The following is a 52,376-nucleotide window of genomic DNA, read 5'->3' on the forward strand; positions in this document are numbered from 1 at the left end:
CGGGCACCCACATCGAAGGCCACCAGCGCAACCAGTAACACGGTCGACCAGGCACTCAGCCGGCCCAACCACTCTATAGCCTTATCGACCTTGTAACCCCAAGCATCCACAATCTCGACCGCCCGACGAGTACGACCGGCCGATTGGCCGGTCGTACTGTCTGTCAACGAGGCTCGCACGGATTCACCGATAGAAGCCATTGCACCTTTCCTCAAAGGTTCTGATTCAGAACAACGGCCTCACTCACGTTCAGCCAGTTGTCCGCCCGCTTTTTGAACGCGAAGTACTGGTCGTTGACCTTTTTCGCCATGGGGTCCTTGCTGGACAAGGTCGCCAGGGTGTCGAAGGTGACCTCGCGCAGGCGCTTGATGATCGCCGGCGAGAGGTGCTTCAGCTTGACGCCTTGGTTGTCGACCAGATCCTGCAGGGCTTCGGCGTTATTCGCGTTACACCAGGAGAAACTGAGTTCATTACAGGCTGCCGCCGCATTTTCGACCACGGCCTGCAGGTCCTTGGGCAGGGAATCCCAGGCCTTCTTGCCGATGAGCAGTTCGCTGACGGTGGTCGGCTCGTGCCAGCCCGGGGTGTAGTAGTACTTGGCGGCGTTCTGCAGTCCCAGCTGACGATCCAGGTAAGGACCGACGAATTCCGCCGCGTCGATGACGCCACGCTGCAGGGCCGGGAAGATTTCGCCACCGGGCAGCAGCTTCACGCTCACGCCCAGCTGTTCGTATACCTTGCCTGCCAGGCCGGGGATGCGCATGCGCAGGCCCTTGAAATCGGCCACGGATTCGATCGGCTTGCGGAACCAGCCGGTCATCTGCATGCCGGTATTGCCGACCGGCAGCGCCTTGAGCCCGAAAGGCGCATAGACCTCGTCCCACAGCGCCTGGCCGCCGCCGTGATACAGCCACGAATTCATCGCCATGACATCCATGCCGAAAGGCACGGCCGCAAAGTACTGCGCGGCAAACGACTTGCCCGCCCAGAAATAGGAGTTGCCCCAGTTCATGTCGACGGTGCCTTCGCGCACCGCATCGAAACCGGCCAGCGGCGGAATCAATTCCTTGGCGGCATAGAACTTGATCTTGATTCGCCCATCGGACATGGCCTCGACGCGCTTACAGAAGTCCGTGGCGCTGCCCGGTCCCGTCGTATAAAACGGCGCGCCCTGCGGATAGACGCTGGTCATTTTGAATTTGAAGGTCTTTTTGGAATCGGCCTTCACGATGGCCGGAGCCATCAGGGTGCCGGCCAGAGCCCCTGCCTTAAGAAAGTCGCGTCGCTTCATAGCCATGAATTAACTCCTGCAAGTATCGGTAATCAATCGGATGAAGGCCGCGTCTGAATTTACAAACGCATCCCCCTGCGCTTGCATTAGCAACGGGCATGCCAACCAACAAAAACACATATATCTATATGTTTTTAATGATTTTTATATATTTTCACCCGATCACATGAAGCCGCGCCCAGCGCACCAACACAAGGCACGGATCGGCGCACACGCAACCGCTTGTAAGGTAGGCATGCTGATTGCAGACACTTGTAAGCAGGAAGAGCGGATACCGCGTGCAAACGCCATCTGAAGCGGTATCCAGGACGGATTTTGTCAATCACCGCGCCCTAATGGGGCGCCAACGCACCGTGACGGTGCAATTTAGACGTCGTAGCACACTGAACAGCACCATGAACAAACTCGATACAGAAATCGTCAGCCTATTGATCAAGCATGGCCGCATGTCGTTCGCGGAGATCGCCCGGCGGCTGGGTGTCACCCGGGCGCACGTGCGCGACCGTGTACAGATTCTTCAGGATGAAGGCGTGATCGAACAGTTCACGGCCGTCATCAATCCGGAAAAGCTGGGCAAGACGGTATCCACCTATCTGGATATCAAGGTGGCCCCGCAGGGCATTGAGCAGTTTGCGGAGGAGCTGGCCGACCAGCCGGAGATTGCCAGCCTGTACATCATGAGCGATATGAAAAGCCTGCACGTGCATGCGCTGACCGACACCTACGAGCGACTGCACGAATTCGTGCGCAGGGAAATCTTCTCGCGCGAGCACGTGCTCAGCGTGGAAAGCCAGACATTGCTCAAACGCGTGAAAAACCGGCGTGGCGGGCCACGCCTTTAGGGACCCTACATCATGGACTCTACGGACGACTGCTCGGGGATATAGCCCTCATCCAGAACCTTCAGGGCCGAATCGACGACCCGGGCGTCGTATTTGGTGCCGCGGTTTTTGGTGATTTCATCCCGGGCCATCGCCAGACCCAGGCCGGGCCGGTAGGGGCGATGCGAGGTGATCGCCTCGATCACGTCGGCCACCGCCAGAATACGGGCTTCGAGCGTGATCTGATCGCCGGTCAGACCGTCCGGGTACCCGGAACCGTCCAGGCGCTCATGATGCTCCCGGATCATGGCGGCCACCGGCCAGGGAAATTTCACATCCTTGATGATGTCGTAACCGACATCGGGATGCGACTTGATCAGATCGAATTCCGCCTGTGTAAGACGCCCCGGCCGATTGAGGATTTCGGAGGGGATATAAATCTTGCCGATGTCATGAATCATCGCTCCCAGGCGCAAGCCATCGATCTTTGATTGATCAAGCCCCATGTCCGCCCCTATTCGGGCGACGAGTTCGGACACACGCTGCTGATGCCCGGCCGTATAGGGATCGCGCTTCTCGACCGTCATCGCGATAGCCTGAATGGTTTGCACCAGGGAGTCCTGCAGGGCGCGTTCGCTTTCGTGTCTGCGTGCATTGGCAATCTCACGCTCCGCACGGGTTCGCAGACTTCTTATGCCATAAGCCAGGTCGTCCGCCAATTCCTGCAGCAGTGTGATTTCCTCGGCATCGAACGCATCGGTCTGCGCCGAATAAATAGCCAATACCCCGAATGTTTTCTCATCACGTTTCAGTGGCAACACCAGCAGAGAATTGAATCCGTTCGCCAAGGCCATATCGCGCCAAGGTTGAAAGGTAGGCTCAATGGCAATATTCGATAAAGCGATCAGTTCCCCATCCCGGACAACCTTGCCGGCCGGGCCGTTCCCGTACGGCGATGCCGCATCCCAACTGACGGTGATATTGTCGATATAACCTGAGCCGGCACCTGCATATGAAACGATGCGGATCGGCTTTTTGGGGTCCTCTTCCGCATATCCGACCCAGGCCATTTTGTAGCTCGCTTCGTCCACAATGAGGCGGCAAATCTCGTCCAGGAGACCTTGTTCGTCGGCGGCATGTATCAGCGTCTGGTTGCACCGACTGATAGCCAGCAAGGACCTGTTCATGCGGCGAACCGATTCCTCAACCTTTTTTCGTTCCGTGATATCGGCAAAAATCACCAACAGGCCGATCACGATGCCGTAATCATCCCGCAGAGGAACCTTGCTGATTAAAGCGACGTGTTGACCTCCATCCGAATCGGTCAGCACCTCCTCCATATCGAGCCGGGGCTCCCCGGACTCCATGATCTCCATATCCTCCAACCGGTGGCGTTCGTTGACGGCGGGATCAAGCTCCAGATCAAAATCCGTCTTGCCCACGATATCCTGACTGGCTTCCAATCCCATTTGTTGCGCAAACTTTTTATTGCAGCCCCAGATCACCGAATCACGATCCTTCCAGAAAACGGCAAAAGGAATGTTCTCGATCAGGTTGGAGATCAGCTCTTCGCGCTCGCGCAATGCGGTTTCCGATCGAATACGATCCGTTATGTCCACGCCGATGCCACGAATCTCGACAAGCTTTCCATTCTCATCGTATCGGTTAAAGGAGCTCAGACTCAGCGTGTATGTAACGCCACTGCGCGCCTTCAGGTCCATGGCATAGTCGTGAATATCACCTTTCGATATCAAACGCTTTATCTTCAGCACCTGATCGATGCTTTGATCCCGGTAAAACAGCTCCCAAACGTTATGGCCGATCACTTCATGGGGATCATATCCCGTAAGCGTCTTAATATATTGGTTGATGAACAACAGCTCCCCGCTCGGGGTCATACGAACGATCAGCCCAGGCGTGGAATCGACCAGTTCTTTTAGATAGGTTCCGGATTCCCGTACGTCATACATCAAGCGTTGCCGATGCAACGCCATACCGATCTGCCGCGCAATCGCCTCGACGAGAGGCTGATGAGTACGGTCAAAAGGTTTTACCTCACCCAATGATGCGACAATCATGGCACCGCGCATCTCGTTTCCTACCGGGATGGGAACCGCCACCAGACTCCGAATGCCGTCTTTGACAAAGGAAGGAACGGCAAGCTCGAATGCAGCATAGTCATCGATAATTTGGGTATTCCCCATCCGCATGGCCATCCCGCCCGCACCGCTTTCGACTGATACCTTAAGCTCTTCCATGTGGGCCTTTTTTTCCTTGGACAATCCGTGCACCCAACGGTATCTAACATTACGCTGATCAGGCTCGACCAGTGCTAATGCGCCCACATCACACCCCGTCAGTTCGATCGCCGTTTGCATGGCCTTGTCGTACAGCGACTCGGAATCCAGTTTGGTGGACAAATCCTCAATGACCTGCAAAAAGGTCTTGGTACGTTTTCTCTCCTGGTCACTCGTCCGAAGGTCTATAAGGGAGGCAACGTACACGGCGGGGTCTTCATCGTGCCCGGTAAAACGCGCAGCGTTAATTTTGACCGGCACCAGGTCCCCGTTCTGGTGACGACGCAGTGTTTCGCCATACCAGGCGCCGTCACGCTGCAGGGAGGATCTGATTGTCTGGGCGACCTCCAGCTCGCTTTCGGGCCAAAGCATCGACACATGGTTGCCTAAAATGCCCCGAGCGGGATAACCAAACAACTTTTCGAAGGCGGGATTCACATAACTGATGCACAAGCCGTCATCCAAAGCAATGACTGCTTCGTCAATCAACTGCAGGGCGGCGCACAATGCGCCATCGAGTAACTTATGATCCGTCATTCATCCTCCAACCAGGCGTCGCGTATTGTTGTTATCGACACCGGTGCGGGCCGTCAGCTTTCCGACAAGCCGACCCCTTCCCATCGAGTCCTACGCCGCAAGTATAGCCTATTGAAATCCTATAGATATCATGGCGTAACAGGTATTTTTTACAACCATCATGAGCTAGGCCAGAAAAGCATGACGTGATATATGCACAAAAATACCCACACAAAAAAAGCGGGCCCCGAAGGGCCCGCCAGTGCTTGAGGTATTCATTACCTCTTAGCCGACCTCACTCCCCATGCTCTTCGAGGATCGCTTCGCGGACGCTGTCCGCCGCCTGGGCCAGCGATTCTTCCGTGACGCCGCTCGGCAGACTCACATCCAGGATGGTATCGATCGCCTCGACAGTCTGCGAGGTAATCTCAACCGTCTTGTCGGATGCGCCGCCCAGGAAGATCGCGAGCAGATCCTTGGTGCTCAGCGAGGTGGTGAAGACCGTGCCGTCCGGCAGGACGATCTGGCCGTCCGCCAACAGGTCCTTATACAGGGCCAGGTTTTCGAGCGGCGAGTCGATACGGACGTACGTATCGGCCAGGATCGCCTCATTCACCGCCTGCAGATTATCGAGCTGGTACAGCTCGGGGCTCGCAGCCAGGGCGGCAAGCGCCTCAGCCAAGGAACGATCCATCACCTTGGACGGAGCACGCGCCACATTCAGGCGTCCGAGTTCAACCTCGGGAATGCCTTCCTGAGCCCAGGCAGGTTTACCGCCGTGCTCGGCGTCACCCTGTCCGCCGGAATAGCGCGGACCTTTGGCGTCGCTGTCTTCACCGGGGCCGCCTGAACCGCCGCCCTGCATCTTGTTATTGTCATATTGGCCCTGGTCATGACGCGAACCGCCCATTGCGCCCTTGCCGCCTTCGCCTTCCTCGCCCTCATCTTCTTCGAGGACCGTACCGACGTCGCTGCTCGGACTCGTTGTGGCTTCATGTCCGCCTTTCTGACCCTGCTGGCCACCCTGATCAGCGTTCCGGCCACCCATGTAGCCATGACCGCTGCTCTCTGCCGCCTGAACCGTCGAGATCAGACTGAAGTCGATCCCTGATACGTGACCGACCACCAGCGGTGCCGCGAATAACGCCACCACTGCAGCCTTCGCAACCCACGGTAAGCGAGTCTTGAATGTCGCATTCCGCGTTTTCATTGCCGTGCTCCTTCCGGGTTTCCCCGATTTTGCATGACGGGTATCAGTTATCCCCATCCCGTCATGCGTAGCCTCTCTTGCCTAACTCGCTACGCGCAGAAGGCGCGTTTCACTTTTTCGTTTCGGCCCGCGCCTTCTGCGCGTGGCTCCGTCCGCTTGTTGGCGTGCGGCCCGCCTTTTCAATTTCTACATCGATCACGCTTCCTCCTCATTTTGTTGTTTCTTAACGGCTTCCACCTGCGCCGTTAATCCAATAAATTTCTTTCATAAGTAGTATGGGCTTCACCAAGCCAGCGGCCATCGTACTTCGGTACAGGTGTCCCTCCGAGGAGACCGCACACTTGATTTAAGTCATGATTTAATTTGGCTTAATCTCCGGTTAATCAGGTTGTTTCGTTCAGCCTCTGCATCCGGCACTACCGTGGTTACCCACAGGCTCAGAGTTTTGCGCTGATACGCGCCAGGACCCGGTTGATCTGGTAATTGTCCAACGGTTCATCGGAGGTGCGTTGAATGTGCTGCACGCCGCCCTCCAGGCTCATGTGCCGGTCAAAGGCATAGTTCACACCCAGACCAAAGCTGTTGACCTTATCGGTGCGCACGATGTCCTGGTACTCACCCAGCCCATTCGAACCATCCACCTTAAGCGTCCAGGCCGGTGCGACTCGGATATCCGCGGAACCGCTGATCCGTGTGTACAGATAGCTGGACGAACCCGGCAGAATGGTTTCTTCCAGCGAGCGCCTCACCGCCAGCGTGAATGCCGATCCACCCCGGGGTTTCCAGCTCATGCGCATGCCGTAGTCCAGATCGTTTACGTCCTTGAATCGGCTGTCGTCGAACTTCTGTGACAGGCCGCCCAGGTAGAGACTGCCATGCAAGGCACCCTGCCTTACGTTCATGCCCGCTACCGCCCGATAACCGGACGAATTGCGGTCGTAACCGTAGTCGTCCGGGCGGTTGACGTAATGGCGCTGGTCGTAGGTACCCTGCACGAAGGGTTGATAACGCCCGCCGGTATTCAGGGTCAGGCGCGCACCGTATCCCGCCACGTCGCGATCCCGATCGTCGTTGTTGATCACGCCGCCGGTCGTGGTGGCGACACTCTTGAAATCGAGCTCCGTGAGCGAACCCGCCACACGCAGGCTGGCGTTGCCGAACTTCCAATTCGCGCCCAGGTTACTGCGGGTCTGATCGTAAACAATGGGGCTGACCGGAATGTTGACAAGATAGGTGTAGTCCGGCGATGTCCGGTCCTCATGCAGGTGACTGCGGGTCACGCCACCGAAGACGTTAAAGCTGTTGGTGAAGTCGAATCGACCGTTCGCTTCGCCCCAGTAATCGCCGGTGTTTTCCGAATCGTAGGTGCCATAGCGCGTGGCTATGCCGCCGGCGCCGAAGTTAAGCATGTGCCTTGACCAGTCGGACTTCAGGTCCACGTTGGCCCGGATCAGCGTTGCCGTATCGGACGTCGTGTTATCCGGCGTAGCATAGATGTTGTCGTCGTACATCTCGGTCATGGCCAGTTCGGGATGCAGCACGAACGATCCAACCCGGTACTGCGAGGCGCGGAACTCACGCCCCCGCTCCTGCGCCAATACCAGTGCCTGGGCCTGATTTGCATAGGCCGGGCCGAAGCAACTGGCGCCATCCGCACAGGCGGCCGCGCCTGGCATGGGCTGACCGATGGAAGCAAGCAGCTGACCGTTGTCCGCCAGCAGGCGGTAACCGTTAACCAGCCGGCGGTACTGGCCGTTGATGTAATCCCGCGAGGCCTCGAACAGCTCGTTCTCGCCGTTCAGCATATCCAGCAGGCTGCGCCGCCCGAGGCGGAACTGGCTCACGTAGGCATCCCGTGTCCTGGCTGCGGCGTCGCGGTGCTGCCGCAGATCATCGAGCTGCGAACTCGCCGCCTGATAGCCCTGCCAGTCGACGCGCGTGATTCTGACGATTTCACGATAAACGTTATCGCTGTGGTCACGCGCCGCATTGGCGCGATAGGCCTGCGCGCGCGCCGCCGCGTCGTCCGCCCCACCGTTGAACAGGTTGTACCGCAGGTTGAGCATGGCGCGATAACCCTTGTCGACACCCTTGAGGCCGTAGAGGTTTTCGCCCCAATCCTGCGATGCGACGAAATCGATGTTGGGATAGAAATTCCCCCGCCTTGCACGCTGCTCCGCCAATGCGGCGGCTACCTCGGCCTGTGCCGACTTCAGATCGGGATTACCGGAGACGGTCAGTTGTACCGCTTCATCAAGCGAGTTCGGCAGTGCATCCGGACCCAGCGCTGGCAATTCCAGTGCCTCGTCCGGCGACCCGCCGACCACGCTGCGATAGCGGTTGACCGCATCGCGCAGGTTGGCCTCTGCCGCCACCACGTTGCTGTTGGCCAGCGCCAACCGTCCGCTGGCCTGCGCCAGGTCGCCCTGATTGCTCAGCCCGGAGGCGACACGACGACGGATGCGTTGGTAAATTTCTTCATGTGTCTTGAGGAATTGCTGTGACAGCGACAGCAGTTCACGCTGGCGACGGACATCCAGGTAGGCCTCGACCGACTGCAAGGCTACCGATTCCGCCTGCTGCTGCACCTGATAGGCGGCTGCGTTCACCCGTGCACGTTCGCGCGCGACCTCATTTGTCGTGGTGCGCCCGTTGAACAGGTTTTCGCGCAGGCTGATCGAGGCCTCCTTACGGGTCAGCCCCACATAGCCGTTGTTGCCTTCCGCCTGGGTAAACGGGTTGTCGCTGTTTTCCCACCCCCAATCACCATACACATTGACGTCCGGATAATATCCGGCGCGTGCCTGGCGAAGCTGCTGTGCCCTTGCGTAGCGCTCGCTGATCGAGGCCTGCATCTGTGGGTTGGTGGCCAGTGCCTGTCGCACGGCCTGTTGAACTGTTTCTGCGGGCGCGGGCATCGGCACTACGAGTGCCGCCCCGAGCATCACAGCCCCTAAGATTTCTTTTTGGATGCGCATTTCAAACCTTCCTTTATTATTCGTTCGTTTCGGTGGCCATCGGCCGCCGTTCAACGATTTCACCGGGCGACTGGATCAGCCCCGTGGCGACTATCCCTTGTCGTCTGGAGTGGTCTGTTGCGCCCGGCTGATTCCCATATCGCCGAGCAGGGCACCCATACCCGCGAGCACCCGATACTGCGCATAAACACGGTCGTACCTGGCATTCGTGTATGCCTTGGACGCCTCGTAGAACTCTTTTTCGGTGTCCAGCACATCCAGCAGCGTGCGTCTTCCAACACGCCACTGCTTGATGTAGGCATCACGCGCCTGACGGCTGGCGTCCTCATGTGCCTTGAGATACTGAAGCTGACTGGTGGTCGCCTCGTAGGCACTCCAGGACAAGCGGACGCCTTCCAGGACCTGACGGCGGGTATTATCCCGGACGTCCTCGGCCTGTTTCAGGCGGTATTGATACTCCTTGTAGCGGGCCGAGTCGGCGCCGCCGTTAAACAGGTTGTAATTACCTTCGAGCATCAGTGACTGACGCTGATCCAGGCCTTTCAGGCCATTCAGGTCACGCCCCCAGCTTTGACTCGCCACCGCATCGATATGCGGATAGAAAGTGTTGCCGGCTGCTTTCATCTGCGCCTTGGCCGCCGCGACATCCGCCTCGGCCGCCTGCAGGGTGGGATGATCCTTGAGCGCCATGGCCTCCGCGGTCGACAGACCGGCGGGCATGTTCGCGGCCACTGTGGCCGGAACAGCCATGGGATCCCGCGGCATCTCGCCCACCACGCGCATATAATTGGAACGCGCATCCGCGAGATCGCGCTGCGCGTTGATCAAAGTCGTGCGGGCGAGTGCCAACCGCCCCTGCACCTGCTCGAAATCCGCCGTTCGCGCCAGACCCGACTCGCTGCGTCTGCGCACCTGGTCATAGGTACGCTGGTGTGCCGCCAGATAGGCCTTGGCGAGCCGTACCTGCTCTTCGCTGCGCAACACGTCCAGGTAGGCGCGAATGGAACTGAGCGCCACCCGCTGCGAGGTATCCATGACGGTAAAGTCGGCGGCGTTCACACGCGCCTTTTGCCGCTTAGACTCGTTGACCGTTGCAAAACCCGCGAAGAGATTTTCGCGGGCGGTCAATTCGGCTTCGCGGCGTGTCAGGCTGCGATAACCTGTTTCACCCGCAGCGCGGGTGAAGGGGGAATCGGTGTTTTCCTGACCGATGCCCGCCGTCAGGTCAACGCTGGGGTAATACCCGGCCCTGGCCTGCCGCAGCTCCTGTCCACGGGCCAGCCGTTCATTTCTGCTCGCCTGTACCTCGGGGTTGGTGTTGAGCGCTTGTCTTACCGCCTCCTGGAGTGTGGTCGCTCCGGCAACCGGAGCGAAGGCCGTCAAACCCGCCAGGACCGCAGCCATCAGTTTTTGTTGTGTGCCCATTTCACCGCTTCCTATGTTTTTATGTGAGTGATTTACGGAACCATCGACGATCCATCACGCGATGTTCCCCGTAACGATGCTGTTCATGATCTGGTCGATTGCCTCGGTGCCGCCCTCGCCGGACATCTGCAGCGTGACCAGCGGCTGGAATCCGTCACCCGTGTTGAGAGAGACCTGGTAAACGTTATCGCCGCTTACATCGACCTGCAGATAGTCAGCCAACGCCACGGCACCGGGATCGATACCCGCGCCGTCGAGCACTTCGCTGATATCCAGCTTGTCGCCCTGGCCCGGCTTGAAGTCCATGATGGTGTCCTGCGCCTCGTCCATGGTCAGGTATTTGAAGACATCGTTGGCGCCGCCGCCGAAGAGGATGTCCTCGCCTTCGCCACCGACAAGGATGTCGGCACCGCCGCCGCCCTTGAGGACGTCGTCACCCGCACCACCTATCAAGGTGTCCGGACCGCCGCCGCCGAAGAGCTGGTCGTTACCGCTGCCGCCATCCATGTAATCCGGGCCACCGTCACCGTAAAGGATGTCGTTGCCCTCGCCGCCCAGCATGGTGTCCGGACCGCCGCCGCCAACCATATAGTCGTTGCCGGTACCGCCCTCCATGTGATCGGGTCCGCCGCCGCCATCCATCATGTCGTCGCCGGCATCGCCGTACATGCTGTCGGGCGAGCCGAAGCCGGCGAGAATGTCGTTACCCTCGCCGCCGTGCAGCTCGTCGGGGCCACCGTAGCCTTCGAGGATGTCGTTGCCCTCGTCGCCGTAGATGGTGTCGGGACCGCCGCGGCCGACCAGATGGTCGTCGCCGCCCTGGCCGTAGATCGTATCCGGCCCACCGCCGGCGTCGATGTAATCGTCACCGGGCGTGCCCACGAACTCCTGGTGCCCACCGTGCTGGCCTTCGCCATGCCCGCTGTCCAAGATCGTGCCGACGCCCGTGCCGTCACCCAGGTCGGCGTAGCTCGGGTCGGAGAGCTGGACGTAGAAGTTTTCGTCGCCCTCGACCACCCGGTCGCCGTAGACCACGACCTCAATGGTCGCGCTGGTCTCACCGGCCGGAATCACCAGAGTGCCGGAGGTCTGACCGTAGTCCGCTTCGTCCACGCCGCTGCCGCCCGCAATGGCGGTACCGTCAGCAGTCGTGAAGTGCACCGTGACCGGCAGCAGGGAAGGTGCGCTCAGCGTGACCGTGAATACGGCGACCGCTTCACCCGTGGGATGCTCGCCATGCTGGCTGTGGGCCTCCCAGGTCCAGTGGCTGCCGCCTTCCTCGCCGTGCGAATCGCTACCGCCTTCTTCGCCGTGCGAATCACTGCCGCCCTCCTCACCATGCGAGTCGCTGCCACCTTCCCCGCCATGCGAGTCGCTACCCGCCGCGCTGACGGCGACCACCTCGGATTCACCATGTTCCTCACCGTGGTCGCCACCTTCATGACCTTCGCTTCCGCTGCCGTGTTTCGGGGCGGGCCAGGGCTCCCTGATCGTCACATCGGCGATGGAGATGACCGGTACGTTTTCGGCCGCGCTGTTGAACATGCCCAGGCCAGCCTGCGCCGAATCGGCGATCTGCTCGGCACCGCCGGTCACATCGCCTTGCGCCGCCTGGTGGGTCTCGAAACCGCTGTCGGGTGTGGTCTCACCACCGACCCGGTCCACGCGCACGAAACTGCGTCCGCCGCCGCTTTCCTCGCCGGCGCCGGCCGCTTCAAAAGAGGTGGTCGGGTCCATACCTGCCAGAATCGCTGCCTGCAATGCGGCCAGGTCGGTCACTACGCCACCTTCGCCCGCAAGCATGCCGGGGTCGAAAACCTGGTTGTCGAGCACCGCTTCGGCGTTCGGACCGATGGTCAGGTGACTGCCGTCCGCGAAGCCGAGCGTGACGCTTCCGTCATCCCCGGTTTTGACGACGTCATCTGAATTGACCGATTCCCCCAGATGCAACAGCCGCTTGAGGCCGTCTGTCCCCTGCAGCAGCACATAACCTGTAATGGCAGCCACGATACCAATTGGTACCGCTTTGCCGATTTTGACGTATGCAGCCATGGCTGACTCCCCCATTCAATAACGGATGACTTGCTCATCCGTCGAGGCTCTATAACTTCTTTCGTATTAAGTATGAGCCGCGCCCGTAGAGTCGGTATCGTACGGAAGTACAGGTAAGCCTTAGGGGGGACGGTTTGTTGATTTAAGTCATGATTAATCTTGACTTAAGTCAAGATTAATCATGCTGTCACACACACTGGCCATTAAAACGCATGGCCAGCTGCAACCGGTCCGGTATCCCTGTCTTGCGGAAAATGGAGCTGAGGTGCGCCTTGACGGTTCGTTCGCTGATATTCAGGCTGATGGCGATCCGCTTGTTGCTTTTGCCTTCGCAGATCTTTTTGACGATTTCGTATTCCCGGTCCGTGAGCCTGGCGAGCATGCGCTGAATGCTTTCGTCCATGCGCTCCGGCGCGTACGTCTGCAATTGATCCAACAGCGCCTTCATCAACTCGCTGCTGACCAGCACCTGCCCCGACCCGGCCAACCCCATTGCACGCCTCAGCAAAGGCGGTGACAGGTAGGTATTGAAGTAACCGTTGACGCCGTGTTTGAGCAGGTACAGCCCTTCCTGATTGTTGGGATGATCGGCGAACACCAGCACGGGCAGGCCGGGGTGGGCCTCACGCAAGCGCACAATCCCCTCCGCGCCACCCAGGTCCGGGAGCTGCATATGCAGGAGCACGAGCAGGTTTTCGCGTTCGCCTAACCACGTCCGCAATGCCGCAAACGACCCGCATGCCAGCGACCTCAGACCATCGTCCAGCGCCTCCAGCCAGCGGGCGCGAACCTGTTCGTTGGCACTGCACAAAAGGACTTCGTCCAGATAATGATTACCTTTCTCTGAAGGCATACTCTTTGGCCCTTAACACCGGTTTTAACAAATACTCCAGCACACTCTTCTTGCCGGTAATGATGTCCACGGTACAGGTCATACCGGGAATAATCGGCAAGGGTTTTGCTTCCGAGCCCAGGTGGTTATGGGCAGTCTCCAGGCGTACCAGATAATAGGCATGTCCCTGTGCGTCGGCGATGGTGTCGGCACTGATATGCTCGACCTTGCCCTTGATGCCGCCATAGATTGCGAAATCGTAGGCACTGAATTTCACCGTGGCCTCCTGGCCGGGATGGATAAAGGCGATATCGGCGGGCTTGATGCGCGCCTCGACCAGCAGTTTGTCCTCCAGCGGCACGATCTCCATCAGGTCCATGCCCGGCTGAATGACCCCGCCGACCGTGTTGACCATGATGCGCTTGACCGTGCCGCGGATCGGCGCGCGCACCGTGGTGCGGCTGACCCGGTCGGCCAGAGCGACGTTCGACTCCGACAGCCGGGACAATTCGGTCATGGTTTCGTTGAGTTCGCTGCGCGCCTTGTTGCGGAAATTGAGCACTTCCTCGTCGACCTTCTTGCGGGCCTCCTCCAGCTTCGATCCCGCCCGTGGCAGCTGTAACTTGGTGGCGTCAAGCTCGCCCTTGAGTTCGTTGACCTCGCGCTCCAGGCGCAGTACCTCGACCTCGGATACCGCGCCGTCCTTGATCAGCGGCTTGGTCATGTCCAGTTCCCTGAGCAGCAGACCGTAGCTGCGGACCAGTTGGTCCCGTTTGGACTTCAGTTCGGCCAACTCCTGTTCGCGCTGATCCGCCTGGCGACGCAGGATTTCGAGATTGGCGTCCAGCTGTTTCATTTCCGATTGATACAGTTCGAGCGCCTGCTCGACCAGTTGGGGCGCTTCGCGCATGACATCCTCGGGTGGAACGAACGGCTTGCCGTCCGCCTCCGCCCGCAGGCGTGCCGCCGCGACCTTGTGCGACAAGTAGTGAATGCGGTTTTCGCGCAGGCTGGAGGACGACAGGGTATCGTCGATGCGCAGCAGCGGCTGCCCCGCGTTGACGACCTCGCCCTCCTTGACCAGGATCTTGTCCACGATCCCGCCCTCGAGATTCTGGACCACCTGCAGTTGACGCGAAGGGATGACCTTGCCCGGCCCACGCGTCACCTCGTCGAGCTGGGCAAGGCTGGCCCAGACCAGGCCCACGACCAGGAACAGCGCCACGGCCCAAAGAAGGTAATGACCACCGCGCGGACTTTGCTGCAGATAGGCACGACGCGTGTCGGTCACGAAGTCCAGGTCTTCTTCCATGAACAGCTCACGCCGGTGCTGTGACGCATTGTCCTGCGGCACGCCGCCCGACGGCGGGCGCTGCGCCTCGCGCTTCTTTCCGGCGGCCTGGTCCTGGTTGCCGGTCTGGCCGTCATCGCCCGGCAATGTGGGGTCAACTGGTTTCTGCACGGACCCGTCCTTCCTTCAGCAAATTCAGCACCTCGTCTTTGGGGCCGTCGGCGACGATCATGCCGTTGTCGACCACCAGCAGGCGGTCGACCAGGCCAAGCAGCGATGCCCGGTGAGTGACCAGCAAAAAGGTCTTGCCCTTGATCAGTTCAGCCAGCCGCTGCTTGAGCTGGAATTCCGTGCCGTTGTCCATGGAATTGCTGGGTTCGTCCATGAGCATCACCGGCGGATCATGCAGCAGCGCCCGGGCAATCATCATGCTTTGCCGCTGACCGCCCGACAGGCCTTCGCCGCGCTCCCCCAGTGGCATGTCGTAGCCCAGCGGATGCCGGTCGACGAATTCGGAAACCCCGGCATTTTCGGCGGCGCGGATCATGCTGCGGTCGTCGACGTACGGCGAACCGAACAGGATGTTTTCACGCACCGTGCCATAGAACAGCATGGGGTCCTGCGGCACATAGCCGATGTTACGGCGCAGTTCCGCGGGATCGAGCTGGCGCACGTCGACGCCGTCGATACGCACGGCACCGCCAGTGGGCGAGTAAAGACCGAGTACGAGTTTTTCGATGGTGGTCTTGCCGGAACCGGTACGTCCGATAATGCCGACGTGCTCCCCCGGTTTGACCTTGAACGAGATCTTTCTGAGCGCCTGGGTCGACTGGCCGGGATAGGAGAAGGCAACCTCGTCGAACTCGATGGCGCCGTCCAGGCGGGGACGGCTCACGAACGACTGCCCCGCCGCACGCTCCACCGGCATGTTCATGATGCTGTTCAGTGTCTTCAGCGCCGCCTTGGCCTGGTGATAATGCGCGGCCAGATTCACGACCTGCCCCATCGGCGCCATGGCCCGGCTGGTAAGGATCACCACGGCGATCAGGCCGCCCATGCTCATCTGCGCGTCGGCGATCAGATACACGCTGGCCGCCACCACGCCGACCGTGGCCAGTTGCTGCACGAAGATCGCCGCATTCGCCACCGAATTGGTCAACAGCCGCGCCCGCGCGCCCCAGCGCGAGATGAAGCCCACGGCCTGCTCCCAGCGGCGCTGCAGAATACCCTCGGCGCCCAGGGTCTTGACGACCTCCATACCGATCAGGCTCTCAACCAGCGTGGCATTCTTCAAGGCGGCCGCGCGGAAGGACTTGTCCACCGCATCGCGCAACGGCGCCTGCACCATCAGGCCGTAAACGACGATGATCGGAATGCCGGCCAACGGTATAAGCACCACCTTCAGGCTGATGGCGGCGATGACGGCCAGAAACAGCAGGGTGAACGGCAGGTCCACCAGAATCGCGACCGTGCCGGAAGTGATGAAGTTGCGCACACTCTCGAACTCGGAAAGGTTGTTGGCGAACGCCCCCACCGAAACGGGCCGCGCCTCCATGCGAATACCCATTACCTTTTCGAAGATCATGGCCGACAGGGCGACGTCCGCCTTCTTACCCGCCACATCGATGAAATAGCTGCGCAAGCCGCGCATGAGCAGGTCGAAGCCATAGACCAGACTGACCCCGATCACCAGCACCCACAGGGTTTCGACCGCGTTGTTGGGCACCACCCGGTCGTACACGTTCATCAGGAACAAGGGGCTGGCCAGGGCGAACAGGTTGATAAGAAAGGAGGCCACCAGCACGTCGCGGTAGATGCGCCAGGAACGGGCCAGGGTGCCCCAGAACCAGTGGCGGGTGGGCGGCGCCAGCACGTCGGGGGCGCGCTGGTCGAAGTGATGTTCGGGTTTGACGAAAACGGCGTAGCCCAGGTACTCGTGCTCCAGCCGCGCCAGGGAGACCTTCTGTTCCCCGATGCCGGTCTCCGGCTCGATGATCACCGCATGCCCGGACATCGGATTGATCTCGCTGAGCACACAGGCCTGTTCGTCCTTCAGCAACAGCACGGCGGGCAGCACCAGACTGGAGATCTTGCGCAGTGGCCGTTTGACGATTTGCGCGGACAACCCGACGCGTGCCGCGGAACGCACGAAGAGTTCGGGGGTGAGACGGTTTTCAACCAGCGGCAGACCCGCCCGCAACGCGTCCGCAGAGGTCGGGACGTCGTAGGTCTTGGTCAGCAGCACGAGGCAGAACAACAACGGATCGTCGTACTGCACGGCCGCCTCGTGCAGATGCCAAGCGTGCTCTGATGATGTGGCTGAAGAGGAGCTAGGCATCTGATCTATCACGTATCCATTTATACATATATTATTTGTCCAAGGACTAAGATTCTATGTGACCAAGGTCACGAAACCGAAGGATTCGCACATGCTGTACGCGGAACGCGACGAGCAGGGCAATATCACCTCCCTCTCCCACACCCCCCAATCCGAACAGGCAGAGGCCGTTTCATTGCAGGAACCGGCGGTTACCGAGTTCCTTACCGATAAGGATAACAGGCAGGCCCTTCACGACCTGCTCAAGGCCACCGACGCCGACCTTGCACGCGTCACCGAAGACCTGATCGATGTGCTCGTCGAGAAAGGCGTCATCATGATGACCGACCTGCCGGAGGCCGCCAGGCAAAAGCTGATCACCCGGCGCCAGGCGCGTCTCTCGCTGTCCGAACTCATCGTCGACCCGGACGACCTTATTCTTTAGGCGCGGGCTGGTTCAGCGGCTTCGGCCTGCCCATCAAATAGCCCTGCAGGGCATCGATGTGCAGTTGCTCCAGCACCTCGCGCTGCGTATCGGTTTCCACCGCCTCCGCGATCGCCAGGATATCCAGGCTGTGGGCAACCGAGATCAACGTACCCACGAAGAACTGGCGATCCGAGTCGCGCACCAGTTCCCTTACGAAAGCGGCATCGATCTTGACGTAATCCGGTCGTAGGGAACGCAGATAACCGAAATCGGCCAACCCCCTGCCGAAGTGGTCGAAGCCGTAGCCGAACCCCGCCCCGCGCAGACGCGACACCAGCGCGCGCAAAGGCGTCAGATGGGCGATCGCAAGCTGCTCGGAAAACTCGAACACGGGCCGCGTCGAGGCGGGCGGCAAGCGGGCGAGTTCAGAGAACAGCCATTCGACAAAGGCCGAATCCTGCACCGAGCCGGCGGACAGGTTGATGGCCAGCGCCGGGCCGCCTGCTGCCTGCGCCGCCTGCTGCAACGCCAGCTCGACGATCAGGCGATCGAATTCGCGGGCCAGCCCCAGCTCCTCGGCCAGCGGCATGAACACCCCCGCCGGCCAGAGGCTGTCGGTCTGGTCGCGATACCGGACCAGGACCTCCTGGTGCAGGATGCCGCCCTCTTTGGCAATGACCGGCTGGGCATGCAGGACCAGCTCCCGGTTCTGCAGCACGCGGCGCAGCCGTTCGCCCCACTCCCGGTGGCCGACCATGCCCTCCAGGGCTTCGCCGGCCCGCTGCCAGGTGTTCGGACCGATCGTCTCGGACTCCCGCAGGGCGGCATCGGCGGCGGCGAGCACGGCATCTGCCGTCTGTCCCGGGGCATAGGCGGCCACCCCGATGTTGATACCCTTTCCCGAGGGCACCAGCCCCATCGCCTCGGTACATATATCCGCGGCCAGTTGATCCAGTTCCTCCGGGCTCGCTCCGGTCATCAGCAGCCCGAAATCGCCGCCACCCAGCCGAGCCAGGGTCGCATAATCGGCCTCACCGGTGCGTTCGCTCAAAATGCCCGCCAACTCCCTGAGCAGGGCGTCGCCCGCAGGCAGCCCCTGGGTGTCGTTAATGCCCTTGAGGTCCTGCAGCTGGATCAGCAACAGACCGCCCCGGCCGTGTTCTGCATCCGGTGCCAGACGGATATGCAGTTCGTCCATGAACAACCGCCGGTTGGCCAGGCCGGTAAGCGGGTCCTCGTACGACAGGGTCTGGAGGCGGCGCGCCGTGCGCGCATCCTCTTCGAACAGACTGCGTATTTTGCCCGTCAGGCGATTCATCGCCTGCACCACCCGGCGCAATTCGCGGGTGCGCGGCAGCTTGTGCTGCGTCTCGTAATGCCGCTGAGCCAGCTGCTCTGCCTGGCGCTCGACAGCCCTCAACGGCCGCAGCAGGACGCGCAGGGCCACCCCGCCCATCACCAGCAGGACCAGGGCCACGCTGCCGAACCAGACCCCCGTTTCCACCGTGGTCCGCCACAACTCGCCGTAGGCATAACCGGGATGACTCCATACGTGCACCGTACCCACCTGATGCCAGCCGGACATCACCAACGCCGAGGCGTCGGGTACGTTGAGATGCACCAGATGCACGAACCAGCCCGGCACGCCATGAACCACCACCGGCGCACTGCGCGACACCAGCGGATGGCCCTCGTTGTCCTCGATCCGGATGGCCTGGTAGTAGCCCCGGTCGAACACCGCGTCCACCATGGACGTCATCAGGGCAAGGTCGCGATGCTGCATGTGGGTGGACAGAGACAGGCCGAGCGAGGTCGCGGTGTCCTGGGCATGCGACTCGAGCTGCGCCGTCAAAAACGTGCGGGTACTCTGAAAGTTCAGCCACAGCGTCCCCACGAACATCAGCAGGAACAGCGTCACGATCACAATCACCAGCTGCCGGTATAGCGTCATGCAGTTTGTTCCTCTTTAATTATCCCGTTTCGTTTATGCGTGCTTAATGCGCCAGCTCCAGCCCTTCGGCACGCATCCGGCGTTTCAGGCCCTGCCACAGACTCAGACGGTTGGCGCTGCCGACGAACCGGCCCAGACCGCGCTGTTTGGCCAGCCACAACCCCTCGCCGTTGAAGCTGTAGACGGGCAACAGGTCCGGCCTGAGCGAAGCGCGCTTGATCTGCCCGTCCAGGTTGTCCAGCACCAGCGGCTCGGCGCCCGGACGCTTGTAATAGGTGACGACCATGTGGGCCTGGTCCAGCGTAAGTGACTTGACGTAGGTCAGGCGCAGGCGCTCGGCGGGCACCCCCAGCTCGCGCAGGGTGAAGTACTTGGCCAGTGCGAAATCCTCGCAGTCCCCCCCGTCGGTCTCGAGGAATTCGAGCGGCGTCGCCCAGTAATCGGTCTGCCCCCAATGGCGCTGATCGGGCAGAAACGGCAACTGGTTGAAGAAGTTGTTGACGATGACCAGCTTGCGCGATTCCGGCTGCTGCCGGTCGGTGCGCAATATTTCCCCCCAGCGCGCCACCCGGCGTTTGGCATATTCCCCGTACTGCTTCTCGACCCGTGACAGAAGCTGGGGCGTGACCGCAAAGGCCTCCGCTGCTCCCGCCGCGGGCCCCAGCGACAGGACCAGCAACAGCCCCATTGCACTCAGCCAACGGTTGTCGCGGCGCCCCGGCTTCCGCGTATCTGTTATTTGACGGTCCATGCCGCTCCGATGGTACCGCGTTGCAATCCCTTGATGTTAGGCGATTTTTCTGGATTTCGACAGAAAAGCTCGGGTCAGCCCAAGGGCTAAAGTCTGGCGAATTCCTGCCGCTAATCCATACTTATGGCAATGAAAAACCATGAACCGCCGCCGCTGCACCACAAACACCGCGGCCTGCTTTGGCTGGCCGTGTTAGCCGTGCTGGTGGAACAGCTGTGTTTCACGGCGCCATACGCCGAGGATATCAGCGCCAGCGGGTCGCACGCGACGGCCTCAGCGCATCTGAATTTCAAGATCGTCATTCCCGAACAGCTGCGCCTCCAGGTCGAACAACAAAGCGACAATCATTCCATCACGGGCATTAACGTACGCATGGACGTGCGCGACCGCTATGCCGTCCACAAAACACTCCCCGGCACCGCACTAAGCCAGTCGAATACCATGCCCCCCTTTTCCAACTCCCCTTACCCCAACCTGATGGAATGCCGCAGCGGCACGACGCGAAAACCTGCCTACTGCCTCCTCGCCCTGCCCTGAAGCCCGCCACTCTCCACCGAACGCCCAATACCCTCACGAGGGGCTAAAGTTCGTCGTCATGCCGCCGATACAGCGTGCATGAACCCCGGTATTCCATCCCAACGCTGGCCGCAAACCCCGCTCCACACCGCCCGCCGGCTGCTTTGGGGCCTGATTACCGTCCTGGTCCTGGCTTTGACAACCGCAACCCCCGTCCCCGCCCAGGAAGATCTGGCCCAGGGACGCGGCGCCAGTGCATCCGCCCGTCTCCGCTTCAAGATCGTCATCCCCCAGCAGGTCGCCATCCGGGTAGTCAACGCCTCGACCGGTGACGAGTCCGGGCGGCCCCGGGTCAGCGCCCAGGCCAATGACGTTTTCGCGATCCGGGTCCGACTCAGCGACAACCGCATCGAACACGGGTCGGACATCGCGCGGCCGGCCACCCCCCTGCCGGATCTACTGGCGTGCCGGCGGTCGCGCCCCCAACAAGCGGCGGACTGCCTGCTCGCCCTGCCCTGAAGAGTCCCGTGCAACCGTCCGGTTCAGGCCCGGTCGGCGGCAAAAAATTGACGCTTTCCAGGCAAATACAGGCCAAGCGTCGGATTATTGGCGTCAAAAATCCGTGTAAAGGTACAAAGCGAATTCATAACCTATTGATTTAAATAATATTAAAAAACAAGGCGCCCACTGGCACGGAACATGCGGGGAAATTAACAGAGATCCAGGGAGCGCGATCATGAACGCAAATACGACGCACCTGAGTGGGTGGAACCGCCATAACGGACCGGCCCCACTGCACCACAAGCACCGCGGCCTGCTTTGGCTGACAGTCATCGCGCTACTGCTCGAACAACTGAGTTTTACGGCACCATATGCGCAGAGTATCAGTCTCAGCGGCACACATGCCGCGGCCGCCGCGCATCTGAATTTCAAGGTCGTCGTCCCCCAGCAGATCACCATCCGGGTGGTCAACACGGCGGCCGCCAATGAACCCGCACGGTCTCACGTCAGCGCCCAGGCCAATGACGTGTTCGCGGTGCAGGCCCGGTTCGACAACGGCCGTAGCGAACGGCGGATACCCCCTTTCCACGCCGCAACTCCGCTGCCCGACCTGCTGGCATGCGGACAAACCACGGGCCAGACATCAGCCAATTGCCTGCTCGCCCTGCCCTGAGTACCTCACCCTCCCGCTGCGCCGCAGCGCCAGGGGAAATCGCACAAAATAATCCCCGGCGTGCCGGTACGGCCCCGAAAACGCCAAAGCCTCATAACCCATTGATTTAAATGTAATTGCCTGGCAAAACAATGCTGGGCATGAAGTTTGCTTTAGTGACAGGCAGACACTTTATGGAATGCGATCATGAATGAACATCCGACACGCGCGGGCGTGTGGAACCAGCGGACCGGCGGCGCCCTTCCCACCCTGCGCCCCAGGCTTACACCGCATGAGGTCATGCTGCAGCTGCATACGACCCTGGATGTGGAAGAAATCATCGCGCGTTTCGTCGAGCTGATTCAGACCGAGTTCCCCGTCAGCGGCCATGTGTACATGAACGAGACGCCGGCAATCAGTTGCCGCGGCGGACACACCAACCGGCACTCGCTTGCCTATACCCTGACCATGGAAGGCCATGCCCTCGGCGAACTCCGGCTGTTTCATTCACGGAGCATGGCCGAAGCCGACGTCCGGCAACTCGAGGAGAGGATATCCCTGCTGTTCTACCCGCTGCGCAACGCCATACAGTATCGACTGGCCGTGGAATCAGCCTTCAAGGATCCGCTGACCGGTCTGCGCAACCGTTTCGACATGGCGGTGGAGATCGAGCGGGAGATCAACCTGTGCCATCGGCATGAACAGCACATGTGCCTGCTCATTATCGACATCGATCATTTCAAGCGGCTCAACGATACCCACGGGCATCTCAACGGCGACCGCGTCATCATATGCGTCGCCCACGCACTGCGCGAGACGCTGCGCGAGACGGATCTGATCTTCCGCTATGGCGGGGAGGAATTCACCATCGTGCTGAGCAACACGGCGGCGGCGGACGCACTGCAGATCGCCGAACGCATCCGTACGACGATCGCGGGACTGAACTGCAAAATCGAGGGGAACGTCGACGTCTCCCCCAGGGTCAGCATCGGCCTCACCCAGCTCCAGCCCGACGACGGAGCCGGCAGCCTGTTCCAACGTGCCGATACCGCCTTATATAATGCCAAGTCGGCCGGCAGGAACTGCTGCCGACTGGGTTGATACTGGTTTCCCGCGCCGCTACGAGCAAACGCGTCAGTCACCATCCACCAACGCCCTGCGCACCGACGAGCCGCATTGATGCATTTCGAAGACATACCGGGGGACGAGCAGGACGATTACGAGAAAATCACCTCGCCCCGGCAGATAGCCGAATTTCTCAAAAAGATGGAAACCCGCTGCAACCTGGTATCGGCCCGGCTGCATGACCATCCCCAGGCCTTCACCACGGCCATTCTCAAAGTCGATACCCGGAAAAACCGCCTGATGCTGGATGAACTCATGCCCCGTGACGGGAACGACCTGCTGACGCCCGGCGATCCCCTGGTGCTGCGGGGACAGTGCCACGGCACCCGGTTCGGGCTGCAGACCCACGTTGCCGAACACGGCGAGGAAGACGGCGCCAGTTTCTTCTGGCTGCCCTTTCCGGACGAGCTGCACTATCAACAGCGGCGTTCGGCCTTTCGTATCCGCGTCGGCCTCGGGCTCGACGCCGGCGTCCGCCTCGGGGACGAACAGGATGCCGTGCTGGCGGAAGGCGATTTGTTCGACCTGTCGGCGGGCGGCTTTTCCGTCATGCTGCCCGGCTCGACGGCCATCGATCTGCAACCCGGCGACCGGCTTTCCCGTTGCCGGATCGAACTGCCCAACCATGGCACGATAACGGTCGAGACCGAGATCCGGCACATCAGCACCCACCCCAAATACGGGTGCACCCTGATCGGGATCACCTTCGTGAATCTCGCACCGGAACTGCTGCGCCAGGTGCAACGCTGCGTGACCTTTCTGGAACGCGAGCAGCTGCGCAAGCAGCCGCGTGACGATTGAGCCGGCAGCCGACGGGCAGGACACCGTATTGAACACATCCTCCGAGATGGCGCCCAGTCAAAGCGAGTACGACGCCTTTTGCGATTTTCTGCGGCGCAGTTGCGGCATCGTCCTCAGCCAGGACAAGCAGTATCTGGTCAACAGCCGGCTGAGCAGACTCGCCAGGGAACGCGGCTATCCGTCCATTTCCCAACTGCTCAGGGAACTGAACACCGACCGCGCGCTGGCCCACGCCGCCATCGAGGCGATGACGACCAACGAAACCTCGTGGTTCCGGGACCGGACGCCCTTCGTCAATCTGCAGGACCACATCCTGCCCGAGCTGTTTTCCAAACGCGATCGCCTGCGCATCTGGTCGGCGGCCTGCTCCACGGGGCAGGAACCCTACTCGATCAGCATGACGATCGACGAGACCCAACGCCTGCAGCGAATGGCAACGGCGCCCACGGTCGATATCCTGGCCACCGACGTGGCCCAGAAGGTGTTGAACGAAGCGGAGATCGGGCGTTTCGATGCGCTCAGCACGGCCCGGGGGCTGACCGATGACATGCGGGCGCGCTACTTCAAGCGCGAGGGGGAGCAGTGGCAGCTGCAGGCGCACATCCGCAACCGGGTGACGTTCCGCCAGTTCAACCTGTTGAACAGCTTTGCGGTGTTGGGTCCGTTCGACCTGATCTTCTGCCGTAACGTCCTGATCTACTTCGCCCCCGAAGTGAAGGAGGACGTCCTGCGCCGGCTGGCCCAGGCGCTCAATCCGGGCGGTTATCTGATTCTGGGGGCATCGGAAACGGCAAACCGGATCACCGATCTGCTGGAGCTGGTCCGCCTGCCCCAGGGACTGGTGTACCGGCGCCGCTGAACGACGTCAGGCCTTGGCGAGGGTGTGTCCGGTCGGGCTGTCGCCTTGGGCGGGGGCGTAGGTGTCGGGTTCCGCCGGCTGTCCGCGCAAGACGCGCAACAGGCGCAGCAGCTGGGCCTCGCCATTCTGATTGAGCCGGGCGTTGCGGGTGTTCAGGTCGGCGCAGACCGACGTGGTCTCGACCAGCTGATCGAAGCACCGCACCAGGGAGGGCGGTGCGGCGGAATCCTGCATCAGGCGCTTCAGCGCGGCGGCATCCGCGTCCCAACCGGCGCGGCGCATCAGGTCATGGCGGCGCCGGGCCAAGGCCTCGAACGCCTCGACCACGGTCTGCTTGGCCGCCACCAGCTCGAGCAGCCGCTCGTGCTGCAGACGGGCCAGCGCACCGGCCTCCTCGACCAGCAGGTCATGCAGTTCGCGGGCCCGCGCCAGTTCTCCGGCGATCAGGGACTCGAGCTCGCGCCAGTGCTGGGGTGACATGGCCTGGCTCAACGTTTGTGGGCCGCCTCCATGCCCAGCAGCTTGTCGGCCACCTTGGCATGATCGATGGTGTAACTGCCGTCCTGGACGGACTGCTTGATGCTCTGCACGCGCTGGGCATCGACGGGCGGCTGGTTGCCGCCGGCGGCATCGAGTTGGGCCAACTGCTTGCCCCCCTGGGTCAGGGTCACGGAATCGCCGGGATTTCCGGTCCGATCCGTTCCCGTGCCGGCCTTGGCGGCGCCGTCGTCGGCGGGACTCGCGTCGCGCGTGCCCTCGACGGAGGAACGGGAGGCCTTGTTGATATCACCAACCGACATGTTCTTGATCTCTATAGACATTTCAATTCTCCGCTGCGCTCAACCAGGGTGCGCAATGGTTTCCTGTACAAGTTTACGGCCGGAACCGGCGTTACTTTAGCCCGATCCGATCCACGTTCAATCAGACGCCGCGAGCGCGACAGCCTCTTTTCCGATATCCCAGCGCTCATCCCTGCACCTGGACCTGCCCGGGTGCGATCACCACGCCTTCCACGACCCGCCTGGAGCGGGTATTACGCACCTTGACCCGGCCGTTGCGCGGCGCATCCCCCAGGGCCACGCCCTGCGTCGACACGCTGACCCCGGCCAGCCCGGAAACAATGCTGACCGTCTGGCCGCGATGCACCAAGAGCGGCCGACGCAGCATGGTGGGTGTCAGGACCTGGTCGGCCAGAACCTGGCGGGTCAGCACCTGTCCGGCGACCTGCGCCGCATCCGTATAGTAACCATACGGCAGGCGGGCGACATTTCTCGACACCAGCCGGACGTCCGAGGTCTGCAGGGTCGCCGCACGCGGCAGGGTCCGCCCGACCACCAGGATACGAATGCGCGCATCCACCGTCACGGGGACATACACGGTCCACGGCTTGGGGGCCGTACAGCGCACCCCGACCACGGTGTTGCCCACCGCCGGCATGCTGTTGGCGCGAAAGGCCTCGAGTTCCGCCCCGCAACGGGCCAGGCTCAAGCGGGTGTCCAGCGGCGACGCCTCGACATGCAACCTGGCCTCCGGCAGGGCCTGTCGCGCCTGATCCAGGGCGTATTGCCGGGCCGTCGCGCCGATCCTGGCGTGCGATTCGAGTTCGCCGGCCTGGACCCCGCCAGCACAGACGGCCAGCATCATGACGGCACAGCGGATGCACTTGCGCCATACCCCATGCCACGGGGCGTCATGATCACGGCGCGGCAAGCGCCTGACCGCCGCCCCGAACGCCGGGGATTTGACGTCTCCGCCCCTCATCACGCTCACAGGCCTGTCTCGATGCTGCTCATGCCCGTCATGCTGCAAATTCCAGGCCAGCCATTGGACCCCGCCGCGCCCGGAGCATCCCGAATCCCGTGCATTAGGCCTAAATATTTCCCCGCTCAGGCCGACAACCTCAGTGCGACCCGACCTGCGGCCCGGCCCATCACGCGATGGCCGGCGCGGCGGGGACAAGGCCCCGCTGGGGCGCCATTCGACAACCACTCACGAGCTGACTCGATCGCCCATGAGAAATACGCTTGCCTCCGTCGATCAAAGAACCCGCCTGGCCGGCCAAAACCGGCTGGAGCTGCTGCTGTTCCGGCTCGACCAGCGCCACGTGTTCGGCATCAACGTGTTCAAGATCCGCGAGGTCATCAACGAACCGGCGCTGAAGAGCGTGCCTCAGGCCCACCCCTACATCCTCGGCATCGCGAATATTCGCGGCCAGGCCACCCCGACGATCGACCTGGCCCAGCCACTCAAGATCCGTTCCTCCGCCGAACCCGGCAAGGGCTTCCTGCTGGTTACCGAATTCAACCGCTCCGTGCAGGCCTTTCGCGTGGCGTCGGTCGACCGCATCATCAACATCAGCTGGGAGTCGGTAATGCCGCCGCCCAAGACTTCCAGCATCAGCAATTACATGACGGCAGTTACGGATCACGAGGACCAGCTGATTCAGCTGCTGGATCTGGAACGAATCCTCGCGGATATCCGCAATCAGGACACCTCCGTCTCCGAGTCCATGATCTCCCGATGCACCGGCCTGGACGGACAGCCGCGTCGACTGCTGGTGGTGGACGATTCCGCCGTGGCCCGGCATCAGATGCTCAAGACCCTGGAACAGATCGGCATGGAGGTCGAACTCGCCAAGGACGGGCAGGAGGCCCTGGAACTGCTGCAGGGGATCGCCGAGGCCGATGACGACAGCCGCATGATCGATGCCGTGATCTCGGACATCGAGATGCCGCGCATGGACGGCTACACCCTGTGCAGCCGTATCCGTCACGATACCCGCCTGTCCGGGCTGCCCGTGATGCTGCACACCTCGCTGAGCGGCTCCTTCAACGAGGAACTGGTCAGGCAGGTCGGCGCCAATGCATTCCTGCCCAAATACCACCCCGACGAACTGGTCGATGCGGTATGGAAAATATTCCAATGATCCGCCTCGACCGACAACCCCACGACCGTTACGGCCTGGCCGTATACGGCGTTCATTAACCCCTGCAACCCAAGGCGGATTGAATCATGGCTACGCCAGACATCGCACCCGAACTGCTGGATCAACTCGATCCGATTCTTCACCTGAGCGCGAACGGGAAAAAGATGCTCCTGACCGAAGCGCGCGTAGACCTCCTGGAACGCGGCAGAAAACTGCCGTCCAGTAACGAGGAAAGCACGGTTCAGTATCTACTTGAAGGGGAGCTGGCGCTGATTTCCGGAGAAAAGGTCGTGGAACGCATCACGCCGGAGGACAGCAACGGGCGCGCCATGCTGCCCATCTTCACGGCCGGCAATACCGCCGATGCCGCCCTGGCGCTGCATCCCGTCCGCGTCCTGAGCGTCAGCCGCAGCGCCCTGGAAAAGATGCTGACCGAGGAATCGGTCGCCGGCATGGAGGTGCGGGAAGACACGGTCTCCGAGGTGGAAGGCGGACTGCTGCAGCGGCTTTACCAGGCCATGCACGACGGCGGCCTGCCTCTGCCGATCATGCCCGAAATCGCCATCAACATCCGTGAACTGGCGCAGGACCCGGATGCCGAACTCGCCGACCTGGCCAAGGCGGTCCAGGCGGCCCCGCCGGTGGTCGCCAAACTCATCCAGGCCGCCAACAGCGCGGCCAACCGCGGCACCAAGAGCGTGGACAGCGTACGCGAGGCGGTTACCCGCCTCGGCCTCAAGCGCAGCGCCAATCTGGCGGTCAGCATCGTGCTGGGCAACATATATAAGGTGCGCACCCCCGCCGTCGAACCGCTGATGCGCAGGGAATGGCTGAACAGCGTGGAGGTCTCCGCCGTCGCCAACGTGCTCGCCCGCATCGCACCCGGCATCGATCCGGAACGTGCCCTGCTCGCCGGGCTGATGCACGCCATCGGCGCGGTGCCCATCCTGACCTTTTCCGAGGAGCTCGATCCCTCGCTGGAAGACCTCGAGCAGGCGCTGACGCGCCTGACGCCCATCGTGGGCGGCACGCTGCTCCAGAACTGGGGTTTCGAGCCCGAATTCGTTCAGGCCGCCGAGGAGTCCGGCAACTGGGAGCGCGACAGCGGCGCAGCCCTCGACCTCTGCGACGTGGTCCTGCTCGCCCGCATGTGCGTCAATCTGCATGCCCCGCAGCCCATGCAGCTGCCGGACATCACCAGCGTGCCGGCATTCGCCAAGCTGAAACTGGACAATCCCAGCGCCGAAGAACTGATGCAGCACATCTCGGAAGCGGATCAGGATATCGCGGAAATCCGCGAATTCCTCAGCTGAGCCGATGGCCGCGCCCGCACCCCGCAAGCAGCGCAACGGCTAAGCCGGCGGGACATTTCCCGCCGCAGCGCGACCATGGACGCCCGCCTTCAGCTCACCGGCACCCCGGGCGCGGCAACCAGCCCGCCGGCCATCACTGCCTGGCGGGTCGGTCAGGTGCTCGACGCGACGGTGGTGCGTGACGGCACCGCACAGCAAGGGGATGCCCGAACCGTGATCCGTATCGGCGGCCGGGACTACGCGGTGCAGGCCGATCATCCCCTGCCCGCCGGAGAAAACCTGAAACTGCGGGTACTCGCCAGCGGGCCCCGGCCCGTGCTTCAGCTGCTGCAGGCTGTCACGGGCGACGCGCCGGGAACCCCGCCGTCCATTGACCTGCATATCAGCCTGCTCAACCAACGCACCCGGCTCCCGGCGGGTCTGTCCGAACTGGCACGCCGGGTTGCGGAACAACCCGACCCGGCACTGCGCAACGAGGTCCGCACCCTGCTCGACCGGCTGCCCGGCCCCGAGACCCTCACCAGCGCGGACGGTGTCCGCCGCAGTGTCGCCGCGGCAGGCCATCACCTCGAAGCAGGCCTGGCGGCCGGGGTGGCGCCGCACCCCGCCGACCACAAGGCTGCCTTGTTCAGGCTGCTGGATACCCTGACCCGGGCCGAGTCCATGCCCTTGTCCACCGGAAACGCCGGCGACCCTGTCGACGGGCTGAAACAGGCCGTGACCGGGCTGGTCAACCAGATCGCGCTCAACCAGCTGCAGTCGCATGCCACACCCAACGGCCAGCACTGGGTGATCGAGCTTCCCTTTCGCTACGGCGATCACTTCGATGCGGTTCATGTGGAACTCGACACCGAACGCAATGCAGGCGAGGCAACGCATGAGACCGTGGACTGGTCCGTCCGCCTGCGCCTCGACCTGCCCGGACTCGGCCCCCTCGTGGTCCACCTGCAAAGCCGGGAAGCCGCGGTTTCCGGTCATTTCCGTGCCGAACAGGCGGCCACCGCACATCGCATCAACGCGCATCTGCCGGAACTGGCCGCTGCCTGGCAGCGCGCGGGACTCTCCCCCGGCGCCTTGAGTTGCGAACATCAACCGCCTGCGCCCACCGACGCCGAAGAACCGTCCCGTCCCGCGGAACGGGTGGATACCCGCGCATGAAAGAGAAACCAGCCGCCATAAACAACCGGCGCCTGACGGTGGCGCTCAGTTACGGCGGCACGGGCGCACCGCGCGTCACCGCCAAGGGCGAGGGGTTGCTGGGGGAACAAATCGTCGAACTGGCCCGCGAGCACGGGATTCCGATTCAGGAGGACGGACAGCTCAGCGAGGCGCTCGCCCAGGTCCCGCTGGGGGAAGAGATTCCCGAGACGTTGTACATCGCCGTTGCGGAGGTGCTGGCGCTGGCGTTCCGCCTCAGCGGCCGCGTGCCGCCGGGGAACACCGCAGACGATTGAAACAGGTTCAGGCGGCCGGGCGGGCGCGGCCCGCCTGGTGCAGCGACTTGAGCAGATCGGCCTCGCCGCGCGTGAGGCCGCACACCGACATCAATTCGTCGGTCTCCATGCCTCGGTTCAGCAGCTTGAACGCCGCCTGCAAATGACCGCCCGCACTCCCGGCAGGGGTCTGCTGCGTACTGAGTTCGAAGCGTTCCTGCTGTTCCTGCAGCTGCTGGTAGAACTGGGTCACGCGCTTTTGCAGGGTGATGTTGCCTTCCTGCGCATCGAGCAACAGGCCTTCCAGCATGACGACCCGTTCCTCCAACTGCCGGACCTGCGGGACGTAGCCGCGCAGACGCCAGACCTGCCAGGCGGCCCAACCGGCCACCACGGGGAAATAGACCAGATCCAGCGCAATCAGGATTCTCAGCCAGTCGATATGCATGGACTCACCGCGTAGGAAGGTTCTGGCTCAATAGGAAGTAACCTCTTCCCATTCCTCTTCGCTGAGCAGTTTGCCGGCATCAACGATGATAATGAGGTCCTGCCCGTGCGAGGCGACCCCCTGGATGTAGCGCGCCGCCTCCTTGTTGCCGACATTGGGGCTCGGGTCGATGTCGTCGCGCTGAATCTGCACCACGTCGGCCACGCTGTCGACCAGCAGACCGACGGGCTGGTTGGCGACCTCGAGCACCACGATGCGGCTCAGGTGGGTCGGTTCCGTATTCGGCAATCCGAGCCGCAGGCGCATGTCGATCACCGTGACCACGTTGCCGCGCAGGTTGATGATGCCCAGCACGTAGTCCGGCGCACCGGGGACGGGCGAGATCTCGCCGACCCGCAGCACTTCCTGCACCCGCATCACATCCAGCGCATAGACCTCGTCGCCGAGCGAGAAGGTCACGCACTGCAGGGCCTCCGAGGTATTCAGATTGTCGTCAGTCATTCACTTCTCCCTAGCACTGCCTCAACGTCAATTTTCCGCCGCGCCGCGTTACCCACCCATACAGGGTATGCACCATATGTGCCAACCCCAATGAGGTTGTCGACCAGGGCGGCGAGATGCTGCAGATCGAGTATCGCGCAGCGATGTTGCAGGGACGTGCCGGCCAGCCATTGGCGTGCCGTGCGCTGGGTACGCCAGTGCACGGCCTCCTCCGGCAGGGACAGGATCTCGTCGATCTCGTCGCAGGCCAGCCCCCAGGAGCAGCCGTCCATCACCAGCACGTGCGCCGGGGCGGCATCCGGGGCCCGGCACAGCCCCAGCAGGTCGTCCGGCAATATCAGCCTGGCGGCATCGATCACGCCGATCGAACGTTCAAGACAATCAACACCGTTCGGTTCGAGCTTCAGCTGTCCCAGGTACCACGGCGGAAAGCCGGGGCGGGATGAAAACGCGAAGCCCGCCGCCGTGGAAAGAATGCGGGTGACACGGCGGTGCTGCACGGCCAGCCGAAGGGTGCCCGCGCGTATCATCTGGTAGTGGTAATGATTCAGTGCCTGCGCGGACTGTTCGCTCAGCCAGTCCTGCGCGCGCGGCGGCGCGGCGGCGGACTGCGTTTCCGGCACGCCCGGGGACGCCGCCGCAGTCCCGGCATCAGCGTCGCCCGACGGTGCGGCCGCAGCGGATCCGCCCTCGTCCAGCAACAGGTCGTCCAGATAACCATCCAGCGCCTGCTCCTGTGGTTTAAGAACGCCCGGTGCGGATTCAGATCGCTTCATGCATCACCTCGTCTCTTGGCGTGGAGAGGTTCTGGTTCAGCCAGGCCAGCAACTTCGCATAGGCCATGCTGCCTCTCGCCTGCGGATACAGCGTGGTCAACGGATGGCGCGTGCGGCTCGCTTCCTTGAATTTCACGTCCTCGGGAATCGCCCCGGGCCAGACCAGGTCGGCATAATCCCGGCGCAGCTGACGCAGCATGTCGACGGACGTCTGCTCCTTCAGGTCGAACATGGTCGGCACGATGGTCAGGGGGATTTCACGGCCCAGGGAGCGCGACACCATCTTGAGGGTGTGCAGCATGCGCTCCAGACCTTTCAGGGCGAGAAACTCGTTCTGCACCGGCACCAGCAGATGCTGGCAGGAGGCCAGTGCATTCACCATGAGCACCCCGAGCCCGGGCGGGCAGTCGATAAGCACATGGGAGTAGCGGCCCTTCAACAGGGCCAGGGCATCCGCAATGACGCGGCCCATACCGGCCTGGGTACCCAACTGCCGGTCCAGCGTGGCCATGGCGGTACTGGCGCACAGCACCGAGAGGCCCGACTCGACCAGCCGGACCATGCTGAGCGGGTCGACGGTCTGTTGCTGGACCTTTTGTTGAAACAGGGTATAGACGCTGTCTTCACGGCCCTCGGGATTGAAGCCGAAATAACTCGTCAAAGACCCCTGCGGATCGAGATCGACCATGAGCACGTTCTTGCGCTGGCCGGCCAGCAGTCCGCCCAGGCTGACGGTGGTGGTCGTCTTGCCGACCCCGCCTTTTTGATTGGATACCGCCCAGATCTGCATCATCCACCTCCCGCCGGCTCAGGCGCCTGATTGGCGGCCGTATTCAACGCATCCGGCAGCGGCTTGACCGGCACCTGCATGGCCTTGGATGCCGCCAGCACGACCAGGTCGACGCGCCGGTTCTGCGCCCTGCCCTCAGCCGTATCGTTGCCGGCGATGGGTCGGTATTCCCCGTAGCCGATGGCGGCCATGCGATCGGGGTTCACGCCGAACTGGGTCATCAGCCTGACCACGGACGCCGCGCGCGCCGCCGAAAGCTCCCAGTTGGAAGGAAACTCGCGGCTGACGATCGGCACGTTGTCGGTAAAACCTTCCACCTGGATGCGCGCCGGCAGCGGCGCCAGCGTATGGGTGACGTTTTCGATTATGTGGCTCGCCACGGGGGAAAGCCGGATGCTGCCGCTGCCGAACAGAATGTCGGTGTTGATTTTGATGTCTATCCACAGCTTGTGCTGCTTCACGATGATGACCTTGTCGTCGATCATCGATTTCAGGTTGGTACGAATCGCCTGCGCCATTTTCTGGATCGCGGCCTCGGTGGCGGCGAGCTCGTCGGGGTCGGCGACTTCGGCGCGCACCATCGCGTCACGGCGCGGATCGGGGGCATCCTCGATCAGCCCCTTGAACTGCACCGGTGCCGGGAAATTTTGCACGGGACTCTGCATGGGCGGACCCGAAGCCTCGACATTGCCCACCTGGATCGGCTCCAGCGAACGGGGCGCGGAATGAAACGCCGCGATCAACGACTGCGACAACACGCGGTACTTGCCTTCGTTGATGGATGAGAGGGCGTACATCACCACGAAGAACGCGAACAGCAGGGTGATGAAATCCGCATAGGACACCAGCCAGCGTTCGTGATTTTCGTGTTCTTCATGTTTTTTCTTTCGTGCCATGATTTTTCCAAGCTGCGTCCCGCAGCGTAACTAAGGCAGATAGCCCTGGAGTTTGGCTTCGATGGAACGGGGGTTCTCGCCTTCCGCGATCGCGGCGAGCCCTTCGATGATCATTTCCTGCCCCTTGACCTGGGTCTGGATGATCGCCTTGAGCTTGTTGGCGATCGGCAGCAAAAAAAGATTCGCCGAACCGACGCCGTAGATGGTCGCCACGAAGGCCACGGCGATTCCCGCGCCCAGCTTCGACGGATCGGCCAGGTTCTCCATCACGTGGATCAGCCCCATGACCGCGCCCAGGATGCCGATGGTCGGCGCATAGCCGCCCGCCGCTTCGTACACCTTGGCCGCCTGGGTCAGCCGATGTTCGAAAACCTCGATATCGACTTCCAGGATGTTGCGTATCGCCTCGGGCTCACGCCCGTCCACCAGCAGCTGAAGACCTTTTTTCGCAAACGGTTCAGTTAATTCGTCGGCGGTCTGCTCCAGTCCGAGCAGCCCCTCCTTGCGTGCGGTCTGCGCCCATTCCAGCAGGTTCTGAAGTTGCTGATCGAGTTTTACGCGCGGCGGCATCAGCACCCACAATCCCATCTTCAATGCCTGCAGGAACACCTTCATCGGGCTTTGCAGCATGACGGCGCCCAGCGTGCCGCCGATCACGATCAGAAAGGCCGTGAATTGCAGCAGCGAGTCGAGGTGTCCGCCCTCGATGAAATTGCCGCCCAGTATCGCGGCAAGCGCGACGGCGATTCCGAGCAGGGTGAGAAAATCCATGCTCAGAAACTCCGCGCCAGTTCGGGACCGATTGCATTCAGTTCGAGCACCCGGTCACTGAGGCCGGCCTCGGCGACCGCCGCGGGCATGCCGTAAACGGTGGAGCTGGCCTGGTCCTGGGACCAGACCACCGACCCGTGCTGCTTCATCAGGCGCGCACCTTCGCGCCCGTCCGCGCCCATGCCGGTCATCACGATGCCGAGGTTTTTGCCGGGACCGGCGCGCTCGGCGCTCGAAAAGGCGATATCGACGCTGGGGCGGTAATTGATCTCGGGCGGGCTTTCGCCCACGCGGGCGACCAGCCCCGCGCGCGTCGCCTCGACGGCGAGTTGCATGCCGCCGGGCGCCAGCAGCGCCACGCCGGGTTCCAGGGCGTCGTGATCCCCCGCCTCGCGGACTTCGATGGCGCACAGGTTGTCGAGGCGCTGGGCGAAGGCCGGCGTAAAGGAGGCGGGCATATGCTGGATCAGCACCAGCGGGCGCGGAAAACCGGCGGGCAGTTCGGTAAGCACCTTTTGCAATGCGACCGGACCGCCCGTCGACGTGCCGATCAGCACCAGGCGGCAGGCATCGAGCCTGCCGTGGCGAGGTGTCGCCGGGGCGGGTCTTGCATCGCCGGCCGGCGCCGCCGGCGACGCGACGGGATGATGCCGGCGCGCGAGCGCCCTGACGCGCTGCGACAGTATGCGCGCCACTTCGTCGCGCTCACGCGCGACCTGATCGAACTGCTTGGGCAAAAAGTCCGCAGCACCTGCGTCCAGCGCTTCCAGGGTCGCCTGTGCCCCCTCGTGCGTCAGCGAGGAGAACATCAGAATGGGAACGGGGTTGTGCGCCATGATGCTGCGCACGGCGGAAATGCCGTCCATCTCCGGCATTTCGATGTCCATGGTGATGAGGTCGGGCTTCAGGGCCTGGGACTGCTCCACGGCCTGCCGCCCGTTGGTAGCCACGCCCACGACCTCGATATGGGCATCCTGCTCGAGCATGCCGCTGATCGCGCGGCGGAAGAATGCCGAGTCATCGACGACCAATACGCGTATCGTCATTCCGGTTCTCTGATATCCAGGGACTGCATTGGCTCAGGCCGCCATGTCGTGGGCGCGTAGCAGCCCGGCCAGGTCCAGGATGAGGGCCAGCTTGCCGTCGCCCGTGATGGTCGCCCCCGCATAACCCGGCACGTTCAGCAACCCGGCCGCCAGCGGCTTGATCACCACCTCTTCCTGGCCCAGCAATTCGTCCACGACGAAGCCCACCTTGCGCGCACCCACCATGGCCACCACCACATGCTGCGGGGTCTCCACCCGGGCCTGGCCGCGGATACCCAGCCATTCCGCCAGACGTACCAGCGGCAGCGCACCGCCGCGCACCACCATGACCTCGCGCTGTTCGACGCGCTTGGTCTGACTGACATCGAGATCGAGAATCTCGGAAATCGCACTCAACGGAATGGCGAAGGGCCGGTTGGCCAGCCGGATCATGAGTGTCGGCACGATGGCCAGCGTCAACGGCATGCGGACACGAATCGTGGTGCCCTCATCGAGCGCCGAATCGATTTCGATAATGCCGTTGAGGTCGGAGATATGGGTCTTGACCACGTCCATCCCGACCCCGCGTCCGGACACGTCCGACACCTGTTCCTTGGTGGAAAACCCCGGCTGGAAGATCAGATCGAACGCTTCGGTATCGCTCAGGCGCTGGGCGGTCTCCTCGTCCATCAACCGCTTTTCCACGGCCTTCTTGCGCAACTGCACCGGGTCCATGCCCTTGCCGTCGTCGGTGATGGACAACAGGATGTGATCGCCCTGTTGCGAGGCCGACAGCGTGACGCGTCCCGTCGCCGGCTTGCCCTTTTTCCTGCGTTCGTCGGGCATTTCGACGCCGTGATCCACGGCGTTGCGCACCAGGTGGATCAGCGGATCGGCCAATGCCTCCACCATGTTCTTGTCCAGCTCGGTCTCTTCGCCGTAGAGCTCCAGCTCGATTTCCTTGTTCAGGTTGCGCGCGAGATCGCGCACGACGCGCGGGAAACGGCCGAATACCTTTTTGATCGGCTGCATGCGCGTACGCATCACCGCCATCTGCAAATCGGTGGTTACCAGTTCCAGGCTCGACATGGCGCTGACCACCGCCTCGTCCTTGCTGTTCGCGTGCAGCGTCATGAGACGGTTTCTGACCAACACCAATTCGCCGACCAGGTTCATGATGTCGTCCAGGCGATGCACGTCGACGCGTACCGTCGTTTCGTGCGCAGGTGGTGCGGCGGCAGCCGGCGCGGTTGCGGCAGGCCGTTCGGCAATGGAATGCACCTCGGCGCTCGGCTTTTCGCTTGCCGGTTTTTTGCCGGCCGTGTTTTTCGATTTGTCGGATTGTTCGGATTTGCCCTGAGTCTCGGCAGCGCCCGTCGGCACCTGTTCCGCGGGGACGGACTTGGCTGCCGCGGTTTCGGCTGCGCCGGGACCCTTGCCCGTGCCGTGCAACTGGTCGAGCAATGCCTCGAATTCGTCTTCGGTGATCTTGTCGTCGCCCGCAGGTGCGCTCTTTTCGGCGACCGCCGGCGTGACGGCTGACGCTGCAGGGCTCGCTGCCACCCCGGCATCGACGCCCGTTTCATCAATGCTTACCAGCAGGTCCGCGTATTCCTGTTCCGAAATTTCGGCCGGGGCGGCAGCGTCCGCCGCATCCTGCGCCGATGCCGGTACGCCGCCGTGTTTGCCGGCACCGTGCAAATCATCGAGCAGCGTCTCGAATTCCTCATCCGTGATCTTTTCCTTGTCGCCGCCTGCATCCTGCAGGCCGTCTCTGGCCGCGTCGAGCAGCATGTCGAATTCGGCGTCGACCGGATCCTGCGCCACCACCGGCACGGCGGGCGACTCGACGGGGACTTCCGGCTCGGCGACCGGTGCCGGCGAGGGGTTGTTCGCGGCGACCTCACCCTGTGCCAGCCCGTCCAGACGCATCATCAGCCCGGCATCCGCCGGTTCCAGCGTATCGCCGGCACGCAGGGTGCCGAACATGGCGTTCAGGTGATCCAGCGCCACCAGCATGGTGTCCATCAACTCGCTGTCGACCGCGCGTTCGCCCTGGCGCAGCTGATTGAAGACATCCTCGGCGCGATGGCAGACGTCGACCAGCGCCGTCAGTTCGAGAAACCCGGCACCGCCCTTGATGGTGTGGAAACTGCGAAAGATCGCGTTGAGCAGTTCGGGATCGTTCGGGCTGCGCTCGAGTTCCAGCAGCTGTTCGCCCAGCGCGTCCAGCAGTTCGCCGGCCTCGACCAGAAAGTCCTGCATCAACTCGTCATCAGCACCGAATCCCATTGCCGTCTCCTAAAATCCCAGACTCGAGAGCAGATCGTCGACTTCGTCCTGACTGCTCACCACGTTGTTCTGATCGACACCGGGCACCACCGGCCCCAGACCGTTCACCGGCAGTGACGCCTGTTCGGTGTCATGCGCCAATACGTTGTCGGTTTTGCTCATGTAGGCGCCGACGCCGCGGATCAGGTTCACCAGTTGGGTCTCGACTTCCTGCACCAGTTCGATGACCCGGCGAATCACCTGGCCGGTAATGTCCTGGAAGTCCTGTGCGAGCATGATCTCCGACAATTGACCACCGATGGTGCCGGACTCCCGTTCGATATCGTTCAAAAACGCATTCAGGTCGCCGGTGAATTCCCGGAACGCCTCGACCGGCAGCTCGCGGCGCATGAACCGTTGCCAGGTAGCGCCCAGGTTCGCTGCACGTTCCTTGAGGTCGGAGATCCGCGGCATGACGTCCTCGACGACATTCAGCGTCTTGTTCGCCGACTGCTCTGTCAGAGTAACGACATATCCCAGCCGTTCTTTAGCGTCCGGTATATCTTTTTCGGTAAGTCCCGCGACACGCGGGTCGAGACGAAAACTGTTGAGCGCGTCGTGCAGCTGGCGGGTCAGCCGCCCCAGTTCGTCGAACAGACTGCGTTCGTGACGTGCGCCCAGGGCATCGAGCAGCCGTGAAACCTCCGGCTCGTCTCCCACCCGCAGGGCGTCGATCAGGGACAGCGCCAGTTCGATGCGCGCATCATCCCCTTCTCCCGCCTCCCGCATGGTTGCGGAAAGCGGGTCCATCCCAGCTTGCTCCTCCACCGGGCCTCCTCTCAGCCATCCAGCCGTTCAAATATTTTTTCGATTTTTTCTTTCAGCGTTTCGGCGGAGAACGGCTTGACTACATAGCCGTTGACGCCCGCCTGGGCGGCCTCGACGATCTGATCGCGGTGCGCCTCGGCCGTCACCATCAGCACGGGCAGATGCGCCAGTTCGGCGTCGCCGCGCACGGCCTTCAGCAACTCGATGCCCGGCATGTTGGGCATGTTCCAGTCGGTGACCAGAAAATCGAACTTGCCGCTTTTGAGCATGGGCAGCGCCGTACTGCCGTCGTCGGCTTCCGACGTATTGTTGAAACCGAGCTCCCGCAGCAGATTCTTGATAATGCGTCGCATCGTCGAGAAATCGTCCACGATGAGGATCTGCATCTCTTTATTCAGCACAACACGCTCCTCGAATCATTGCATTGAGGCGGAAGGCCTATTCCCGCCAATTACTCATCCGCGCCCGCAGCCTCACGAGCGCCTGGCTGTGAATCTGCGAAACCCGCGACTCGGTCACCCCGAGCACCTCCCCGATTTCACGCAGATTCAATTCATCTCCGTAGTAGAGCGACAGGACCAGCGCCTCCCGCTCCGGCAGTCCGGCGATCGCCTCCGCCAGGCTGTCCTTGAAATCACCGTCCATCAGCCGGCTCAGCGGTCCGGCCATCTCGGCCGACTCGCTCTGCACACTGTCGCCGCGCGGCTCTTCGTCGACGTCCTCGAAACCGAACACCTGGAAGCTCGCCGACGCCTGCACCCACTGGTAGTACTCCTCCAGCGACAGCCCCAGTTCGGCCGCCACCTCGGCATCCCGCGCCGCCCGGCCGAGATTCGCCTCCACCTTGCGGATGGCCTCGTTCAGCGCCCGGGCCTTGCGATGCGCCGAGCGCGGCCCCCAGCTGTGCTGGCGCACCTCGTCCAGCATGGCGCCGCGAATGCGGATCCCGGCGTAGGTCTCGAAGCTCGCGCCCTGGTCGGGGCGAAACCGCTTCGCGGCCTCGATCAGTCCCACGATGCCCGCCTGAATCAGGTCATCCACCTGCACGTTGGACGCCAGACGCGGCAGCAGGTGATAAGCGATGCGCTTCACCAGTGCGGCGTGTTCGGCGACCAACAGCTCCAGATCGTTTCGCTCTGCTGCCTGGTACATGGTCAATCCGCCCATAAACCGTCGGCTGCAGCCGCCGGCCGGACCACGCGCTCGAGGAAAAACTCGAGGTGACCGCTTGATCCGCCGCGTCTAGGCCAGTTATCGGCCACTGCCGCCAATTTCTTAAATGCCTTGCCCGCCTGACTGCCGGGATAAAGCTCCACCACCGCGCCCTGACGCTGTACGGCACGGCGCAGGTACGTGTCCTCCGGGACCGCCCCCATGTAATCCAGGGTCACGTCCAGGAACCGGCCGCATACCGCCGCCATCTTGCGGAACAGGGCGACGCCGTCCGCCTCGCCCGGGACCCGGTTGGCCAGGATGTGGAAGCGCCCGATGTTCTGTTCCCGGCTCAGTACCTTGATCAGCGCATAGGCGTCGGTCATCGAGGCCGGCTCGTCGCATACCACCACCACGACCTCCTGGGCCGCGCGGCTGAAACTGACCACGTCGTCCGCGATCCCGGCGGGGGTGTCGACCACCAGCACGTCCAGCGGCGTGGTCAGATGGCTGAAGGCGCCGATCAGGCCCGCGTGCTCGGCCATCGACAGCTTGGCCATGCGCGAGATGCCCGAGGCCGCGGGGATGATGTGCACGCCCAGGGGCCCCTCGACCATGACCTCCTCCAGGGAGCAGTCGCCGCTGAGCACGTGGGAAAGATTGGCGCGCGGCTGCAGGCCGAGGACCACGTCGATGTTGGCCAGCCCCAGGTCGGCGTCCAGCAGCATGACCTGTTTGCCCTGGCCGGCCAGCGCCACCGCCAGATTGACCGAAACGTTGGTCTTGCCGACCCCGCCCTTGCCGCTGGTGACGGCGACAACACGGACCGGACGCTGGGCAGCGGATTGCCCGGGTGCTTCGGCCTGTTCGCTGGTGGCATCACTCGGCATAAGCATTCTGTTGCATCCTCATCTTCTTGGTTCGTGGTTGCGGGCTGCGCGTACTGCTGACGGCCTGGTGCTCGACCAGCGAAACCGCCCTCTCGATCAGGCCATGTGCCTGTGCGGGCTCCAGATCCTCCGCCACGCGCTGGCCGGTGCCCAGATAGGCCAGCGGCAGGCGTGCACCGATCAGACACGACAGCGCCCCGCCCAGGGATTCCGCCTCGTCCAGCTTGCTCAGGATCACGCCATACAGCGGCGCCTGGCTGAAGCTCTGCAGGGCCCGGCGCAACACATCGCGTTCGGCGTTGGCGGCCAGCACCAGGCAGATATCCAGTCGGGGAATCGCCGCCAGCCCCGCCAGGTCGGACAGCAGCCGGCCGTCGCGGGGGGACATGCCGGGGGTGTCGATCAGGATCAGGCGCTTGGTTCCCAGCCCCGGCAGCAGCCGGCGCAGTTCGTTGACGTCGCCGGCGTGATAGGTCGGCACGCCCAGCAGCTGACCGTAGGTGGCCAGCTGGGACTGCGCGCCGATGCGATAGTCGTCCATCGAAACCAGCGCGATCTGCTTGCGTCCGTGGTGGATGATGTGGCGTGCCGCGAGCTTGGCCAGCGTGGTGGTCTTGCCCACCCCGGTGGGACCCACCAGGGCGTAGATGCCGCCCTGCTTGGCGATGCGGTCGTCGGCGAAACGCATGCGCCGTGCCAGGCCATGCAATGCGGTGCGCCAGGCCAGCCTCGGGTTGTCCAGCACCGGAATGCCGGCGGCGATCTGGCGCGCGACGCCGACGTCGATGCCCATGCGCTTGAACTTGCGCACCAGCTCCGCCTGCTGGGGATGCTGGCGATTGAACTCGCCCCAGGCGATGCGCGCGAGATGTCCTTCCAGCAGGCCGCGCATGGACTGCAGTTCCTGTTGCAGTTCGCTCAGCGACTGCCCTTCGGGATTTTGCTGCTCCGCTATCGCGGCGGCGACCACGGCTGCCGCCGGCTGCGGTGCCGCTGCGGGTGGCTGCGGTTGTTCGCTCGCCCGGGGCGCGGCCGGCGGTGCCACCACCGGCTCCACCTTGCGCGCGATCTCGCTGACCAGTTCGGCATCGAAGTCGGCCGCCGCCACCAGCTCGATGCCTTCCGGCAAACGCTGGCTGGACAGAATCACGGCATCCTGCCCCATGGACTCCCGCACCAGGCGCAACGCCTGCCGCATGTCCTGTGCCACAAACCGTTTGATCTTCATACTTCAATACCCTCGATTCACACTCAGCCCGCGGCCCGGACCGGCGATTCCAAACCGTTCTGCGCGCCGATGGTAGCCACGACCCGCAGCTGCCTGTTGTCCGGAATCTCGGTGTAGGCCAGTACGTGCAGCCCGCGGACCACCGGTCGCAGCCAGCGGCCCAGGGGCGCGCGCAATTCCGGAGACACCACCAGTACCGCGGGCTCTCCGGTCAATTCCTGGTGCTGGGCTGACTCGCTCACGGCGCGTTGCACGCGCTCGGCAAGATTCGGTTCCACACCCAGTCCGCCACTGCCCTGGAGGGACTTGTGCAATAACTGTTCCAGAGACGGATCCAGGGTCATCAACTGCAGTTCGGCACTGGTACCAAAGACTTTTTGCACAATGGTGCGGGCCAGCGCGCCGCGCACACCGGCGGTGAGAACGTCGGGGTCTTGACTCTTGGTGGCCTGGTCCGCCAGAGATTCGGCGATGGTGCGCATGTCGCGCACGGGGATGCCTTCGGCCAGCAGGTTCTGCATCACCTTGAGCACCACGCCCAGCGGCAAAGGCTTGGGCGTGAGGTTCTCCACCAGCTTGGGTGCGCTGCGCGAGAGGATGTCGAGCAGTTGCTGGACCTCCTCGTGGCCGAGCAGTTCGTGGGCGTGGGCCTGGAGTATCTGGCTGAGGTGGGTGGCGATCACCGTGGCGGGATCGACCACGGTGTATCCCATGCCCTGGGCCTGATCGCGCATGCCCGGTTCCACCCACACGGCCTCCAGGTCGAAGCTGGGATCGCGGGTGGCGATGCCGTCGAGCGGGCCGCTGACCTGTCCCGGGTTGATGGCGAGCTCGCGCTCGGGATAGATCTCCGCCTCGCCGACGGGGACGCCCATCAGGCTGATGCGATAAGCATTGGGAGTGAGATCGAGGTTGTCGCGGATATGCACCGCGTGCACCAGGAACCCGAGCTCCTGCGACAGCTTGCGACGCACGCCCTTGATACGGGTCAGCAGGGGCGCGCCCTGCGCCTGATCCACCAGCGGGATCAGGCGGTAACCGACCTCCAGGCCGACGATGTCCACGGGCGGCACGTCGTCCCAGGAAAGCTCGCGCGGACGCGTGTCGTCCGGCATCAGATCGGTCTCCGCCTCCACCAACTCGCCCTCCTGGGGACGATTGGAAACCCAGTAGCCCCAGCCGGCGAACAGGGCCGCCAGGCCGAGAAACACCAGGTTGGGCATGCCGGGCACCAGCCCCAGGGAGGACAGCACGCCGGCCGTTATATAAAGCGCGCGCGGCGAGGCGAACAGCTGGCTCATGACCTGCTGTCCCATGTCCTGCTCCGAGGACACGCGGGTCACGATGATCGCGGTGGCGGTGGACAGCAGCAGCGAGGGAATCTGTGCGACCAGACCGTCGCCGATGGTGAGCAGCACGTAGTTCTGCGCGGCGGCCGACAGACTCATGCCGTGCTGCAGCATGCCCACGCTCAGGCCGCCGATGATGTTCACGAACAGGATGATGATGCCGGCCACCGCATCGCCGCGCACGAACTTGCTGGCGCCGTCCATGGAGCCGTAGAAGTCCGCCTCGTTGCGTACGTCCTCACGCCGCGCCCGCGCCTCCTCCTGAGAGATGATGCCGGCGTTGAGATCGGCGTCGATGGCCATCTGCTTGCCGGGCATGGCGTCCAGAGTGAAGCGCGCCGACACCTCGGAGACACGCCCGGCGCCCTTGGTGACCACCGCGAAATTGATGACCACCAGAATCGCGAACACCACCAGACCGACGGCGTAGTTGCCGCCGACCACGAAATCGCCGAAGGCCTCGATGACCCGACCGGCGGCGCCCGTACCGGTGTGACCATTCAGCAGCACCACGCGGGTGGAGGCGACGTTAAGCGCCAGACGCAGCAGGGTCGCCACCAGCAGCACGGTGGGGAATACGGCGAAGTCGAGCGGGCGGCGCGTATAAACCGTGACCAGCACCACCATCATCGACAGGGCGATGTTGAAGGTGAACAGCACGTCCAGCGCGAACGGCGGCAACGGCAGGGTGACCATGCCGAGCAGCGCGACCAGCAGCAGCGGCACGCCGAGGCCGAAGCGCGAGATGCCGCGCAGGTTCTGCATCACGCCGATATCTCCGGATTGCGCCATCAGTCGGCCTCGCGTCGGTCAGGGGAACGGGTCATGTCATCCGGCACCGGCAGGTCGAGTTCCACGCCGGGTTCGGCGTCGCCGGATTTGAGCTGGTAGATGTAGGCGAGCAGCTGGGCGACGGCGACGTACAGGGCCGCCGGCACCTCCTCGCCCAGTCGGGTATGGAAATAAATGGCACGCGCCAGAGGCGGTGCCGAATACAGCGTCACGTCATGTTCGCGCGCCACCGCGCGAATGCGCGCCGCCACTTCGTCGGCGCCCTTGGCGACCACGCGCGGCGCACTCATTCTTTCACCGTCGTAACGCAGCGCCACCGCGTAATGCGTCGGGTTGGTGACCACCACGTCGGCCTTGGGCACCTCTTCCATCATGCGGCGCTGGGCCATCTCGCGCTGCAATGCGCGCTGGCGGCTCTTGACCTCGGGCTGGCCGTCGGTTTCCTTGAATTCGTCGCGGATCTCCTGGCGGGTCATGCGCAGCTGCTTGGCGTGCTGCCAGAGCTGGAACGGCACGTCCGCGGCGGCGATGATCACCAGGGTCGCGCTGAGGACCAGGAACGACCAGCCGACCAGATGACCCATCTGGTTCAGGGCCGGCAACAGCGGTGCCGCCCCCAGGCCGAGCAATGTGGGAATCTCGTGCCACAGCAGCAGCACCGCCACCCCGCCGACCAGCAGGAACTTGACCAGCGCCTTGCCCAGCTCCATCAATCCGTTGGCGGAAAACACGCGCCCCAGGCCTTTGAGCGGATTGAGACGTTCCCACTTGAAGCCGAGCGCCTCGGTGCTGAAATTGAGTCCGCCCAGAGCCACCGAGGCGGCCAGGGCCGCTACGGCCACCGCCGCGAACAGCGGCGCCACCGCCCACAGGGCCTGCCAGATGGCCCCGGTCAGGGCACCGTACAACCCGCCGCTGTCCAGGGCGCGGGCCCGGTCCAGCGTCAGCCAGCTCTGCATGAGGTCGGCGAACCGGCCCAGGATGGCGGGACCCAGCATCAGGCCCGTGCCCGCCGCGGCCAGGGTGATGGCCATGGTGTTGAGTTCGCGTGAACGGGCGATCTGGCCTTTTTCACGCGCCTCCTTGAGCCGTTTGGGCGTCGCCTGTTCTGTACGTTCCTGCGAATCGTCGCGCGCCATGTCACATCCCCGCCACGCGGCCCATGAGTTCGAAGGTGTTGGTCAGCAGACTGCCGAAGCGTGGCACCAGGGTGGGCAGGCTGAGCAGGATGAGCGCGAATCCCATCACCAGGGTGATGGGGAAACCGACCGCGAAGATATTGAGCTGGGGCGCCGCGCGGGTGATCACGCCGAAGGCGAGATTCACCAGCAACAGCGAAGCCACGGCCGGCAGCGCCACCAGCAGACCCGCGGCGAACATCTGCCCGCCCCAGCGTGCGACCTGCCAGAAGACCTCGCCGTTCAGCCCGGGCGTGCCGACCGGCAGGGAACGAAAACTGCGCGCCGCCATCTCGATCAGAAACAAATGCCCGTTGAGGGCGAGAAACAGCAGCGTGCCGAGAATGAGGTAATACTGGCTGACCACCGGCACCTGTACGCCGTTCTGCGGATCGACCAGGGTGGCGAAGCCCAGCCCCATGCTCAGGCCGACGGCCTCCCCCGCCATGACCAGCGCGCTGAACACCATGTGCAGCACGAACCCCATGGCCGCGCCAATCAGCACCTGATAGCCCGTCACCAGCAGGCCCGACAGACTGAACGGATCGATCGACGGTACCGGCGGAATCAGATCATGGATCGCCCAGGTCAGCACCAGGGCGAGCGCGATGACCACGCGGACCGGCACGGTGCGCGCGCCGAACAGCGGCGCGGCCACCAGCATGGCGGCGATGCGGATGAACGGCCAGTACAGGCCCGCCATCCAGCCCGTCAGTTGATCCGCCGACAACGTCATGGGCAGGCCTAGCTGATCAGTCCCGGGATGCTGGTGATCAGCTGCCGGGTATAGCTCACGGCGAGATCCAGCATCCAGTGGCCGGTGAGGAACAGCACCGCCGCCATGGCGATGAGTTTGGGAATGAAGCTCAGGGTCATTTCCTGAATCTGCGTCGCGGCCTGCAGCATGCCGATCAGCACGCCGACCGCCAGCCCGGTGAGCAGCAGAGGCGAGGCCAGCATCATGGTGACCTTCATCGCCTGCTTGCCGATTTCCAGTATCGCGTCGGGTCCCAGCATATCGGTGCTCCAATCAGTGATAAAAACTCGAAGCCAGCGAGCCCATCACCAGCGACCAGCCGTCGACCAGGACGAACAGGATGAGCTTGAACGGCAGGGAAATGAGCATGGGCGAGAGCATCACCATGCCCATCGACATCAGTACGCTGGCCACCACCAGGTCGATGATCAAAAACGGGATCAGGATCAGAAAACCGATCTGGAAGGCCGTCTTCAGCTCGCTGGTCACGAATGCCGGCACCAGCAGGGAAAACGGCACGTCCTTGGGCGTGTTGAACTTACCGTGCCCGGCGATACGCGCGAACATGGCCAGATCGCTTTCGCGCGTCTGGTTCAACATGAAGGTGCGAAACGGCCGCTCCCCGGTCTGCAGGGCGCTCTGCACCGACAGCTTGCCCTGCAGATAGGGCTGCACGGCCTGCCGATAGGTCTGGTTGAACACCGGAGACATGACGAAAAAGGTCAAAAAAAGCGCCAGGCCGAGCAGCACCTGATTGGATGGCGTCTGGGTGGTGCCCAGACCCTGGCGCAGTATCGCCAACACCACGATGATGCGGGTAAAGGAAGTCATCATGATGAGCACGGCGGGCAGGAAGCTCAGCACCGTCATCAGCGCCAGCACCTGCAGGCTCACCGAATACGTCTCGCCGCCGTGCCCGCCCGGGGTGACGGTCAACAGCGGTATGTTCCCCGGCGCGGCCGCGGCCAGACCCGGCAGCAACGGCAGGATGCCCGCAAGCAGCCAGATCACGCGCTTCATGAAACGGCCCTCCGACCCAATGCGGTCTTGAGCCGTTCGGCGAATCCCGCCGCTTCGCCGCCCCGGGGCGAATCGACCGGCAGGGGCTCGGCGAGTACATGCAGGCGCGACACCCGCCCGGGGGCGACGCCAAGCAGCACCTGCTCGTCGCCCACCTGAATCAACACCGCACGCTCGCGCGTGCCCAGCGAGATCCCGCCCAGAATGCGCAGCCGCCCCTGGGCGCCGCCCTGGAATCCCTGCACGCGTTTCATCATCCAGGCCAGCAGCAGGATGGCGCCGATCACGACGATGAAGCCCAGCGCGAACTGCAGCATGAACGCGCCACCGGGGCCGCCCACGGCGGGCAGCGCGCCGGGTTTGACGGCAGCGTCCTGCGCCCAGACGGATGCCGGCCACAGCCCCATGAACGCCACGGATATCAGTCGGGCGGTTCGGGAGCGGCGCACGAGGACGTGTCGCATGACGGCGCTCACCTGAGCTTGCGCACGCGCTCGGCAGGGCTGATCACGTCGGTCAGCCGAATGCCGTATTTTTCATTGACCACCACCACTTCCCCGTGGGCGATCAGGGTGCCGTTCACCAGCACGTCCAACGGCTCGCCAGCCAGGCGGTCGAGCTCCACCACCGAGCCCTGATTCAGGCGCAGCAGATTCCTGATCGGCAGGCGGGTGCGCCCGATCTCCATCGACACCACCACCGGGACGTCAAGGATGATGTCCATTTCGACCTCGCGCTCCTCGCCGTCGGAGGCCGGTGCCTCCGATGCCGGCTGGCCGTCGAGATTGCCGAATTCGGCCTTTTCGTAATCGCCCCCGCCCTTTTGATCGGCGGCCTCCTCCTGGCCAGGCTGCGCGGCGGAGGTCTGTTCGGCCATGGCCGCGGCCCAGTCGTCACCCATTGCTTCCTGCTGGTCGGTATCGGTTTCCGTAGTCATGAAGTGCTGCTCCATCGGCCGTTGTTCAGCCGCGTTTGACGTGTTCGTTTACCCGTACGGCGTAAGCATCGTTATGCGTGCCGAGCTCGCCGCGCAGAACCGGCAGATCGTTCGAGCGCAGCGTGACCTTGTGCGGCGCATCGATCGGAATGATGTCGCCCTTTTTCAGGCGCATGACCTGATCCAGGCTGAGTTGCGTTTCGTTCAATTGCGCAACCACCTCCAGCGGCGCATCGTAGATGTCGTCCTGCAGCGAGCGCTGCCAGCGCACATCGGTGTCGGAGCGGTCGCTCTGGATACCCGCATCGAGAACCTCGCGCATCGGTTCGATCATGGAGTACGGCATGGTGACGTGGATGTCACCGCCGCCGCCTTCGAGCTCGACGTGAAAACTGGACACCACCACGACCTCGGTGGGACTGACGATGTTGGCGAACTGCGGATTCACCTCTGAGTTCAGATACTCGAACTCCAGCGGCATGACCGGTGCCCAGGCCTTTTGCATGTCCGCGAAACCGAGTTCGAGCACCTTGTGAACGACGCGCATTTCGGTGGGCGTGAAATCGCGTCCTTCGATCTTGGCCTTGAACCGACCGCCGCCGCCGAAGAAGTTGTCCACCAGAATGAAAACCAGCTGCGGATCGAGCACGAACAGTGCCGTGCCGCGCATGGGCCGGATACGCACCAGGTTCAGATTGGTCGGCACGAACAGGCTGTGCACGTATTCGGAAAACTTTTGAATACGGATACTGTTGGCGCTGATCTCAGCGGTGAACCGCAACAGATCGAACAGGCTGATGCGCAGCAGGCGGGCAAAGCGTTCGTTGATCATCTCCAGGGTGGGCATGCGCCCGCGCACGATGCGCTCCTGGCTGCTCAGATCGTAAGAACGCGCCACATCCGTCGGGGTATTGATCTCGCCCGTTTCGACGTCGCCGCTGTCGACGCCGTGCAAGAGGGCGTCGATTTCATCCTGCGATAAGACTTCGCTGCCGGCCATGAGTCTGATTACTGCATCACGAAGCTGGTGAAATAGACCTGCTCGACCTGTTCCTTGGCACCGGACTCCTTGAGCGCATCGTTGATGCTCTGCAGGGTCTGCTTACGCAAATGCTCCTTGCCGGCCGGAGAATTGATGTCCGCATACTTCTGGGCGCTGAGCAGGATGATCAGGCGGTTGCGGATGGCCGGCATGTTCTGCTTGACCGCGTCCAGGATCTTCTGGTCACGCGCCATGACGTCGATACCGACCTGCAGAAACCGCGCCTGCTGGGGATTCTGGAAATTGACCACCAGCGCGGGCGTGATGGACAGATAAAGCGGGGGCTTTTGGGGCTCGACAGTCTTCTCGCCGGCCGGTTTGCCGGCAGCCTTATCCTGAGCCGCTTTATCGTGGGAGAGGGCTCCGGTAAAGAACAGGGTAGCGCCCACCGCGATCACCAGCAGCAGGACCACGATGATGGCGATAAGGATGATGCTCTTTAATTTCGAGCCTTCTTTGGCAGGTGCTTCCGCCATTGCTGATCTCCGTTGTGACTGTTGCAACGGTTAAAAGCAAAGAGCGGGCCAATCTCGCAACTGTTTGTTTTATTGCGGTTATTTACTAATTCGCTGCTTGCCGCGTCAAGAAGCCGGCACCTCGTGACGGGGTGCCGGACCTTCGACGTCAAAACTCCGCGGCCTAGACCTTGAAATGCCCGACCAGCGTCTGCAGCTCGGCCGACAAGCGCGCCAGCTGTTCGCTGGCCGCCGCCGTCTGTTGCGAGCCCGCGGCGGTCTGCTCGGTGGCCTGGCTGATGGTGGTGACATTGCGGTTGATCTCCTCCGCCACCGCCGACTGTTCCTCGGCCGCACTGGCGATCAGCGCATTCATGTCGTTGATGCGCGTCACCGCCTGCGTGATCTCCGCCAGCGACTGGCCGGCATGACGTGCCTGCTCGACGCTGGAGCCGGCGCGTCCGCGCCCGCTTTCCATCGCGGTAACGGCATTCTTCGCGCCGCTCTGCAGGCGCTCGATCATTTCGCGGATCTCCTGGGTGGACTCCTGGGTGCGCCGCGCCAGGGTGCGTACCTCGTCGGCCACCACCGCGAAGCCGCGGCCCTGCTCGCCGGCGCGCGCCGCCTCGATGGCGGCATTCAGGGCCAGCAGGTTGGTCTGCTCGGAGATGCTGTTGATCACTTCCAGCACGCGCCCGATCTGCTCGCTGTCCTGATTCACGCCCTGGATCACCTGTGCGGCCTGTTCCACTTCGCCGGCCAGCATATCGATTGAAGTAATGGCCGCATCGACCACCTGGCTGCCCTGTTTCGATTCGGCATCCGCCTGCTGTGCGGCACCGGCCGCTTCGCCGGCGTTCTTGGCCACCTCCTGCACCGTGGCCGACATCTCATTCATCGCCGTGGCCACCTGTTCGGTTTCGGTCTGTTGTTCGCGCACGTGGCGGTTGGTGTCCTCGCTGGTGGCGGACAGTTCCTCGGCCGCGGCCGCCAGCTGCGCCGTCGATCCGGCCACCTGCCCCACCAGTGCATGAATACGCTCCACGAATTGATTAAACGCATGTCCCAGACGGTCGAGTTCGTCGCGGTTGCCCTTGAGCGGCATGCGCTGGGTGAGATCACCCTCGCCGGCGGCAATATCTTCCATGATCAGCGTCACGCCCTTGAGGCGGCGCACCACCATCCACATGGTGACGCCCATAAGCCCGCCGCCCAGCACCAGCGCCAGCACGTTGAGCAACGAACTCCAGAAGGCGGAGTCTTCGAAATCGGTCCGCATATTGTGGTCGTCCGCCGCCATCTGGGTTTTGAGCTCCGCATCGATCTTGTCCAGGTCCAGGCGTGCCTGATGCCATGCCGGCTGAGCATCGTGCATCAGGAGCTGCTGGGCCTGGTCATACTGACCTTTCTGCACCAGTGACATGGCCTGCAGTCGTTCGCGTTTCGCCTTGGCCAGCAGCGGACCGACATCATCGAGCTGGGTACGGATACTCGTTCCTTTCGGCGTCACGGTGACGGCGTCGTGATAGGACTTGTCCAGATTGTCGAGCGCCGTCTGCATGGCCTGGGCCCAGTTCAGGTCGAGGTTGTGATTGAGCAGTTTGTTACGGATCGCCATGCCGGCAAGCAGGCTGTTCGCCTTGATGGCGGCCATGTCGGTGAACAATGGCAGGTCGGTCTTTATCCCCTGGTGATAATCTTGCATGGCGACACGTTGCCCGACAAAGGAAACCGTCAGGGCGGTGATCATAAGTACACTGGCGAAAATGATGACGCTTAAAAGTTTTGCCGTGATGGTGCGTGGCATGATGTTCATGGTTGTCTCCTTGAGGATCTTCGTTATCCCCCTCCCGGTACAGCGCATCAACTTCTAGTTATGGAAAGTCATGGGTCTATGTGTTCCGGACTCACACGCACGGTCCAGACTTTGTATCGACCTTAACCACTGAACATTTAGTAACCACAGAACAAAACTGAGGAACGGGCACACGAAAATGCGCCCGATGCATGTCCGCCGGGAAGCGGACGGGCGGGTAAAGCCAGGAAGTAACAGCCCAGGAAGAACGCCCTGCCCGGCTTATCCGGGCAGGGCGATGAAATGAAAAAACTAAACCTTGAACTGCCCCACCAGCTGTTGCAGTTCGGCCGACAGCCGCGCCAGCTGTTCGCTGGCCGCCGCCGTCTGCTGCGAACCCGCCGCGGTCTGGTCGGTCGCCTGGCTGATGGTGGTGACGTTGCGGTTGATCTCCTCCGCCACCGCCGACTGTTCCTCGGCCGCACTGGCGATCAAGGCGTTCATGTCATTGATGCGGGTGACGGCATCGGTAATCTCCGCCAGCGACCGACCGGCATGGCGCGCCTGTTCGACGCTGGAGCCGGCGCGTCCGCGCCCACTTTCCATCGCGGTAACGGCGTTCTTCGCCCCTTCCTGCAGGCGCTCGATCATTTCGCGGATCTCCTGGGTGGACTCCTGGGTGCGCCGCGCCAGGGTGCGCACCTCGTCGGCCACCACCGCGAAGCCGCGGCCCTGCTCGCCGGCGCGCGCCGCCTCGATGGCGGCATTCAGCGCCAGCAGGTTGGTCTGCTCGGAGATGCCGTTGATCACTTCCAGCACGCGCCCGATCTGCTCGCTGTCCTGGTTCACGCCCTGGATCACCTGCGCGGCCTGATCGACCTCGGTGGCCAGGGCATCAATGGCGGCAACCGCCGCCTCGACCACCTCGCGTCCCTGTTTCGATTCGGCGTCCGCCTGCTGCGCGGCACCGGCCGCTTCGCCGGCGTTCTTGGCCACCTCCTGCACCGTCGCCGACATCTCGTTGATGGCCGCGGCCACCTGTTCGGTCTCGGTCTGTTGTTCGCGCACGTGACGGTTGGTGTCCTCGCTGGTGGCGGACAGCTCCTCGGCCGCGGCCGCCAGCTGCGCCGTCGAACCCGCCACCTGGCCCACCAGTCCCTGAATACGTTCCACAAAACGGTTGAAGGCGT

Annotated in this window: 51 protein-coding genes; 12 read left to right on the forward strand and 39 right to left on the reverse strand. The window is 62.8% G+C overall.

The features are described 5' to 3' along the window. Both P8Y64_03130 and P8Y64_03135 read right to left on the reverse strand, forming a co-directional pair. Positions 1 to 200: hypothetical protein (locus P8Y64_03130; protein ID MEJ2059470.1), on the reverse strand; the 200-nt coding region annotated here is incomplete at its 3' end. An 11-nt stretch (positions 201 to 211) separates the two neighbouring features. Further along, positions 212 to 1,297, reverse strand: a complete 1,086-nt coding sequence (locus P8Y64_03135) for a TRAP transporter substrate-binding protein (protein ID MEJ2059471.1) — start codon at positions 1,295 to 1,297, stop codon at positions 212 to 214. 389 nt (positions 1,298 to 1,686) lie between these two features. Between P8Y64_03135 and P8Y64_03140 the strand changes: the two genes are divergently transcribed. Further along, a complete protein-coding gene (locus P8Y64_03140; protein MEJ2059472.1) occupies positions 1,687 to 2,133 on the forward strand; it encodes an Lrp/AsnC family transcriptional regulator in 447 nt (148 codons plus the stop codon). 5 nt (positions 2,134 to 2,138) lie between these two features. Here P8Y64_03140 and P8Y64_03145 read toward each other — a convergent pair whose 3' ends face one another. From P8Y64_03145 to P8Y64_03180, 8 genes are all read right to left on the reverse strand, one after another. Then, positions 2,139 to 4,946, reverse strand: coding sequence for a PAS domain S-box protein (locus P8Y64_03145; GenBank protein ID MEJ2059473.1), 2,808 nt, complete (start codon positions 4,944 to 4,946; stop codon positions 2,139 to 2,141). Between the two features lie 274 nt (positions 4,947 to 5,220). Continuing rightward, positions 5,221 to 6,135: a hypothetical protein gene (locus P8Y64_03150; GenBank protein MEJ2059474.1), complete on the reverse strand. Its 915-nt coding sequence runs from the start codon at positions 6,133 to 6,135 to the stop codon at positions 5,221 to 5,223. A gap of 437 nt (positions 6,136 to 6,572) precedes the next feature. Next, positions 6,573 to 9,053, reverse strand: coding sequence for a TolC family outer membrane protein (locus tag P8Y64_03155; GenBank protein MEJ2059475.1), 2,481 nt, complete (start codon positions 9,051 to 9,053; stop codon positions 6,573 to 6,575). Positions 9,054 to 9,203: 150 nt separating this feature from the next. After that, positions 9,204 to 10,538, reverse strand: a complete 1,335-nt coding sequence (locus P8Y64_03160; protein MEJ2059476.1) for a TolC family outer membrane protein — start codon at positions 10,536 to 10,538, stop codon at positions 9,204 to 9,206. Positions 10,539 to 10,592: 54 nt separating this feature from the next. After that, on the reverse strand, positions 10,593 to 12,545 hold the full coding sequence (locus P8Y64_03165; GenBank protein ID MEJ2059477.1) for a retention module-containing protein: 1,953 nt from the start codon (positions 12,543 to 12,545) through the stop codon (positions 10,593 to 10,595). A gap of 232 nt (positions 12,546 to 12,777) precedes the next feature. Continuing rightward, positions 12,778 to 13,443, reverse strand: coding sequence for a response regulator transcription factor (locus P8Y64_03170; protein ID MEJ2059478.1), 666 nt, complete (start codon positions 13,441 to 13,443; stop codon positions 12,778 to 12,780). Next, positions 13,424 to 14,884: an HlyD family type I secretion periplasmic adaptor subunit gene (locus P8Y64_03175; protein ID MEJ2059479.1), complete on the reverse strand. Its 1,461-nt coding sequence runs from the start codon at positions 14,882 to 14,884 to the stop codon at positions 13,424 to 13,426. The genes P8Y64_03170 and P8Y64_03175 overlap by 20 nt, the downstream gene beginning before the upstream one ends. After that, positions 14,868 to 17,051 (reverse strand): type I secretion system permease/ATPase, encoded by a 2,184-nt coding sequence (locus P8Y64_03180; protein ID MEJ2059480.1) that lies wholly within the window; start codon positions 17,049 to 17,051, stop codon positions 14,868 to 14,870. The genes P8Y64_03175 and P8Y64_03180 overlap by 17 nt, the downstream gene beginning before the upstream one ends. A 91-nt stretch (positions 17,052 to 17,142) precedes the next feature. Here P8Y64_03180 and P8Y64_03185 point away from each other — a divergent pair, with 91 nt between their 5' ends. Beyond that, complete coding sequence (locus P8Y64_03185) at positions 17,143 to 17,475, forward strand: hypothetical protein (protein ID MEJ2059481.1); 333 nt, start codon at positions 17,143 to 17,145, stop codon at positions 17,473 to 17,475. Here the strand turns inward: P8Y64_03185 and P8Y64_03190 are convergent. Next, entirely contained in the window at positions 17,465 to 19,408 is a 1,944-nt protein-coding gene (locus tag P8Y64_03190) for an EAL domain-containing protein (protein ID MEJ2059482.1), read from the reverse strand. The genes P8Y64_03185 and P8Y64_03190 overlap by 11 nt on opposite strands. A gap of 43 nt (positions 19,409 to 19,451) precedes the next feature. Next, complete coding sequence (locus tag P8Y64_03195; protein MEJ2059483.1) at positions 19,452 to 20,096, reverse strand: transglutaminase-like cysteine peptidase; 645 nt, start codon at positions 20,094 to 20,096, stop codon at positions 19,452 to 19,454. A 192-nt stretch (positions 20,097 to 20,288) separates the two neighbouring features. Here P8Y64_03195 and P8Y64_03200 point away from each other — a divergent pair, with 192 nt between their 5' ends. The 6 genes from P8Y64_03200 to P8Y64_03225 all read left to right on the forward strand — a co-directional run bounded on the left by P8Y64_03200 (position 20,289) and on the right by P8Y64_03225 (position 24,613). Then, the gene (locus P8Y64_03200) at positions 20,289 to 20,696 is read left to right on the forward strand and encodes a hypothetical protein (GenBank protein ID MEJ2059484.1); all 408 of its coding nucleotides are present in this window, start codon (positions 20,289 to 20,291) and stop codon (positions 20,694 to 20,696) included. A 174-nt stretch (positions 20,697 to 20,870) separates the two neighbouring features. Beyond that, positions 20,871 to 21,194: a hypothetical protein gene (locus P8Y64_03205; protein ID MEJ2059485.1), complete on the forward strand. Its 324-nt coding sequence runs from the start codon at positions 20,871 to 20,873 to the stop codon at positions 21,192 to 21,194. 217 nt (positions 21,195 to 21,411) lie between these two features. Then, positions 21,412 to 21,849, forward strand: a complete 438-nt coding sequence (locus P8Y64_03210) for a hypothetical protein (protein ID MEJ2059486.1) — start codon at positions 21,412 to 21,414, stop codon at positions 21,847 to 21,849. A 186-nt stretch (positions 21,850 to 22,035) separates the two neighbouring features. Further along, positions 22,036 to 22,929: a GGDEF domain-containing protein gene (locus P8Y64_03215; protein MEJ2059487.1), complete on the forward strand. Its 894-nt coding sequence runs from the start codon at positions 22,036 to 22,038 to the stop codon at positions 22,927 to 22,929. 78 nt (positions 22,930 to 23,007) lie between these two features. Continuing rightward, the gene (locus P8Y64_03220) at positions 23,008 to 23,754 is read left to right on the forward strand and encodes a flagellar brake protein (protein ID MEJ2059488.1); all 747 of its coding nucleotides are present in this window, start codon (positions 23,008 to 23,010) and stop codon (positions 23,752 to 23,754) included. A 28-nt stretch (positions 23,755 to 23,782) separates the two neighbouring features. Beyond that, positions 23,783 to 24,613: a protein-glutamate O-methyltransferase CheR gene (locus P8Y64_03225; GenBank protein MEJ2059489.1), complete on the forward strand. Its 831-nt coding sequence runs from the start codon at positions 23,783 to 23,785 to the stop codon at positions 24,611 to 24,613. Positions 24,614 to 24,619: 6 nt separating this feature from the next. Here P8Y64_03225 and P8Y64_03230 read toward each other — a convergent pair whose 3' ends face one another. The 3 genes from P8Y64_03230 to flgA all read right to left on the reverse strand — a co-directional run bounded on the left by P8Y64_03230 (position 24,620) and on the right by flgA (position 26,257). Continuing rightward, positions 24,620 to 25,093 carry a flagellar protein FlgN gene (locus tag P8Y64_03230; protein ID MEJ2059490.1) on the reverse strand — a complete coding sequence of 158 codons (474 nt, stop codon included), beginning with the start codon at positions 25,091 to 25,093 and terminating at the stop codon, positions 24,620 to 24,622. Positions 25,094 to 25,101: 8 nt separating this feature from the next. Next, positions 25,102 to 25,434: a flagellar biosynthesis anti-sigma factor FlgM gene (flgM, locus tag P8Y64_03235; protein MEJ2059491.1), complete on the reverse strand. Its 333-nt coding sequence runs from the start codon at positions 25,432 to 25,434 to the stop codon at positions 25,102 to 25,104. 145 nt (positions 25,435 to 25,579) lie between these two features. Continuing rightward, complete coding sequence (gene flgA, locus P8Y64_03240; protein ID MEJ2059492.1) at positions 25,580 to 26,257, reverse strand: flagellar basal body P-ring formation chaperone FlgA; 678 nt, start codon at positions 26,255 to 26,257, stop codon at positions 25,580 to 25,582. Between the two features lie 367 nt (positions 26,258 to 26,624). On the opposite strand from flgA, the gene P8Y64_03245 reads away from it, so the two are divergent. From P8Y64_03245 to P8Y64_03260, 4 genes are all read left to right on the forward strand, one after another. Then, entirely contained in the window at positions 26,625 to 27,539 is a 915-nt protein-coding gene (locus P8Y64_03245; protein ID MEJ2059493.1) for a chemotaxis protein, read from the forward strand. A gap of 86 nt (positions 27,540 to 27,625) precedes the next feature. After that, a complete protein-coding gene (locus P8Y64_03250) occupies positions 27,626 to 28,852 on the forward strand; it encodes an HDOD domain-containing protein (GenBank protein ID MEJ2059494.1) in 1,227 nt (408 codons plus the stop codon). 75 nt (positions 28,853 to 28,927) lie between these two features. Then, positions 28,928 to 30,010, forward strand: coding sequence for a flagellar hook-length control protein FliK (locus tag P8Y64_03255; protein MEJ2059495.1), 1,083 nt, complete (start codon positions 28,928 to 28,930; stop codon positions 30,008 to 30,010). Next, positions 30,007 to 30,306, forward strand: coding sequence for an EscU/YscU/HrcU family type III secretion system export apparatus switch protein (locus P8Y64_03260; protein MEJ2059496.1), 300 nt, complete (start codon positions 30,007 to 30,009; stop codon positions 30,304 to 30,306). The genes P8Y64_03255 and P8Y64_03260 overlap by 4 nt, the downstream gene beginning before the upstream one ends. 7 nt (positions 30,307 to 30,313) lie before the next feature. Here the strand turns inward: P8Y64_03260 and P8Y64_03265 are convergent, their stop codons facing one another. The 24 genes from P8Y64_03265 to P8Y64_03380 all read right to left on the reverse strand — a co-directional run. Next, positions 30,314 to 30,733, reverse strand: coding sequence for a DUF2802 domain-containing protein (locus tag P8Y64_03265; GenBank protein MEJ2059497.1), 420 nt, complete (start codon positions 30,731 to 30,733; stop codon positions 30,314 to 30,316). A gap of 27 nt (positions 30,734 to 30,760) precedes the next feature. Further along, positions 30,761 to 31,234, reverse strand: coding sequence for a chemotaxis protein CheW (locus P8Y64_03270; GenBank protein ID MEJ2059498.1), 474 nt, complete (start codon positions 31,232 to 31,234; stop codon positions 30,761 to 30,763). After that, positions 31,231 to 32,010 carry a hypothetical protein gene (locus tag P8Y64_03275; GenBank protein ID MEJ2059499.1) on the reverse strand — a complete coding sequence of 260 codons (780 nt, stop codon included), beginning with the start codon at positions 32,008 to 32,010 and terminating at the stop codon, positions 31,231 to 31,233. Before P8Y64_03275 ends, P8Y64_03270 begins: the two co-directional genes overlap by 4 nt. After that, positions 31,997 to 32,800 carry a ParA family protein gene (locus tag P8Y64_03280; protein MEJ2059500.1) on the reverse strand — a complete coding sequence of 268 codons (804 nt, stop codon included), beginning with the start codon at positions 32,798 to 32,800 and terminating at the stop codon, positions 31,997 to 31,999. The genes P8Y64_03275 and P8Y64_03280 overlap by 14 nt, the downstream gene beginning before the upstream one ends. Beyond that, positions 32,800 to 33,696 carry a flagellar motor protein MotD gene (motD, locus tag P8Y64_03285; GenBank protein ID MEJ2059501.1) on the reverse strand — a complete coding sequence of 299 codons (897 nt, stop codon included), beginning with the start codon at positions 33,694 to 33,696 and terminating at the stop codon, positions 32,800 to 32,802. The genes P8Y64_03280 and motD overlap by 1 nt, the downstream gene beginning before the upstream one ends. Positions 33,697 to 33,726: 30 nt before the next feature. Next, positions 33,727 to 34,467, reverse strand: coding sequence for a flagellar motor protein (locus P8Y64_03290; protein MEJ2059502.1), 741 nt, complete (start codon positions 34,465 to 34,467; stop codon positions 33,727 to 33,729). 2 nt (positions 34,468 to 34,469) lie between these two features. Further along, a complete protein-coding gene (locus P8Y64_03295; protein MEJ2059503.1) occupies positions 34,470 to 35,513 on the reverse strand; it encodes a chemotaxis response regulator protein-glutamate methylesterase in 1,044 nt (347 codons plus the stop codon). Between the two features lie 33 nt (positions 35,514 to 35,546). Continuing rightward, positions 35,547 to 37,784, reverse strand: coding sequence for a chemotaxis protein CheA (locus P8Y64_03300; protein ID MEJ2059504.1), 2,238 nt, complete (start codon positions 37,782 to 37,784; stop codon positions 35,547 to 35,549). A 9-nt stretch (positions 37,785 to 37,793) separates the two neighbouring features. Then, a complete protein-coding gene (locus P8Y64_03305; GenBank protein ID MEJ2059505.1) occupies positions 37,794 to 38,573 on the reverse strand; it encodes a protein phosphatase CheZ in 780 nt (259 codons plus the stop codon). Between the two features lie 29 nt (positions 38,574 to 38,602). Beyond that, positions 38,603 to 38,977, reverse strand: coding sequence for a chemotaxis response regulator CheY (gene cheY, locus P8Y64_03310; GenBank protein MEJ2059506.1), 375 nt, complete (start codon positions 38,975 to 38,977; stop codon positions 38,603 to 38,605). Between the two features lie 52 nt (positions 38,978 to 39,029). Then, a complete protein-coding gene (locus P8Y64_03315; GenBank protein MEJ2059507.1) occupies positions 39,030 to 39,743 on the reverse strand; it encodes an RNA polymerase sigma factor FliA in 714 nt (237 codons plus the stop codon). A 2-nt stretch (positions 39,744 to 39,745) separates the two neighbouring features. After that, on the reverse strand, positions 39,746 to 40,633 hold the full coding sequence (locus P8Y64_03320) for a MinD/ParA family protein (GenBank protein ID MEJ2059508.1): 888 nt from the start codon (positions 40,631 to 40,633) through the stop codon (positions 39,746 to 39,748). Further along, on the reverse strand, positions 40,623 to 41,861 hold the full coding sequence (flhF, locus tag P8Y64_03325) for a flagellar biosynthesis protein FlhF (protein ID MEJ2059509.1): 1,239 nt from the start codon (positions 41,859 to 41,861) through the stop codon (positions 40,623 to 40,625). The genes P8Y64_03320 and flhF overlap by 11 nt, the downstream gene beginning before the upstream one ends. 23 nt (positions 41,862 to 41,884) lie before the next feature. Beyond that, the gene (flhA, locus tag P8Y64_03330) at positions 41,885 to 44,002 is read right to left on the reverse strand and encodes a flagellar biosynthesis protein FlhA (GenBank protein MEJ2059510.1); all 2,118 of its coding nucleotides are present in this window, start codon (positions 44,000 to 44,002) and stop codon (positions 41,885 to 41,887) included. After that, a complete protein-coding gene (gene flhB, locus P8Y64_03335; protein MEJ2059511.1) occupies positions 44,002 to 45,141 on the reverse strand; it encodes a flagellar biosynthesis protein FlhB in 1,140 nt (379 codons plus the stop codon). The genes flhA and flhB overlap by 1 nt, the downstream gene beginning before the upstream one ends. 1 nt (position 45,142) lies before the next feature. Continuing rightward, positions 45,143 to 45,916 (reverse strand): flagellar biosynthetic protein FliR, encoded by a 774-nt coding sequence (gene fliR / locus P8Y64_03340; protein MEJ2059512.1) that lies wholly within the window; start codon positions 45,914 to 45,916, stop codon positions 45,143 to 45,145. A gap of 8 nt (positions 45,917 to 45,924) precedes the next feature. Further along, on the reverse strand, positions 45,925 to 46,194 hold the full coding sequence (fliQ, locus tag P8Y64_03345) for a flagellar biosynthesis protein FliQ (GenBank protein ID MEJ2059513.1): 270 nt from the start codon (positions 46,192 to 46,194) through the stop codon (positions 45,925 to 45,927). Between the two features lie 16 nt (positions 46,195 to 46,210). Next, positions 46,211 to 46,957, reverse strand: coding sequence for a flagellar type III secretion system pore protein FliP (gene fliP / locus P8Y64_03350; GenBank protein MEJ2059514.1), 747 nt, complete (start codon positions 46,955 to 46,957; stop codon positions 46,211 to 46,213). Further along, on the reverse strand, positions 46,954 to 47,421 hold the full coding sequence (gene fliO, locus P8Y64_03355) for a flagellar biosynthetic protein FliO (protein MEJ2059515.1): 468 nt from the start codon (positions 47,419 to 47,421) through the stop codon (positions 46,954 to 46,956). The genes fliP and fliO overlap by 4 nt, the downstream gene beginning before the upstream one ends. Before the next feature lie 8 nt (positions 47,422 to 47,429). Next, positions 47,430 to 47,894, reverse strand: coding sequence for a flagellar motor switch protein FliN (fliN, locus tag P8Y64_03360; protein MEJ2059516.1), 465 nt, complete (start codon positions 47,892 to 47,894; stop codon positions 47,430 to 47,432). Positions 47,895 to 47,919: 25 nt separating this feature from the next. After that, complete coding sequence (gene fliM, locus P8Y64_03365) at positions 47,920 to 48,894, reverse strand: flagellar motor switch protein FliM (GenBank protein ID MEJ2059517.1); 975 nt, start codon at positions 48,892 to 48,894, stop codon at positions 47,920 to 47,922. A gap of 8 nt (positions 48,895 to 48,902) precedes the next feature. Beyond that, complete coding sequence (locus P8Y64_03370) at positions 48,903 to 49,412, reverse strand: flagellar basal body-associated FliL family protein (protein ID MEJ2059518.1); 510 nt, start codon at positions 49,410 to 49,412, stop codon at positions 48,903 to 48,905. Positions 49,413 to 49,575: 163 nt separating this feature from the next. Beyond that, positions 49,576 to 51,207, reverse strand: a complete 1,632-nt coding sequence (locus P8Y64_03375; GenBank protein MEJ2059519.1) for a HAMP domain-containing methyl-accepting chemotaxis protein — start codon at positions 51,205 to 51,207, stop codon at positions 49,576 to 49,578. Between the two features lie 291 nt (positions 51,208 to 51,498). Beyond that, on the reverse strand, positions 51,499 to 52,376 hold an 878-nt coding region (locus P8Y64_03380; protein MEJ2059520.1), incomplete at its 5' end, for a methyl-accepting chemotaxis protein.

Source organism: Gammaproteobacteria bacterium, from assembly GCA_037388465.1.
In the GTDB taxonomy this organism is placed as follows: Bacteria; Pseudomonadota; Gammaproteobacteria; order SpSt-1174; family SpSt-1174; genus JARRKE01.

Excerpts from the sequence above, each read along its gene's own strand:
- P8Y64_03135 (MEJ2059471.1), bottom strand. The coding sequence starts at position 1,297 with ATGGCTATGAAGCGACGCGACTTTCTTAAGGCAGGGGCTCTGGCCGGC.
- P8Y64_03140 (MEJ2059472.1), top strand. The coding sequence starts at position 1,687 with ATGAACAAACTCGATACAGAAATCGTCAGCCTATTGATCAAGCATGGC.
- P8Y64_03145 (MEJ2059473.1), bottom strand. The coding sequence starts at position 4,946 with ATGACGGATCATAAGTTACTCGATGGCGCATTGTGCGCCGCCCTGCAG.
- P8Y64_03150 (MEJ2059474.1), bottom strand. The coding sequence starts at position 6,135 with ATGAAAACGCGGAATGCGACATTCAAGACTCGCTTACCGTGGGTTGCG.
- P8Y64_03155 (MEJ2059475.1), bottom strand. The coding sequence starts at position 9,053 with ATGCCCGCGCCCGCAGAAACAGTTCAACAGGCCGTGCGACAGGCACTG.
- P8Y64_03160 (MEJ2059476.1), bottom strand. The coding sequence starts at position 10,538 with ATGGGCACACAACAAAAACTGATGGCTGCGGTCCTGGCGGGTTTGACG.
- P8Y64_03170 (MEJ2059478.1), bottom strand. The coding sequence starts at position 13,443 with ATGCCTTCAGAGAAAGGTAATCATTATCTGGACGAAGTCCTTTTGTGC.
- P8Y64_03180 (MEJ2059480.1), bottom strand. The coding sequence starts at position 17,051 with ATGCCTAGCTCCTCTTCAGCCACATCATCAGAGCACGCTTGGCATCTG.
- P8Y64_03185 (MEJ2059481.1), top strand. The coding sequence starts at position 17,143 with ATGCTGTACGCGGAACGCGACGAGCAGGGCAATATCACCTCCCTCTCC.
- P8Y64_03190 (MEJ2059482.1), bottom strand. The coding sequence starts at position 19,408 with ATGACGCTATACCGGCAGCTGGTGATTGTGATCGTGACGCTGTTCCTG.
- P8Y64_03195 (MEJ2059483.1), bottom strand. The coding sequence starts at position 20,096 with ATGGGGCTGTTGCTGGTCCTGTCGCTGGGGCCCGCGGCGGGAGCAGCG.
- P8Y64_03200 (MEJ2059484.1), top strand. The coding sequence starts at position 20,289 with ATGAAAAACCATGAACCGCCGCCGCTGCACCACAAACACCGCGGCCTG.
- P8Y64_03210 (MEJ2059486.1), top strand. The coding sequence starts at position 21,412 with ATGAACGCAAATACGACGCACCTGAGTGGGTGGAACCGCCATAACGGA.
- P8Y64_03215 (MEJ2059487.1), top strand. The coding sequence starts at position 22,036 with ATGAATGAACATCCGACACGCGCGGGCGTGTGGAACCAGCGGACCGGC.
- P8Y64_03220 (MEJ2059488.1), top strand. The coding sequence starts at position 23,008 with ATGCATTTCGAAGACATACCGGGGGACGAGCAGGACGATTACGAGAAA.
- P8Y64_03230 (MEJ2059490.1), bottom strand. The coding sequence starts at position 25,093 with ATGTCACCCCAGCACTGGCGCGAGCTCGAGTCCCTGATCGCCGGAGAA.
- flgM (MEJ2059491.1), bottom strand. The coding sequence starts at position 25,434 with ATGTCTATAGAGATCAAGAACATGTCGGTTGGTGATATCAACAAGGCC.
- flgA (MEJ2059492.1), bottom strand. The coding sequence starts at position 26,257 with ATGATGCTGGCCGTCTGTGCTGGCGGGGTCCAGGCCGGCGAACTCGAA.
- P8Y64_03245 (MEJ2059493.1), top strand. The coding sequence starts at position 26,625 with ATGAGAAATACGCTTGCCTCCGTCGATCAAAGAACCCGCCTGGCCGGC.
- P8Y64_03250 (MEJ2059494.1), top strand. The coding sequence starts at position 27,626 with ATGGCTACGCCAGACATCGCACCCGAACTGCTGGATCAACTCGATCCG.
- P8Y64_03255 (MEJ2059495.1), top strand. The coding sequence starts at position 28,928 with ATGGACGCCCGCCTTCAGCTCACCGGCACCCCGGGCGCGGCAACCAGC.
- P8Y64_03260 (MEJ2059496.1), top strand. The coding sequence starts at position 30,007 with ATGAAAGAGAAACCAGCCGCCATAAACAACCGGCGCCTGACGGTGGCG.
- P8Y64_03265 (MEJ2059497.1), bottom strand. The coding sequence starts at position 30,733 with ATGCATATCGACTGGCTGAGAATCCTGATTGCGCTGGATCTGGTCTAT.
- P8Y64_03270 (MEJ2059498.1), bottom strand. The coding sequence starts at position 31,234 with ATGACTGACGACAATCTGAATACCTCGGAGGCCCTGCAGTGCGTGACC.
- P8Y64_03275 (MEJ2059499.1), bottom strand. The coding sequence starts at position 32,010 with ATGAAGCGATCTGAATCCGCACCGGGCGTTCTTAAACCACAGGAGCAG.
- P8Y64_03280 (MEJ2059500.1), bottom strand. The coding sequence starts at position 32,800 with ATGCAGATCTGGGCGGTATCCAATCAAAAAGGCGGGGTCGGCAAGACG.
- motD (MEJ2059501.1), bottom strand. The coding sequence starts at position 33,696 with ATGGCACGAAAGAAAAAACATGAAGAACACGAAAATCACGAACGCTGG.
- P8Y64_03290 (MEJ2059502.1), bottom strand. The coding sequence starts at position 34,467 with ATGGATTTTCTCACCCTGCTCGGAATCGCCGTCGCGCTTGCCGCGATA.
- P8Y64_03295 (MEJ2059503.1), bottom strand. The coding sequence starts at position 35,513 with ATGACGATACGCGTATTGGTCGTCGATGACTCGGCATTCTTCCGCCGC.
- P8Y64_03300 (MEJ2059504.1), bottom strand. The coding sequence starts at position 37,784 with ATGGGATTCGGTGCTGATGACGAGTTGATGCAGGACTTTCTGGTCGAG.
- P8Y64_03305 (MEJ2059505.1), bottom strand. The coding sequence starts at position 38,573 with ATGGACCCGCTTTCCGCAACCATGCGGGAGGCGGGAGAAGGGGATGAT.
- cheY (MEJ2059506.1), bottom strand. The coding sequence starts at position 38,977 with ATGCAGATCCTCATCGTGGACGATTTCTCGACGATGCGACGCATTATC.
- P8Y64_03315 (MEJ2059507.1), bottom strand. The coding sequence starts at position 39,743 with ATGTACCAGGCAGCAGAGCGAAACGATCTGGAGCTGTTGGTCGCCGAA.
- P8Y64_03320 (MEJ2059508.1), bottom strand. The coding sequence starts at position 40,633 with ATGCCGAGTGATGCCACCAGCGAACAGGCCGAAGCACCCGGGCAATCC.
- flhF (MEJ2059509.1), bottom strand. The coding sequence starts at position 41,861 with ATGAAGATCAAACGGTTTGTGGCACAGGACATGCGGCAGGCGTTGCGC.
- flhA (MEJ2059510.1), bottom strand. The coding sequence starts at position 44,002 with ATGGCGCAATCCGGAGATATCGGCGTGATGCAGAACCTGCGCGGCATC.
- flhB (MEJ2059511.1), bottom strand. The coding sequence starts at position 45,141 with ATGGCGCGCGACGATTCGCAGGAACGTACAGAACAGGCGACGCCCAAA.
- fliR (MEJ2059512.1), bottom strand. The coding sequence starts at position 45,916 with ATGACGTTGTCGGCGGATCAACTGACGGGCTGGATGGCGGGCCTGTAC.
- fliP (MEJ2059514.1), bottom strand. The coding sequence starts at position 46,957 with ATGAAGCGCGTGATCTGGCTGCTTGCGGGCATCCTGCCGTTGCTGCCG.
- fliO (MEJ2059515.1), bottom strand. The coding sequence starts at position 47,421 with ATGCGACACGTCCTCGTGCGCCGCTCCCGAACCGCCCGACTGATATCC.
- fliN (MEJ2059516.1), bottom strand. The coding sequence starts at position 47,894 with ATGACTACGGAAACCGATACCGACCAGCAGGAAGCAATGGGTGACGAC.
- fliM (MEJ2059517.1), bottom strand. The coding sequence starts at position 48,894 with ATGGCCGGCAGCGAAGTCTTATCGCAGGATGAAATCGACGCCCTCTTG.
- P8Y64_03370 (MEJ2059518.1), bottom strand. The coding sequence starts at position 49,412 with ATGGCGGAAGCACCTGCCAAAGAAGGCTCGAAATTAAAGAGCATCATC.
- P8Y64_03375 (MEJ2059519.1), bottom strand. The coding sequence starts at position 51,207 with ATGAACATCATGCCACGCACCATCACGGCAAAACTTTTAAGCGTCATC.